We start from the raw sequence: 56,870 nt of genomic DNA, 5'->3' as shown, positions 1-56,870 counted from the left end.
TGTCGGATTGATCACCTTTCGTGCCATCCACTTGTATGAGGCTGACGAGGCAGAAGAAACGACCATTGATCATGCGTTAAACAAGGATGGCTGTCTAGGATTGAATTATCATCGTGTGCGGCGGCCGACTGTCTTTAATAAGGCAGTTTCTCTCGTCACACGCTCTGATGAATTAACACGTTACAGTGTTTATACAGATGATTTTGAAAAACAGATACAAAAGCTGAAAGCGCTGGATGCCACATTTATTACACCAGACCAACTCAATCAATATCAAGAGGACGGCCAATTTCCGAATCGTTGTGTGTGGATTAGCTTTGATGATATTGATCGCACTGTTTATGAAAATGCTTTTCCGATTCTGAAGCAAGAAAACGTTCCCTTTACCCTTTATGTCATTGCCGGACATGTTGGTGATAACAACTTCCAGAACTTGCAAATGGCAACTTGGCCGCAGCTGCAGGAAATGGTAGACAGCGGACTGGCTGCAATTGGCTCACATACTTACGATATGCACCGATTAGAAGCCGATAAACCGTTGTTTTTACATGACAAAAATTTTAAGGCGTTTCGAGAAGATTTGGATAAAAGCATTAACACTATCTACGATCAGTTGAACATAACACCAACAACATTTGCTTATCCATATGGCAACACCAATGATGCAGTTGCGCAAGTGGTGAAGGAAGCTGGATTCAAACAAGCTGCTATCCTGGCACCGCAATCCATCACACCGAACGATTATCCATATTATTTAAACCGGATTGTTACGAACCCGGAAACATTTCACGCTGTTATTTTGCCATATTTAGAGGCACAGGAAAAAGGATGAAGCCGCTGCGCTTCATCCTTTTTTGTATGCTGCCAGCCGCTCTTGCAGCGTGCCTGTGTGCAGCTCAAATAGATTATTGTCGTAATCATAAAAATAAATGGATTCTCCTTCTCCGTCCACACGGCTTCGAGAAGGTTTGATTTCCAATCCTGCCTGCTCGATTCTTTTTCTGTACGCTGTCAAACTGGATTTTTCAACCCGAAATGCCACATGATGATATGTTCGGTTTAAGATCTCTTCTGTCTCCATCACAGCAATCCATTGACCGCCTGCTGTGTAAAACTTTTCCCGATACAAAGAATAACGCTGTTCCCCGCTATCATACACCTCTTCAGCTCCCAGTACTTCACGGAAGAACTTGTCTGTCCTATCTAAATCTCTCACAACAAACGTAATGTGACTGATACCGCCGAGCATCTTATCGGACATGCAATTTTGCCTCTGCATCTGCCACAATCGCTTTCCGCAATTCCTCCAGCACCGGATGAAACGCTGTGTGCGGTGACAACAGATAGACCATTTCCTTTTCCACTTCCAGCCATGTATCCATATCGGCTTCGTTATGCTGCAGCTGCGCCTCCAGCTTGTCCAATGCATTCGCTACCTTCGCTTCGAATGTTTCTTTTGCTTCAAATTCCAGCCAAAGCTGTCGTAAATCGCTTCCTGGCGCTTCGTCCAGCATCGTTTCAATATTCTTTATTGCTGCATATTCCGCCAGTCGTTTTTGTTCTTTCCTGTCTGCATCATACAGTGTATCAAAAGCTGGCACATCTCTTGCTTCTGCTTCTACTAAATCATGGATCATAATCATTTTGAGCAGCTTTGCCATATCCATTTGTTCTTCTATATATGGCTCCAGCAAAACAGCCATCAGTCCTACCCGCCACGTGTGCTCTGCCACACTTTCCTGACGTCCGTTTGAAAGCCAGCTGTGACGCATTTCAAATTTCAGTTTCTCGGCAAGGTTTAACACGTTTAAAATTCCTGTGATTGTATTCATTTACATCCCCCCTGTTTCTATATTACCATAATTTTCTTTTTGGTTATGTCGTTATTTGCCTAAAGTAAACTTATTTTCGGAAAGCTTTGTTTTTTGTGAACATGCACTTGACTTTCCTGCGTGCATACTATAGTTTTGCACTAAGGAAACACATGTGTGACTGTCTAATAATCCAATTAAAAAGAGGAGTGTTTTACATGAAAAAGCTGCTTTCTTTTGCTGTCCCTTTGTTGATTATCTTCTTGCTTGCTGGTTGTGGTGCTTCAGAAAATGAATCTGACTCAAGTACTGACGGAGAAAAATTGCAGGTAACGACGACGATTGCGCAAATTGCCGATGCTGCTGAGCAAATCGGCGGTGACCATGTAGAGGTTCAAAGTTTAATGGGACCAGGTATTGATCCGCATTTATACAAAGCAACGCAAAGTGACATGGCAAAACTTCAAGATGCCGATGTTATTCTGTATAACGGTCTGCATTTGGAAGGACAAATGCTGGAAGTGTTTGAAAGTATGCAGGATAAAACGCCTACAGTTGCGATTGGTGACAGCATAGACAGCTCTCTTCTATTGTCAGATGAAGCAGATGCCAATTTAGCAGATCCGCATATCTGGTTTGATATTGCTATTTGGAAAGATGCCATTCGCAATATTACCGAATCTTTTGCGGAAGAAGATGCTGCTAACAAAGCAGATTATGAAGCAAACGAAGCGGCCTATTTTTAGGAGCTGGATGAACTGCAGCGTTATGCGGAAGAACAAATGGCATCTGTTCCGGATGAACAGCGCGTACTCGTCACTGCACACGATGCCTTCAACTACTTTGGCGAAGCATACGATATGGAAGTAATGGGACTGCAAGGGCTCTCTACTGACTCTGAATATGGTTTGGCTGATATTCAGAAATTAGTAGATACATTGACCGAACGAAATATTGGCGCTGTGTTTGTGGAATCTAGTATTTCCGAGAAATCAATCAACGCCGTTATTGATGGTGCAAAGGAAGCTGGTCATGAAGTGGAAAATGGCGGGGAGTTATACTCCGATGCCATGGGGGAAGCTGATACAGAAGAAGGTACGTATATCGGAATGTATCGCCACAATGTCGACACGATTGCAGAAGCATTAAAATAGGAGGATGACAAATGCATGCGTTGGAAGTGAAGGATTTGCAGGTGGCATACGATAAGAAAGCTGTGTTGGAACATGTTAATGTGATCGTTCCGAAAGGCAGTCTGACTGCCATTGTTGGACCGAACGGCGCCGGCAAATCAACCTTAATAAAAGCAATTCTTGGTATGCTGAAACGCTCTTCAGGCCATATTTCTGTACTCGGCAAACCTTACAGTCCAAAAAACCGCAACGTAGGCTATGTACCGCAGCGCGGATCGGTGGACTGGGATTTTCCGACAAACAGTTTGGATGTCGTTTTGATGGGCCGCTATGCACATATCGGCTGGTTCAAGCGACCTTCCAAACAAGATGTCTTACTAGCAAAAGAAGCTTTGCAAAAGCTCGGTATGGAGTCCTATGCAACGAGACAAATCCGCCAGCTTTCCGGCGGACAGCAGCAGCGGGTATTCCTAGCTCGAGCACTCGTACAAGATGCAGATGTATACTTTATGGATGAACCATTTGTCGGCGTAGATGCCAAAACAGAAAATGCGATCATTGATTTGCTGCGAGAACTGCAGCAAAAAGGCAAAACAGTTATCGTCGTCCATCATGATTTACAAACCGTACCGGAGTATTTTGACCGTACGCTCCTCCTTAATAGAACAGTCATTGCCAATGGTCCGACTGAACATGTGTTCACAAAGGATTTATTGCAAAAAACATACGGCGGCGCACTGGCTTTCTTCACAGCACCAGGCGACCGGATAAGCGGGTGACAAAATGATTCAGGATGTAGTTGATAGCCTGCTGCATGAGCCGAATACCCAGTGGGTCGTGTTGAGTACGATGCTGCTTGGAATTTCCAGCGGCGTTCTTGGCTGCTTTGCTTTATTAAAGAAACAAAGTTTAATTGGAGATGCGGTGGCACATGCCGCACTCCCAGGTATCTGCATGGCTTATATGCTGGCAGGTGAGAAACTGCTGCTTGTGCTTCTGATAGGTGCCACAGCTACGGGTCTATTGGCGACTTATCTGATTCAGCTGATTACAGCAACAACAAGAATCAAGAAAGATGCCGCCATCTGTATGGTATTAAGTGTTTTTTTCGGCGTTGGTATAGTTCTTCTATCGCGAATTACACAGCAAGCAGAAGGCAATAAAAGCGGCTTAGATCACTTTATTTTTGGGCAGGCAGCAGCAATGACACGCTTTGATGTCTATACGATGGCAGGTGTTGCTGCAGGGTTGATATTCATCTCCTGCCTTCTATTTAAAGAATGGAAATTACTTATTTTTGATGCTGATTTTGCTAAAAATAGCGGGATGCCTATCGGTTTGCTGGAGACCCTCTTCTCCACACTGCTTGTGATGACTGTCGTTATCGGTATTCAAGGTGTGGGAGTTATTTTGATGGCCGCCCTGCTCATTATCCCTGCTATTAGTGCACGCTTCTGGACAGATCAGCTTGGCTGGATGGTCGTCGTTTCCGGCGCTATTGGAGCAGCTTCAGGTGCAGCCGGCGCATTAATTAGCACGATTCGAACTGGTTTGGCAACTGGTCCCCTCATTGTTGTGACAGCTGCCGCTTTCTTTGGTGTCTCGTTTATCTTTGGACGCAAACGAAGCCTTGTCCAAAAACTGACCGCCCATCGCATTGGTACAAAACATGTGAAGGAGGAAAGTGCATGACGTACGAAGGCTGGATTCTGCTTACAGCTTGTTTGGTCGGGATAAGCTGCGGTACGGTTGGCTGCTTCTTAATCATCAGACGGATGACGATGCTGGCTGATGCCATCAGCCATAGTGTCCTGCTTGGTATTGTTCTCACCTTTCTTATAGCAAACAGTTTGGATGGCATGTATATGCTGATTGGCGCAGCCGTTATTGGTTTCGTTACAACGTTTGCTATACAATCGCTTCATCAGGCAGGTGTTCAAGAAGACGCGAGTATTGGTATTGTTTTCACTACTTTCTTTGCTATCGGTGTTATTCTACTCTCGTTATTCGCAAAAGATGTTCACCTGGATGTGGAGCATGCGCTCATGGGAGAAATCGCCTTTCTTCCGTTCAATACACACATGCTTCTCGGTTTTGAGATTCCGAAAGCAACTAGCATGCTGCTCGCCATTACTGTCTTTACCTTGGTGGTTATCACGCTATTTTATAAAGAATTAAAAATCACGTCGTTTGATGCGGCACTTGCTTTGACACTCGGTCTTCCTGTTACGTTGATTCATTACCTGCTCATGGGGCTTGTCAGCATCACAGCTGTCGGTTCATTTGATGCAGTTGGCGCTATTCTCGTCGTGAGTATGCTTGTCGTGCCTGGTGTAAGTGCCTATCTGCTCACTGACCGATTGTCGTTCATGCTGCTCTACAGCTGCGTTTTCGGAATTGCCAGTGCTGTGTTCGGCTATTATGGCGCTGTGTGGCTCGATGTTTCCATTTCTGGAGCCATGAGTACAGCAGGAGGCATCTTATTTTTATTGACATGGATCTTCTCCCCTCGCTATGGCTTGCTGCGACGGTTTACCGCATTGGCTTCCTCTTAAGCAAATGGCACTTGCCATTTGCTTTTTTCATTCGTCTGGCTGTCATTCATGTTAAAATGACAGCATAACCCTTCACAAAGCGAGGTTTAACAGATGAAACGTAACGGAAAAATGGAAAGCGTCACTATAGACAGTATATTTTTAGACGAAAGCTTGGAAGTACGCTGGTATAAACCAGAAACATTTTCTCCTTTGTATAAGCATCAGTTATGTATCATGCAAGATGGCAATGATTACTTTCAAATGGGGCGAATAGCAACATTAAGCGATCAGCTTCATAGCGAAGAGAAAATCCAAAATACCGTATTCGCAGGTATTCATTATCGCGATCGCTACGACCGGATTGATAAGTACTATCCGTCAGGCAAGAAACACGAGGCATATCTGCAATTTCTTCTGCACGAGGTACTGCCGCTGCTTGAGGATGACCTGCCGACATTACATATGGGTGCAACTAGAACACTAATGGGTGATTCGTTAGCCGGCACATTCTCCCTTCTTGCTGCTATGCGCTTTCCGCATACGTTTGGCAGTGTAGTCATGCAGTCCCCTCTCGTTGATGACACCGTTATGCAGGAAGTAAAGACTGCCAGACAGTTAGATAGTCTTTCTATTTATCATACAATTGGAACAAAAGAGACTGCTGTTCCGACTTCCTTTGAAAAAGAGATGGACTTTGTAGGACCTAATCGTGATTTACAAGCATATTTTCAGTCCCAGGCTGTCGATTATACGTATCGAGAGCTAGACGATGCGGAACATACATGGAAGTATTGGCAGCATGATATGAAACAAGTGCTGATTGATGTCTTTGGGTGACTGGAACATCGCATACAGCACAGGGGGAACTTTGGTATAATAAAAACAGAAGCAAATGATATGCAAGTTAATCATTCTTATTAGGAGGTATGTCAGATGAACTATACGATAGCATTTTTCCCATCCGAGCACGTGCAGCAAGAAGCCAATTCGTACCGGAAAAGATTTGACGCAGCTTATGCACTTATTAAGCCTCATGTAAAGGTGAGGCAGCCCTTTACGCTGAATGAGAATGAGTTGATTGATGCTGTCAGTGAATTAAAACGAATTGCACGTGATACCGCTCCCTTCTCTTATACCATTGAGAAAGTGAGCACATTTGCTCCAGCACACAATACACTTTATTTTAAGTTGTCTCAAACGGAAGAGCTGGTTAACTTGCATAAGCGTTTGTATCAAGGCTTCTTCGACGGAGAAAAAAAATATAACTTTGTTCCGCATATTACCATCGCTCAAGAACTGTCTAATGGAGAATACGCCGACTTACACGGGACACTTAAGCTGAAGACCTTCCAATTCCATGAAGAAGTGACGCAGTTCCATTTATTAGAACAGCAGTCGGATGGCAAGTGGACAGTTAAAGAATCATTTACGTTAGGTGAGGAATAATTAATGAAGATATCGGTAGCAGAAAATAGTTTGCAACAGCAAGATGCCTTTCAAGTAAGAACACTCGTCTTTGTAGAAGAGCAGCAAGTTCCCGCCGATCTTGAGATTGATGAATTAGAAAATGAGAGCATTCATTTCGTCGGTTATGAAGAAGATGTGCCAGGGGCAGCTGCGCGCATGCGCTTCGTCGACGGTTATGCTAAATTGGAACGCATCTGTATTCTCAAAAAATTTCGTGGTAATCATTATGGTAATGAACTTGTCTGGGCAATGGAAGATGAAGCGAAAAAACGCGGCTTGAATAAAGCAAAGCTCAATGCTCAAACAAGAGCCATCCCTTTTTACGAACGACTTGGTTACACTGTCGTTTCCGACGAATTTATGGACGCGGGTATTCCGCATAAAACGATGACCAAACAACTGTGAGACTTCCAAATCGGGAGTCTCTTTTTTGTATACACCTGTGTCCTTTGGGAAAGCTTTCTACGAAGGGATGTGACGAAACGTGGATGTGTATGCAGAAATAATAGCAGAAGTTATTTTCGGATTCCTTGGTCTGTTTCTGTTAACAAAAGTACTTGGAAAAACACAGATGAACCAGATTACAGTTTTCGATTTTATCGCCGCTATTGCTGCCGGAGAATTGTTCGGAAATGCTATATTCGATCCCGAAGCAGGCATAACGCATATTGCAGTTGCTATTATCACGTGGGGCCTGCTGATGATTGTCATTGAAAAAATCACGCAGCGCTTTAAACGGACTAGAGGATTTTTTGAAGGAAAGCCGTCTGTTATTATCTCCCAAGGTGAAATCCGCTACGAGGATATGAAAGCCAATAAAATGGATTTTAACCAGCTGATGCACCAGCTTCGAACAAACAATGTATTTTCAATAGCGGAAGTGGATTATGCCATTATTGAAGCAAACGGTACGTTGAGTATCTTAAAGAAAAGCGCCTATCAAACACCAACCAGGAATGACTTAAACTTGCCGGAACAAGCCAACCCGCTTCCTGTCTCCTACATCCTGGATGGAGAAATCATTAAAGATAATGTGATCAATAGCGGGCAAACATTGGATTGGCTTTACCAAGAAATTAAAAAACAAGGCTTTCATAAGGTGGCAGATGTAGCCTATGCGGAATGGACCCCTGCTAATGGTTTATTGACAAAAGCTTACCGTTAATAGTTAACAATACGTATCAAAATGACGCCCTTTGCCAGTCAGCAAGCTGAATGACTTGCGATCGAAGGGTGTTTTTTCTGCGGGTTGTTTTTTGTTGGTATGAGGCAAAGTTGCTTGATAATCAAGTCGGTCCTGAACCCGCTGCTCAAAAGTGTCTCGCGTTTGATCTTGTGTTACCGGATTGACGTTTTCAATTGTATAACGGCTCCTCCGTATTCCTATAAGCCTATTTTGGTAATCCATATACTGATATCCTGGTACTGGTACTCCCCATGTCATAGCCATCTCCTCCTCGTGTATTTGTATTCTTCTTTTCCCCCTTTTCTTCCTTTATTAACGTAAAAAAAAGCAGCCGCGGCTGCTTTTTAACTTAGAACCAGAAATTCCGGCGTCTTTTATCTGTATCTTTATGTTCGTTGTCTTCCTTTTTATCTTCATGATCATGCTTCTCATCATGATGATGTTCTTTTTCTTCGTCTCTTTTACGGTGAGGACCAAAGAAGGGATCATGCTGACGTCTTCTGTGATGATCTTGCTTTTCTTCTTTCACGTCTTCTGTATCAAGAATCACTTTATCTGCTTTGATGACTAAGTTTTTTACGTGAATCACTTTTTTCTCTTCCGACATATGTTTCACTCCTTTTCCTAAACTCAATTCTGAAATAGTCTATGTTAGCAAGGAACAGGTGGTGTGCATAGTATGCCTATTATAGAGAAGGACTTCCCAATTCCATCATGACCTAATAACTTATTTAGCAATCAGGGCAAACGCCCACACATAACACCGGGCATCCCATATCTTATTAAGGACGATACGTCATTACTTTATCTTTTCGAGAGGGGTTAACATCATGAGCTGTGGATGTGAAAAAGGCACAGGCTGCGTAATCGATATCCTAAAAGAAATCGCTAATGCACAAAAGGATATCTACACAGAATGCTGTGCAACAAGTGCGGAACAATCCATTAACGATCTTCTTGGCAACTGGGGAGGATCAACTGGTTTTGATACAGTACCATTTATTCTTTACAACCAGGACGGCACTCCGTTTAGAGGTCTTGGAGTCGTACCAGGAGCTGTACCAGGAGCACTTGGACCGCTTGTTGCGAGCTTCTACTTCCGTGTGAAGACAGTATACGAAGATGGCTGTGCAGTATTGGAATTGCTGCGCGATCCAGCAGACTTAAACCTTACACCAGATACAATTGATGTGCAGGCGGTTGCAAACTTGACTGCAACTGGCGTTTGCTTCACTGTCGACTTGCACTGCTTCTGCCACATTACGACGCTTCCAGCAATCTCTGCTTTCAGCGGAAATACTGGAACAACACCAGCTATCTAAAGAGAAAAAGTTCAATCTTGAAATCCAAGATTGAACTTTTTTCTTAAAATCCAAGCAGCTTGATATCCTTGATGGATGCTAACTTAATTTCCCGTTTAAATGGACGGCGTACCGATTTCACCTGAATAACATCGTCTTCTATCCCCATAATAATTCCAATAATACTGGTTTCCTCGGTTACAATTTCACACTTCATCCGCGGAATTTGGGAAGGAAGATTCAAGCAGTAATCAATCTTCTCAATTAGTGACAGGTCTTTAAAATTCCCCTTCTTTTTCTGTTTCGGGTCTTCCGGCTCTGCTGATTTCTCCTCTTTTTGCATCTGTACAGCTGTTTCTGTTATTTCTTCTGCTGTTTCTTCTGGTAACGCTTCTGCTGCCTCTTCTTTTCTTTTTTCTTTCGTTGTTCGGTAAGCTTGCTGCATGGCTGCTTTCGGCAAATCCAGTTTTGGCTGGGAGATAAATAGCAGCGGCTGCTCGCGTCGCACTTTCCCTTTAGACATGCTTTGTCCTCCTCTGCATTAGGATTCCTACCTAGTGTATGCAACTGCCTGCAAGTCGGTGCCCAGATAATTGCATAAAAAAAAGACTGTCCGCAGACAGCCTTTTTTCTTATTCTAATACTTCTCGCAAATCTCCTACATATTCACCAGAACCTGTAACGATAAGCATATCATCCAACCGCAGCACGGTGTCACCATGCGGAACGATAGAATCCTTCCCACGGAAGATACGGACAATAATCAAGTCCCCATGAAACGGAAACTGCCGCAGAGACACACCATCATAAGCAGGATTTTGCACAGAAACTTGATAAAGCGCATTATCCTGGTTCGTCATAATATTGACAACACTAGGTGCTTCAATCAACGCTTTAAACAACGCATTTGTTGATAGCAGCACAGAAAATACTTCAACATCTTTTTCTTTCAATTCATCGCTTAATTTGGGCTGTTCAATACGAGCAATAACACGTTCGACCCCAAGCTCTTTAGCATGAAGCGCGAGTTCTTTATTTCTCTCTTCATCCCCAGTTGAAACAACTAGGATATCAACATCGAACACCCCGAGAGCTTCCAGTTTTACAGGATCGTAATCTTCCAGCTCCCGGATGTCAAAGCGGGATTGTGCCAAACTTTCATCAAGCTTGTCCTGCTTCGTATGATACAAATGCGTCCGATAATATCGCTCATCTAAATTGCGGACAGAAGGCATTGTCAGCTGGTTTGCACCAATAAATCCAACATCATATTTCTTCTCTGTTTCCACATAACGCACATAAAATCGCTTGAAGAACCACGGTGTAACAATACAGCTGATAACAGCTACGAGAATAAGCGCACCTTCCATCTTACTGTCAATAACGCCGATCCGCTCGCCAATTGCAGCGGCAGCAATAACCAGCGATAACGTAGAGGTCAGAATTGTACCTGCACTAATCACCGAGCGCCAGTCATACCACCGCCGTAGATACAGCACTGGCACGATTTTTGATACGAGCAGTGCAACTAAAAGCAGCGGAATGAGCATTAATATTTGTGGATCTGTAAGCAAGGAGCGTAAGTCCATTTCTACTCCGATCATTACGAAGAAGATCGGGATCAAGAAGCCATACCCAAAACTGTCCAGCTGATGGACAAGTTCCTGATTGGGCGATAGCAAGGAAACGAGTGTACCTGCTAAGAAAGCACCTAAAATGTTCTCAGCACCTACAGATTCAGATACGGCTACAAGTACGATAATTAATGTAAAGACTGCTCTTGTACCAATCTGGACGGTTCCCTTTGATAGTGTTTCAACAAAGGATCGCTTTTGGAAGACCTTCCCGATAAAATAAAGCAGGATCCCAACGCCAAACAGAATGAGCAATAGCCACATGCTCCCGCCTTCTTGTCCATAAATGGAGGCAAACACCGCGAGCAAGATCATTGTGGACAAATCCGCAATAACTGCGATCATTAAGATCGTTTGACCAAAAGTCGATTTCATCATTTGTGCTTCTTTTAATGTTGGAACAACAACACCTAATGAAATCGTTGAAATGATAAGTGTCATTAGGAAGACATTATCGATAAAGCCCGCTAGAACGAAGGCATAAGATAATGCGACAGATAAAACAAGGATGCCTGTGAACACAATAACCGAGATGATAAACGGAGATTGGGTAGGCTGACCTTCCTTTTTCTTTTTCTTCTTATTCGCGAAGATGGAAAAGTCAATTTCCAACCCGCTCAAAAACATGAGAAAGATAAAACCAAGTGTAGATAATGTTTCCAGCCACGTGCTCTCATTCACTAAATCAAAACCGCTTTGGCCGATAATAATACCAACGATAATTTCTGCAACAACGACCGGGAGCGCACGGAGCTTCAGGCGATTCATTAAGATCGGTGTGAGGAATGCTGCTAGAATAACTACTACTAGGGAAAGAATGGATTCGTGCTCCATGCTGGACCCTCCTTTTTTCTATTGTGTAATAAATCCCATAAAGGCTGTTGCCAGCCCAAAATAAATCAAGATGGATATAATGTCATTTATCGTCGTAATGAAGGGACCCGAAGCAATCGCTGGATCTATCTTCATTTTGTGCATAAGGAGCGGAATAATGGCTCCTGCTAATGTGGCAATAATCAAAGTAGCAAAAATGGAAAGCCCTACAAGTAAACCAAGATAGATATTATTCTGCCATATCGCAACGACAATCGTAATCACGATACCACAGCTTAATCCGGTCATCATACCTGTCAAACCTTCACGCAGCACCATGCGCATCTTACCGCGCTTGGCGATATCCCCTGTTGCCATACCGCGGACTGCGACTGCGAGTGCTTGGGTTCCTGTATTACCACCCATACCGCCTATGAGCGGTATGAAGCTTGCAAGGATAGCAACTTGGCTAAGCGTTGACTCAAAGCGGCTGATCAAGCTGGCCGTAATCATACCAAGGAAAAGAAGTGCAACAAGCCATGGAAGTCGTTTTCGCGCAGACACAAAGGCACTATCTTCACCTTTTTCGGTATCACTTACACCAGCTAGCCGGCTGTAATCTTCATCTGCTTCCTCTTCCATAACATCAAGAATATCATCGACTGTAATAATCCCAAGAATATGATCTTGAAAATCAACTACCGGAAGTGCTAGGAAGTCATAATCACGCATCATCTGCGCAGCGTGTTCTTGGTCATCTCCAACTGCTACACTGACAATACGATCACTCATCACTTCCGAAATAAGCCAATCTTTTTCTGCAATAATTAAGTTACGCAAAGAAATGACACCGACCAGTTTTTTGTCGATGTCGACAACATACGTGTAATAGATCGTCTCTGCGTCAGGTGCTTCTGCACGCAGATGCAGCATCGCTTCTCTTACTGTATCGGCGGCACTGACACTAACGAATTCTGTCGTCATAATACTTCCTGCCGTTTTGTCTTCATAATGCAAAAGATGCTTAATTTCGTCCGCAGCTTCTTTTTCCATTATTGTAATGAAACTAGCAACCTTATTCTTGTCCATTTCCTTTAATATATCAACCGCATCATCGGCCGACATCTCTGCCAGTACCTGGGCCGCGTAGCGTGAGTACATCTCCGTGAAATATTCGTCCGCATTTTCCTGATTTACATTTTCCATTATCTCAGCTGTTTCTTCAGGGGAAAGATAGGAATAGATTTGTTTACGAACTTCTTCTGGCTGCTCTTCAAAAACAGCAGCCTGATCATATGGGTGCAGTTCTAGGTATTCTGCACGAAATTGATCGATTTGCTGGTTGGCTAGTGCTTCCCTTATTTTATTCTGATATAGTAAGAATTCTTGGTTTTCTAGATGATCCATAAGCCAGCCTCCTCGCTTGCAAGAAAAATCAATAGTATGCAACGTGCCGTTATTTGTCAACGGATAAACGCTCGTTTCCTGAAAGGTTTAAAAAACTTTAATAGTGTTCACTTAATTTATCCGTATTTTTGTTGTAAACTGTAACAAGATTATATTCCACTCATTTGCAAAATCTAATCGCTTTTATAGCAGCTAGAGATGCGGAAGGAACGAAAGAAAGGTTTTGTGTATGAATTCTAACAAATTTCGGTTAGATCTAACAATTATATTAGTTTTGATATTGCTTGGTATCGTCTCTTCGTTTACGTTACATGAACTGCAGCCCACTTTATCAGGCCTTGCAGCTCAGACACAATATATGCCAAGACAAATTTTATGGTACGTGCTTGGCGCCATTGTCATTACCGTTATGATGTTGCTTGATTATGACCGTCTGCGCCAGCTTGTGTGGATATTTTATGGAATTGGTATTGTCATGCTGCTTATGCTCTTCTTCAAGTTTCCAGCGGCCATTATCAATGAAGCAAACGGCGCAACAAGCTGGTTTATCCTGCCTGGTATCGGCTCGATGCAGCCAGCGGAATTTGTTAAAGTATTTGTCGTTATCGCCCTGGCTCATGTAATTATGTCCCATAATGAAAAACATGCAATGCGAACGAACAAAACCGATTTGATTCTGCTGGGCAAATTGTTAGCTGTCGCATTGCCGCCGATGGGATTAATTGCTTCACAGCCTGACCTTGGTGGTTTCCTAGTATTATGCGCTATTCTCGGCGCTACCATTTTGGTATCAGGTATTAGCTGGCGGCTTTTGCTGATGATTCTTGGTGTTGTGCTTGGAATTGCAACAATTGTAGGTTTGCTGGCGTTTATTTTCCCTAATCAGGTCGGCGCTTTCTTACAAGAAACAATCTTTAAGCATGTGGAAAGCCGTTTTCTCGGCTGGCTTTATCCAGAGAAATACCCTGATTCCAGTTATCAGTATAGGTTAGGTTTGATGGCAATCGGCTCCGGCATTTTGCTTGGAAAGGGAGCGTCTAATTTTCAGGTATCTATTCCAGAACGCCATACCGATTACATCTTTTCTGCCATCGCTGAGCAATATGGATTTATCGGTTCAGCAGTTGTCCTTTTCTTGTTCTTCATTCTTATTTATCGAATGATTCAAGTAGGCTTAGAGAGCAATGAGCCATTCGGCAGTTATTTAACTGCTGGTTTTATTGGGATGTTCACGTACCAAATTTTCCAAAACATCGGAATGTCTGTCGGTCTTGTTCCAATTACCGGCCTTCCGCTTCCGTTTCTGAGCTACGGCGGAAGCTCCACGCTCGCTTACATGATTGCGATAGGTATCGTACTCAATATACACTCACGAACGAGAACGTACATGTTCGAAACACAGAAATAACTAGACGTAAAAAAGGGAAAGCTTTCATCAAAGCTTTCCCTTTTTATATAGGAGTGATTTGAATGAAAATCGATTTTATTGGAGATATACACGGCTGCTTGCCGGAACTGCTTAATCTATTCCATGAGCTAGGTTATGAACTGAAAGATAATCTTCCAGTTCATCCCGACAGCCGGCAGCCTTTTTTCATCGGTGATTTAACGGACCGCGGGCCAGATTCTATTGGCGTCATTGAACTTGCTTATCATCTGACAGAAGCAGGACTGGGCTTTTATGTGCCCGGTAACCATTGTGATAAGTTATACCGCTATTTACTCGGCAATAATGTACAAGTCAAACACGGGTTAGAAACAACGGTATCTGAATTACAAGCATGTGAGCCGAATAAGCGCCGAAAATTAACGAATATGTTCATGCAACTATACAAAAAAGCACCTCTGTATAAACAGCTACCAGAAATAAATGCGATTGCAGCACACGCTGGCATAAAGGAGTCCCTTATTGGCAAAGAGGGGAAAAAGGTGAAAAGCTTCGTCCTGTACGGTGATACGACCGGGGAGATGGATGAGCTTGGCCGTCCTGTCAGACGTGACTGGGCCAAGCATTACCACGGCGATGATTGGATTATATACGGACATACGCCTGTTATGGACGCACGCATCATGCACCATACAATAAATATCGATACCGGCTGTGTTTTCGGCAACAAACTGACTGCCTGCCGCTTCCCTGAACGTACGCTCTATAGTGTTCCATCACAGCAGCCATTCGTTAATGAAAAGTTCCGCTCATTCGATTAAGAAGTCAGCTGGTAATGCCGCGTGGAAAGTGAGCACGCGCTTCGTAAAAGGATGGGTAAAGCACAGCTGCTGGGAGTGCAGCGCTTGCCGCTTCAGCACATCTGTTCGGCCGCCATAAAGTGTGTCCCCTGCTAGCGGATGACCCAGAAAAGCCATATGCACGCGAATCTGATGGGTTCTTCCTGTTGCGAGTTTTATTTCCAGCAATGTATGACGAGCAAATCTTTCTTGTATACGATAATAAGTCAAAGCATCTTGGCCATCTTGTCTGACTTCCCGCTCAATGATCGAATCTTCTTTTCTGCCAATCGGCTGATGAATGAACCCCGCTTCCTGTTTGACCTGCCCTTCTGCAAGTGCGGCATAAGACCGATAAATTCTTCCCTGTTTTTGGTCTACCGCCAAGAGGGTGTGCGCATATCGATGTTTCGCAATAAGCATCAGACCAGAAGTATCACGGTCAAGTCTTGTCAGAATGTGAACCGTATAAGCTAGTCCTTGCTGCTTGTAATGCCAAAGCAAACCATTGGCAATTGTTCCATTCGGCTGATTCATGGAAGGAATAACTGCTGCTCCTGGCTGCTTATCAAGCACCAGCACATGCTCATCTTCAAAGACTATAGCCAGGTCCATCGGCTCTGGCTCCATAAACCCACCTGCTGTCTCATCCGGCAGCTTTACTTCCAAGCAATCGCCAGGTTTTCCGGTATACCAAAGAAGGGCCGGCAGCTGATTGAGTGTTACCAGCTCCGGCTCCTCTTTCAATGTTTTGAATAATCTTCTGGATACGCCTTGCGACTTTAAGAAGTCCTTCAGGCTGACTTCTTCCTGTAAAGTCCAACTCAATTTCATAATTGCTACCTCTTATCTGCAATAAAGGAGTCATGTACTCGTTTCCAGAACGGGAAAGGACGAAAACGAGCAAAGCGAACGCGCTGCTTGGCTACAGAACACGTAATAGACTCAATATCGGTATGATTTTCGGTCATGTGATCAATGGCAATGAAGAAACTTTTATCCAAGACAGGGCGAAGCGTACATGGATGATGGCTCGGCAGTATAAGCGGCGAACCAATTGTCCGGAATACGCGATTATTAATAGAAGCTAGCTCTGTCACCTGAATGGAAGCAAGTGACGGATGGATAATCGCTCCGTTTAGCGCCTTATTATATGCTGTACTGCCAGAAGGTGTTGAGATGACAAGGCCGTCTCCGCGAAATGTCTCAAAGTGCTCCCCTTTTATCGAGAGATCAAGTACAACGGAACCGTCCGGTGTTTTAACAGAGCATTCGTTTAAGGCTAAATGCTCGTCCACTCTGCCGTCCTTATGGGCAATCGAGATTGCCAAGAGTGGGTACTCTACGATATGGTACGGTTTATTCGCTACTTGAAGCAGCAGCTTCTCCAGTTCCTCTGGGACCCAGTCAGCATAAAATCCTAAATGCCCGGTATGGATACCAATAAAAGCTGTACTGTCCAACCGGTGGACAAACGTATGGAAATTCTCCAGGAACGTGCCGTCGCCTCCAACAGAGATGGCAAGATCAGGCTCCTTTTCGTCGTATTCAAAATTGAAATGAGCGAGATGGTCGACGATCGTCTCTTTGATACGATCGGACTTCTCATCTCCCCTTGAAAGTACCGTATATTTCATCTCAGCTTACACCCCTATTTATGCTTTTTTATTTGCTGCTGATCACGATAGATACGTTGTGCTTCTCGAACATCATCCCGGATTTTAGACATTTCCTCATCCAGGCGGAATGCAGCTTCTGCTGCCCGTTTTAACCGTGCCTTCAAATCTGCCGGAATTTGACCATCATATTTATAGTTAAGAGAATGCTCATTCGTCGCCCAAAAGTTCATCGCCAGCGTCCGAATCTGAATCTCTGCCAGCACTTTCTTTTCCCCATGAATGGTTTCAACTGGATACTCAATGATCATATGATAAGAACGGTAGCCGCTGTCTTTTTTCTGCACAATATAATCAATCTCATCTACAATGACGAAATCTTTACGCGCTTTCAGCATACCAACCACTGTATAAATATCATTTACAAACTGTGTAACAATCCGCAGACCAGCAATATCTTGGATTTCCCGATGAAGCAGATCAACAGTAACTTGTTTAGTAGCTGCCTTCTGTAAGATACTGCTTACCGGTTTTACACGGCCTGTAATGAATTCAATTGGTGAATGGCGTGATTCATATTCGAATTGAGAGCGCATCCCCTTCAACTTTACTTTCAGTTCTTCAACCACTTGTGCATATGGTGCCAAAAACACTTCCCAGTTCATGTTTCACATTGCCCCTTTTCTTACCAGCCCCGTCTAGTTGTTCCAGATGCATTATCTCTTCATTCAGTGTATCATAAAAGCAGCTTGGCATAACAATGGAAAACAACAGATGTACGTACAGGGGGTAAGCACATGCCGCAAGAAGTAGAAATTGAATTTAAAAATCTGCTCACCAAAGCAGAATTTGACACATTATATACAATATTAAAAATGGAAAAAGAACCTGAAATTCAACAAGTGAATCATTACTTTGAAACAAAGGATTTTCAGCTCAAACAGCATGGCGCTGCATTAAGGATCCGTGAGAAAAATGGAGAATACCAGTCCACTTTAAAACAGCCCTATGAAGACGGCCTGCTGGAAACTCATGATACTTTGACAGCAGAACAAGCGAATGCTTGGATACAGGGAGAAATTACATTAGGACCTGAGATTAGAAAGCAGATTCAAGAGCTTGGCGTTTGCACCGAGGAACTAGCGTACGGAGGCCGTTTAAAAACAATTCGACGCGAAACTGCTTATTATGATACGACGGTTGTACTTGATCGAAGCGAATATGGAGATACAGTTGACTACGAGCTGGAATTAGAAGCTAACACTTTTGCACATGGACAGTCTGTATTCCAATCGATTCTTGTCGATTATGATATAACAAAACGGAAGACACCGAACAAGATTCAGCGATTCTATGACTCTCTTGAAAACAGATAAGTTGCTCAACCAGCGCATTGCCTGCTAAAATAAGTAACAGTTGACCTCACAAGCAGGGGCAACTGTTAGGTAATCGCTTTGTATTAGAAAGGAAGAACGATGAATCATTCGGAATCATTGTACGAAAACATTGGCGGACAGGCTGCACTTGAACGGCTTGTGGATGCTTTTTACCGACGCGTAGCAAAGCACCCGCAATTAAAGCCAATCTTCCCAGAAGATTTAAGTGAGACCCGACGCAAACAAACACAGTTCCTTACTCAATTTTTCGGCGGACCGCCACTTTATACAGAGGAGCATGGTCATCCCAAATTAAGATACCGGCACCTCCCTTTTGAAATTACAACGACGCGTAAGGATGCTTGGCTTTCTTGTATGGCAGCTGCCTTAGAGGAAACCGGTATGGAAGAACCTTATAACAGCATTATTTTTGAACGACTTGCGCTAACTGCACATCATATGATTAACACACCAGACGAAGAGAAAGGAGAATCGATATGATCTGGGAATCTTCCAATTCAAACCAGCAAATCTCTGAGGATGACTGCGGTGGATTTTGCGGATTGTCTTCCTCTTCTAAGAAACCTGTAGAGATTTACGTTTTTATCGATCCGCTTTGCAAAGATTGCTGGTCCCTCGAGCCTTTACTCAAAAAACTGACAATGGAATACGGACAGTACTTCACGTTACGTCCAATCTTAACTGGAGATTATCAGCCGCTTGTCCGCGAAAAAAGGGAATGCACGTATCCTAAAACAGTTCTGCAGCCGGATAACTTGCTGCTGAATAATGCTGTTTCCTTCCCATGGCGAACATCATTGGCAGTAAAAGCTGCTGAGCTGCAAGGAAGGAAAGCAGGCACACGTTTTCTTCGCACCATTCAAGAAGCACTATTCTTAAATAAACAAGATATTACAGCAGATGAAATTTTAATGGATTGTGCAAGAATTTCTAACTTAGATTTGGATGAGTTCCATGACGATATGTATTCTGCATCGGCGAAAAAAGCATTCCAGTGTGACGTTAAACTCGCCAAAGAGCTGGAAATTGATGAATCGCCTTCCATCGTCTTTTTCAATGAATCAGAAGAAGACTCCGGAATTAAGATTTCAGGCATTTACAGCTATGATGTTTACGTAAATGTTCTTCACCAAATGATGCAAAAGGATCCGCAGCCGGCGGATAAACCGCCTGTGGAAGAATTCCTTTCCAGTTACAAATTTGTCGGCAGCCGTGAAATCTCCTTGATTTATGATTGGACAGCAGCTCAGACAGAAAAGGAAATGAAAAAGCTGCAACTGAAACAGATGGTAGAACGCATTCCTGTGAAACATGATACATTTTGGAGATATAATATTACTTCTAAAGCTGAGTAAAGCTTGCTGCACTTTTTTTGACAGCCGCACAACATGTGCGGCTGTTTTTTGTTGCATGGAAACGGGTATCGGAACAAAGATTCAGCTGAAGGAGGAAATATTATGAAACAACGTTATATAGAATCAGACGGTCTCCGACTTGCTTACTTAGACAATGGTGTAGAATCGGATCATGTTTTAGTTCTGATGCACGGCCTCTTCGCTCGTGCCAGCTTATATATCCCATTTATGGAGCGTACAAAAAATTGGCGGATTATTGCGCCAGACCTGCGCGGCCATGGAAAAAGTGATCATGCAGGAGCACTTGCAGACTATGACCGTGCTGCCTATCTCCATGATTTGGAGATATTGCTTAATGCAATTGGACCAGCCAAGCAGCTCGTACTTCTCGGCCACTCTTTATCAGCTGTCACAGCTTATCAATTTGCCGCAGCTCATCCTGCTCGCATTAATGGTCTTATCATAGAGGATATGGGACATAAAGTATCTGGCGAATTGTCTTATGCAATGACATTCCAAGAGCCCGCACCAACGCTTACCGCTCTTTGTCAAAGCATTGAACAAGCCCAAGATGAAAACCATTACTTGTATTATGCAGAAAGCGCTTATGAAGCAGAAGATGGCTGGCGTCTTTGTTTTGATAACAAAGGCATCCAAGCATCACAAGATTACTTGAACGGTGACTATACAACAACCTTCCAGCAAGTCTCCTGCCCTCTTTTATTAATGCGCGGTGCCCACTCCCCTATTTTGTCTGAAGAAGTCTGGAAGGAAATGCAACAACTGCATCCACATGCAGAAGCTGAACAATTTGAAAAGTGCGGCCATAGCATTCATTTTGAAGATCTGGATAGCTTCACTGCATCTGTTCATCAATTTCTAAACAAATGGAATGCATAAAAAAAGGCCTGCCTAATGGCAGACCTTTTTCATGTATAACTTCTACTGAGGGGATGGGAGAACAATAATCCAAACAAAGGGGACTTGTTTGTGATGTTTCTCACAAATATAATGTACCAAATATACATTTGAATAGCAACCTTTATGTGCATTATTTCACAAAAAAGACACAAGCTCAGCTAGTCTAGCTATTCCACTCTCTGCATACAGTTAAAATAGCGGAGGTGAAGCGATGAAAGGTATTGGCATTCTATTGATAGCTTTAGTACTATTCGCCATTTGTTTTAACATTCTCGGATTACTGCAGCTCGTTTCATTAGCGGTCACACTGCCTATATTGTTTTTATCTATATTTGCTCTCTGTTATTTCCTGACAAGGAAACGACAATTTAAAGGCATGAAAAAACCGACGCGTTAGTTAGCGTCGGTTTTGTACTTTATTTTTTTAACAGCTCTTCCATTTCGTTCAGTTTTGCTTCAAATACATCAAGCGCTGATAAAATCGTCTGCTTATCGTTCATATCCACTCCAGCAGATTTTAGCACCTCAATTGGATAATCACTGCTGCCTGCTTTTAGGAAGCCTACATATTTATCAACAGCAGGCTGTCCTTCTTCCAAGATCTTAGCAGACAACGCTGTCGCAGCTGCATATCCTGTCGCATACTGATATACATAGTAATTGTAGTAGAAATGCGGAATGCGCGCCCATTCTAACCCAATCTCTTCATCAATTGTTAATTCTTCACCGAAATACTTCTTGTTCAAATCATAATATAGAGATGTGAGTTTTTCCGCTGTCAGAACTTCGCCATCTTGCTGATGCTTATGAATCAGATGCTCAAATTCAGCAAACATCGTCTGGCGGAAGACAGTGCCGCGGAATCCTTCAAGGAAGTGATTGAGCAAGTATAGCTTCTCCTTCTCATCATCCACACTATTGATCATATATTCGTTTAACAATGCCTCGTTACAAGTAGATGCAACTTCTGCAACGAAAATGGAGTAATTTCCATAGCGGTATGGCTGGTTCTTACGCGTATAATAACTATGAACAGAGTGGCCGAATTCATGTGCCAGTGTAAACAGGTTGTTCACATTATCCTGCCAGTTCATGAGAATATATGGATTCGTACCATATGCACCAGAAGAATAAGCACCGCTGCGTTTGCCTTTATTTTCTTCTACATCCACCCAGCGATTTTCGAAGCCTTCTTTAAGAATGGATTGATAATCTTCTCCTAACGGCTCCAACCCTTTAAGAACAAGCTCTTTTGCTTCTTTATACGATACCTTCATATCGACACCTTTTACAAGCGGCGTATACAAATCGTACATATGCAAGTCATCAAGCCCAAGTACTTGCTTGCGAAGCTCTACATATCGATGAAGCAGCGGCAAACGCTCATTTACTGCTTCGACTAAATTATCGTACACTTTTTCTGGAATCTTATTATTATCAAGCGCCGCTTGACGGGCAGACTCATAATTTCGCACCTTTGCGTAGAAATTATTTTTCTTTACCGTTCCAGATAACGTCGTTGCGAATGTATTGCGAAACTGACCGAATGTATCGTACATAGACTTAAACGCATCTCGACGTACGCGCTGGTCACTGGACTCTAAGAACGTAACATAGCGGCCGTGTGTAACATCCACTTCCTCCCCCTCTTCGTTCTTAATGCTAGGGAAAGTAAGATCTGCGTTATTTAACATTCCGAATGTAGCAGCACCATTATCTGTCACTTCAGAAGCTTGCGCAAGCAATGTTTCTTCCTTCTCAGACAATACGTGCGCCCGCTGACGGCTGATCTCGTTTAATGTATGCTCGTACACTTTGAGATCATTGTTTTCTTTTAGGAATTCCTCTATACGTGCTTCATCAATTGCAAGCAATTCCGGTACAATATAGCTCATCTTACTTGAGATTTGGGTAATCAATAACTCTGCTTTGGATTGAAGAGCCTGATAGTGACCATTCGTTGTGTCTTGGTCATAACGCATATGCGCGTATGTATACAGCTTGCCTATCCGCTCAGATAGCTCGTCCTGCAGTTTGAACATCTGGTATAGCGTATCTGCAGATTCGTTTAACTTGCCTTGGAATGCGGAAATTTCATCTCCGTCCTCAGCTAACGATTTGCGTTCTTCCTCCCATTGTTCATCAGTTGCGAATATATTCTCCAGGTTCCACGTGTTCTCCACTGGCACCTCGCTACGTTTTGGTAATGACTTTGATTTTGCCACGAACATCCTCCTCCAATACTGTTGCCTTTTTCTGTTCCTAAACTATTTCGTATAATTGATGGGAAAATCCTTCATTTACAAGCATTTTCTCTCTTCTTATTATATATATAAACTGCCGTTTCATGCGAAGAATACGATTGTACAGCGAACAGTTAAAAAGGAGAAGCTTTTAGCTTAAGAAAGGAACCATCCTTATTCTGCTCAAACATGCCCATTTGACAAAGCTTCTCCATATATGTTGCCACCGGATGCTTCGTTGTATGTACAGCAAATGGCTTAATTGCTGTTTCCCATCTTCGGCACGTATAGAACAATTGCGCAAGCGTTATATTTTCTCCGACGGCAGCTGTGTCCAATTGATGAAGCCATAAATCCGTCTGCCAAATAAAAGGAGGAACCGAGAACCTGAACTGTGATTCCACAGGCTGCAAAATAGAAATTGGAATATCCTGCAGAAGGTACCCCTTCTCATATATTTGCATTACCCATTGTTTTACCGATCTTGGAGCATAGGTCAGCGGCTTTGCAATCGTTCGGCTTTGCAATTGTTCCCAAGCAAGGTCAATTGCTTGCTGATGTTTGGGAAGAGGCTGGAATAACTGAGGAAATTTTATCTGTTGGAGTGAACGGAAATAAAACTGTCCGACTGTCTGTTTTTTTCCGGTTAAAAGGATATGCTGCACATTATAAAACGCTTGTGCATCTGCACAATAATAAAGCATCTGCAATGGTAAATCCGGCTTTAGTTTCATAAGAAATCGCTGTTCTTTTCTTGGTAAATGAAACAGATATGTAGAGGTTCGCTTTAAACGATTACCGCCAAGAATCCAGACAGCTTGAATCCCTCGCTGTTGGTACACTTCATTCCGGCTTATCAATTCATCATCCGATATAGATGCACATTGATACTCAATGGCTATCTTCTTGCCACCTTTTGCATGCACCAGAAGATCCGGCCTTCTTTGCGTATTCACAATGCGCTCTTCTACGTTCACTGTATAACCTTGCTTCTTCAGCCAGTGATATAGCTGCAGCTTCCCCCGCAGATGATATAAACCTTCTCCTTTCCCCTCCATTTCACAATCCTGTATATGAACATGCGCAAAATGGGGTATGGTTTTCTTACCTGCTCGTATCTTGACTGGTTTGCGGCAGACAGGACAAAAGAAATGTGCTTGACGAAAGAATTGGATCTGTTCCTTTCGATAAGCAGCAAGCAGAATCATTCTGCCGTCGTCCAGCTGTGCCTGCAACATGCTCACCACCTCCTTAAGACCAGTTTACACCAACTGCAGAGCGAGGAAGAAAAACGCTGTAAAATTGAATTTCACGCACAAAAAAATAGACATTCTTGTAGGAATGTCTATTTAAGAGGGAAATACTGCTTTATTTGTGCGAGTGCATCTTCCGCGAAAATCACCTTGCCGTATTCTTCTAGTCGGTAAATTGTTGTCTGACAATCATAGCCGAACTCCAGCACTTGACTCAAGATATCTTCTTGCTCATCATCACCGAGCACACTATCATCAAACTCTACATAAAGCATATACTTATCTTTGTAATGGAAAAGTCTATTTTCAATGCCAGATGTCTCTTCAAAATAATGGCTTAGCTGAATAACATCTTCAAAGTCACGGAATTGGATAACAAAGGATAGTTCTCCCTCATCCTCTTCTTCAGCTGTTTCATTATGAGAGCCGAACTTCTCTTCAAGAACAGAGTCAACTTTATCTTCAACAGACGCTTGAATTGTTTTATCATCTACATTTAACTCCAAGCTCTCGCCATCTTTTGTAAGCTGAGCTTTTGTCACAACGATTTCTAATCCTTTGTCCATCGCTTGTACTTGAATCCAAAGCGGACCATCCACACTGAAATCTTCTTTGTAATTCACTTCGTCCATCATTTGCCAAAATAGCTGCTCGCTGCGTTCACGGTTGTACCAGATATCTTCTTTATCAAAACCGCGGTCTTCAATGTCTATATAAGAAATATAAAATTTAATCGTATTTTCATTAATTCTTTCGATTTCCATGGTTTTCTCTCCCTCCAGTAAAGTGGCAGGTGAAAAACGCCCTCTCGCATTTACACTTCCCGCATTCCCTTACCCTCAACCAAACTTTTTCTGTGTCTATTTCTATTTTATGATAAATTGTCCCTAATGGAAAATAGAAAGGCCTAGGATTGCCGAAAAAAGGCGAATGACCTCATTGGGATTCTGTACATTGTAGCGCATTTCAGATAATTTGTCATCCGCTTTACTCAAAGCAAAAGGGCGCAAATCCCGTGGGATCTGCGCCCTTCAACAGCTAGAACTAGTTGACCATTCGCTGTGCTTCTCGAAGCTGGAATGTACGTACTGTTCTTGGCAGGAAGCGACGAATTTCGTCTTCATTATATCCGACCTGCAGCCGTTTCTCATCAAGGATGATCGGACGTCTTAGCAGACCTGGGTTTTCTTGAATCAAGCTATATAACTTTTTCAATGGTAATTGATCTAAGTTCATATCTAGACTTTGGAAAACCTTCGAGCGTGTAGAGATGATCTCATCCGTACCATCCTCTGTCATACGCAGGATTTCCTTGATTTCTTCAAGTGATAAATTCTCGGAGAAGATGTTCCTCTCTGTAAACGGAATATCATGCTCTTCTAACCAAGCTTTAGCTTTGCGGCAAGATGTACAACTTGGTGAGGTATAAAGTGTTACCATTTAAACTTCACTCCTCAATACAGAATATGTTTCTATTTCTTTGCCCATGGAAAGATTTTATTTAAAATAATTTTAATGTAATCTCTCTATGTACAAGTATACTACAGCGGTCAAGTATTTGAAAGACTTCCTGAAAGATACCACAGTTTTTACACAAATATACGTTTGTTTCGTTCCTATGGTTACTATTTACCCCGCCTGCATAATCTAAAACCAATTTTATTAAATTATTTCTTATTATCTTTTAAGGTATGGAAAATGCTATCCTTTGCAGCATCTTTCTCAAAGGTCAGCACTTCATCCGCTTCCTGATATGCTTTTCCATATAAATCTTTGTCTTTGTATGTATGAATCTGCTCATACATTTCTCGCATCGCCTGATAGATTTCCTCTTCGGTTTCATCATTTGGAGCCCAGAAAAGGATTTCCATCGGATTCTCTTCATTTGTTGCTAAAGAGCGGCGGTTATAACCTATCGCCTGGGCGTGCTGAAAACCTTGCTTCTCGTAAAAACGCAGTCGTTTTTCCGAATCGGAATCTTCATATTGAATAGGTTCTACTTCTAAAAGAATAGGTTTTTCTTTCGCTTTCAGCTTATCAATTAGCTTTCCGCCAACCCCTTTTCCGCGGGTCTTAGCAGAAACATAGACGTAATCAATAAACAGAAAGTAATCAAATTCTGCATACATCAATACATGATCTTCGCTTTCATCTTTAAAGTATACATCTGCTTTTTCTTTTAGCAGTAACTCCATATGTTCCTTTGATTTCATCTCTTCAATCGGAAAATATTTACTCAGTTTTTCATACCAATTCATAAGGCAGCTCCTTCAGTGACGTTATAACGTAATTATTCCCCAGAGCGCTTGTGCTAAACAAAACAGCCCCTTCTGAAAGGAGCTGTTTTTGTCTTAAGGTGTATAATCTACACCCTCTGTGTAACTATTACCGGCATTCCAAATGAGAAATTCATCGATTCCATTCTCATTTAGCGCACGAATTTGATCTTCTACCTCTTGTTTGCCATATTGTTTCGAGGATACCCACGGTGCTTCAAAATCTTGAATCCAAGGTCGGGATTCTGGAGCGTTTTCGAGTTTTCCTAATACTTCATTCTCCACTTTGGCATATTCAGCCGTCAGTTCATACGGATGGTCGTTCGGGACATCAATGCCAAAGTAAGAAGTCCAGTGACTCGGATAAATCATAGAAGATATAACATCTACATTAGATGAAATCTTAGAGAAATTCTGCCCAATTCCCGGTGCCTCTTTTAGCGTTGCAGCATAGCCAAAAATGTCAACCGATGTTTGAACATCATAATTGGCTAGTTCTTCTTTTGCATAAGCTACAAAGTCTGTCACAGCGCGCACACGTTTTTGAACACCTGTTGTTTCTGAATCTGTATAGTCACCGTGATCATATTGTAATGTTTCCGATCTTTTCTCGAATCCTTCCGGGAAACGGACATAGTCAAATTGAATCTCCTGGAATCCCATCATCGCAGCTTCTTTTGCTAATTCAACATTATATTCCCATACTTCATGCTGGAATGGACTCACAAATGCTTCTCCTCGCCCATTCTTCCAAACGCTTCCATCTGGATTACGGAAAGATAGCTCCGGTTTCTTCTCCGCTAATAGAGTATCTTTGAAGACAACAATGCGGGCAATCGGGTATATCTTATGTTTTTCTAATTCCTTCAGCATTTTCTGCGGGTCGTCAATATAATCTTGTGCTATATCGTAGTATGGAGATTTTTTGTCTGGCTTATATGTAATGTTACCGTGGTCATCTTTAATGTCAATTACCATCGCATTAAGATCTGTGTCATCTACAAGCTTTACGAGGCTGTCGAACCTTGCTCCTCCTGCACTAGGACCAGTTACGTAAATACCTCTTACAGCGTCTGGGTAGTCAAATGACAGATCCGATGAGTATGTAAATCGTTTCATAACTTGCGGTACTTCATACGACTGCACAGTCGCTGTCCGAGTCTTCAGCTGTTTTGTTTCCAGCGTTTCTCCTTCTTCTGCAGCAAATGCAGCGGTTGGAACAAGAGCGGTGACTGTGAAAGCGGCTGTCAGCATTACATTCTTCCATTTTCCCATTCTATCAATCTCCTATATGTTGGTTACTTTCATTATAAGGGAGATATATGGCAGATGAAACCGCTTTTTGCAAAACATTGCTGAACTGTGTCATTTGTTGCTCTCCCTATTCCTATTTATCCTAATTTACTAAACAGGAAACCTGAACACAGAAAAAAATCGCAGCTCTGAGCTGCGACTTTTATTTATTAGTTTGTTACTGTGTTTGACTGCTCTTTTTTGTAAGCTTCGAATTCCTTCGTTGTGCATAACACCCAATGTCTTGGGCTGATTTCACGAAATTCTGGTTCTTCACTTGTATCATGCTGACTTGGATCATACACGATACGTTTGCGATTACGCTCATAAATTGGATCCGGAAGCGGAATGGCAGAAAGCAACGAGCGTGTGTATGGATGAATTGGATTTTTGTACAGTTCTTCCGCATCAGCAAGTTCAACAAGTTTACCGAAGTACATAACACCAATGCGGTCACTGATGTACTTTACCATTGAAAGATCATGGGCAATGAACAAATACGTTAGACCCTTATCTTTTTGCAGCTTCTTCATCAAGTTAACAACCTGCGCTTGAATTGAAACATCCAGTGCAGAGATTGGCTCATCCGCGATAATGAATTCTGGGTCTACAGCAAGTGCACGTGCAATCCCTAAACGCTGACGCTGCCCGCCGCTGAACTCATGCGGGTAACGGCTCGCATGCTCTTTATTTAAACCAACTGTTTCTAACAGTTCATAAACTTTTGCTTTTCGTTCCTCCGCATTTTTTGCCAGACCGTGGATATCAATACCTTCTGCAATAATATCCATTACCGTCATACGTGGGTTTAAAGAAGAATAGGGATCTTGGAAAATCATCTGCATCTGACGATTGAATTTCTTCAGTTCAGATTTGTTCTTCTTCCCTTGTACGTTATCGCCTTTGAAAAGCACTTCTCCATCTGTGGAGTTATACAAACGGATGATAGAGCGTCCAGTTGTGGATTTCCCACAGCCTGACTCTCCAACAAGACCGAAAGTTTCTCCTTTATAAATATCAAACGTCAATCCATCTACTGCCTTGACGACGTTATTTCTTCCAAGTTTGAAATGCTGCTTTAAATTCTTAATTTCAACTAATTTTTCCTGACTCATGATCGCGTCGCCTCCTCAGAATGATCCATTGAATCAATACGTTTCTTCACTGACGCGGGTGGCTCAATCTTAGGTGCATCTTCATGCAGCAGCCAAGTAGCCGCATAATGCGTATCCGACACCTTAAACATCGGCGGCTCCTCTTCAAAATCAATTTCCAAAGCAAAACGGTTACGCGCAGCAAAGGCGTCACCCTTCGGAGGTGCAATCAAATCAGGAGGTGTACCTGGAATTGCAAACAGTTCCTCTTCGTCACTCTCCAGTGTTGGCATGGAACCTAAAAGACCCCAAGTGTACGGGTGCTTCGGATTGTAAAACACCTCATCGACAGTTCCAGTTTCCACAATCTTTCCTGCATACATAACTGCCACCCGGTCTGCAATGTTTGCTACAACGCCCAGGTCATGGGTGATAAAGATGATTGAAGTGTTCACTTTCTTTTGAATGTCCTTCATCAGGTCCAGAATTTGAGCCTGAATAGTTACATCCAATGCTGTTGTTGGCTCATCTGCTATGAGTACGCGCGGGTTACAAGCAAGTGCCATCGCAATGACGACACGCTGGCGCATACCGCCAGAGAATTGGTGCGGATATTGCTTCATACGAGCTTCAGGATTTGGGATTTGAACTAAGTTCATTAGTTCAATCGCTTTATTACGTGCTTCTTCTTTGCCTAGCTTTTGGTGCTTTAATAAGCCTTCCATAATTTGAGTACCGACTTTCATTGTCGGATTCAGTGAGGTCATCGGATCCTGGAAAATCATTGCTAATTCCTTCCCACGGATTGACTGCATATCTTTATCTTTTAATTTTGTAATGTCTTTATCATCAAACATAATAGAACCATCTTTAACATAACCGTGCGGCTTCGGAAGCAATCCCATCAATGCTTTTGTTGTTACCGATTTACCTGAGCCAGACTCTCCAACAATTGCAAGTGTCTCTCCTTTTTTCAGATCAAAGGAAACGCCCCTTACCGCCTGTACTTCACCGCTATGGGTATTAAATGATACTTTGAGGTCATTCACCTCAAGGATATTACCGTTTTTCAAGGTAGTCGCCTCCTTTTTTATTTCTTCATCTTAGGATCGAATGCGTCACGCAGTCCATCACCTAGGAGATTAAATACAATCATAAGAACTGAGATTAGAACAGCTGGGAACACAAGCAGTGATGGTGTTGTCAGCAATGTTTTAAATCCGTCATTAATAAGTGTACCAAGCGATGCTGCTGGTGAAGGTAGTCCTAGTCCAATAAAGCTTAGGAATGCTTCAAAGAAAATTGCTGAAGGGATAGAGAACATTGTGTTAACAATGATTAATCCCATAACGTTGGGTATCAAATGTTTTAAGATGATTTTTCTATTCGGCGCCCCTAGCGTACGAGCTGCAAGAACGAATTCTTGTCCTTTTAATTTCAGTACCTCACCACGTACAATCCTGGCCATACTAGTCCAGCCTGTTATTGTGAGCGCAATAATAATTGCTAAGATACCTGGATCAAGGACCAGTATCATTAAAATAACAACTACCAAGTTTGGTATACCAATAACGACTTCTAAGAAACGCATCATATAGTTATCAACACGGCCGCCATAATAAGCAGCAATACCTCCATAAGCAACACCAATTACCAAATCAATTAACGCTGCTGCAAAGGCAATCAGAAGTGATACTCGCGTACCGTCCCATACACGTGTCCATACATCACGGCCTAGTCGGTCTGTACCAAAGTAAAAATATTCATTTCCCAGCCCTTTAGCAGCATACTTATCATAAGTAGCTTTCACTGCTGCTGAGTTAGGAGTGCCATTCCCCTCACTAACAACCTCAAATTTTATAAAATCACTTGCATTATCATATTGGGTGTTCGCCTTCATTTTTGCAGTTTCGACATTATTACCATTGAAGGTTTTTGTTTCCATTCCATCCAAGCCTAGAAAAGAAACATTCTCCAAAACGGGTATCCTTGGACCCATTAAAGATCTATTTAGATCTTGATCTTTATATGAGTAGTCACTCACTATAGGAGCAAAGATGCTCATTAATAGAATGAAAAGCAGGATGAAAAATGAAATCATAAAGAATATATTTTTCCGTAAGCTTCTTACTGCATCTTGCAGCAAGGTGGAATTTTTTCTTGCTATTACTTCACTTTGGTCTTGCGTGCGATCGGCAGGACGAAAGAGGTTTTTATTCGGCTGTTTTTTTTGATTTTCCATATTCTCAGTCCTTTCCAGAAATCCGTATTCTAGGATCAATCAATCCATACAAGATATCAATGATTAAAATCATTACTATAAATACAACAGCAAAGAACATCGTTGTACCCATAATAATCGGGAAGTCATTGGTATTAACAGATGATACGAATTGCTCACCAATTCCTGGAACGGCAAAGATCTGTTCAATTACAAGCGTACCTGTAAGCAATCCAACAGCTAAAGGTCCCAAAATGGTAACCAAAGGGATTAAAGCATTTCGAATACCATGTTTGAAAATGATTGCAGGACCTGCTAAACCTTTTGCGCGCGCTGTTGTTATATAATCCTCATTCAGCACTTCAATCATTTCAGTTCTAATAAAACGTGCACAAGTAGCCATTGGGAAAATGGCTAATGCTATTGTTGGCAAAATGGAATATTCAAACCCACTCCATGTTGCGACCGGAAGCCATTGCCACTGCACCCCTACAAAATATTGTAGAAGTCCAGCAAAAACAAAAGATGGAATTGATGTTCCTAGAACAGCTATGATTGTTGCAGCGTAGTCTGTAATTCCGTTATGGTAGATTGCCGAAACTAAGCCAAGCAAAATACCTAAAATTGTTCCAATAATCAACGCTTGAATTCCTAGCTGTGCGGAAGGTCCAATTCGATCAGCAAGAATATCAGATACTTCTCGATTATCAAACTTAAATGATATACCAAGATCTCCTTGTACAAGACCCCCAAGATAGTTTACGTACTGGACTGGAATAGGATCATTTAAACCGTATTTCTCATAGATAACTTCCTGCTGTGCTTCTGTCAATTTGTTTGCGTTTGCCAATGGCGAACCAGGCAATAATTTCATTAACATAAAAGAAATTGTCGCTATTAGAAATAGTGTGATGATCATATAAATGATCCGCTGCCCTATATAACGTGCCATATGAGCACCTCCTAAATAATTTGTCGAAAAATTCCCTATAATTAGATAACTATTACCAATGGAAAAGAGAGTATATTCCGTGTTGGATATACTCTCTTCACCAGATTCATTTCGTGTAAGTTATTTTAGACTTATTCTACAGCAGCGTTATCTGCATAAGCCCACTTGTATTCGAAATCGTTACCAGCCGGGTTAGTGAATACACCTTTCACTTTTGGACTCCATAGGTACGCATTACCATCCTGCCATAGAGGTGCAATTGCTTTGTCATCTTCTAGCAAAATTTTCTCTGCATCCAAGAAGTTCTGCCAACGAGCATCTGGGTTTGTTGCATTTTCAGTTGCTGCTGCTTCAATTAGAGAATCATATTCTTCATTGCTGTATGCCATGTTGTTGTTTTCTCCATCCGTTACAAACAAGTCCAGGAAGGTATTCGGGTCGATATAATCTGGTCCCCAACCTGAGATTAGGATATCAAAATCACCAGCTGAATCTAAATCAAGTCTTTGTTGGAAAGGAACTTGTTTTGTTTCGACAGTAAGTCCTTCCAAGTTTTCTTCCAACTGTCCCTTAACATAGTCAACGATTTGACCAGAAGTCTCAGTATCACCAGTTAATATTTCTAATGTGATTTCTTCTTGTCCAAGTTCTTCTTTAGCTTTTGCCCAAGCTTCTTTTGCAGCATCTAAATCATAAGTGAGCAAATCACCGCTCGCTTCACGGAAGTCTTCCCCATCAGGACCGGTTGCAAGACCTTTAGGCACTAAACCATTTGACACTGTAGATCCATCATTAAGAACAACGTTTACTAATCCTTCTTTATCAACTGCTTGAGAAATTGCTTCTCGTGCATTAATATTTGCTAATGGCGTTTCTTCACCAAGACGATTTTGGTTAAGCTTTAGATACCAAGAAGACATAGTTGCAACAGGAATGTAAGCTGGATCATTAATACGCTGATCAACGAATTCCGCGGTCAATGGTGCACGGTCAACTTCTCCTGTATCGTACAAGTTCACACCTGTAGCAATATCTTTTACTACTTGCAGGTTGATTTCTTCTAGCTGAACATTTTCAGCATCCCAATAAGTATCATTCTTTTCGAATTTCATTGAGCTTCCATGGTTCCATTCAGTCATTTTGAAAGGTCCGTTAGAAAGCAAGTTTTCAGGTTCAAGCGCGTAATTTTCACCTTGTTCTTCAACAAATTTCTGATTTAATGGCATAAAAGTAGGGAAAGTGGTTAGAGATTCGAAGTATGGAGTTGGATTCTCCAATTGTACTTCAAGAGTGTAATCGTCTACTGCTTTAACTCCTAATTGGTCAACTTCCATTTCGCCTGAGTTAATAGCGTTAGCATTTTTAATAACGCCGCCCATCATATATGGACCGTATTCAGAACCAGTATCTGGATTGATTGCACGCTGCCAAGCGAAAACAAAGTCGTTTGCAGTAACCGGGTCTCCATTTTCCCACTCTGCATTTTCACGAAGTTTGAATGTCCAAGTCATACCATCTTCACTCACTTCAGGGTCGCCAGTAGCGATACCTTCTGCAAGAGAACCATCTTCAGCAAGACGATAAAGGCCTTCCTGCGTTTCCGAAGTCCACTGAATACCATATTGGTCATCAGCGAGTGATGAATCCATGGATGGTATCTCATCACCAATAATCAAATTAAATACCTGTTCTCCATTCGCAGAGCCTGAAGCGCTATCTCCGCTTCCGCCATCTCCGCCTGAGCTGTCAGAGCCGCCGGAACATGCTGCTAGGAATGAACTAAGTACTAAAACAAGTGCAACTAATAACCAGTTCTTCTTTCTCATGTAAAACATGACCTCCCCAAAAATTCTAAATTTTTTCAACATTCAACGAACAACTTGTTCGCAATTAGAATTATACAAGTTTTCTCACAATTTGTGCACCCCTAAATTTATAGGAATTTTACAAAAGTGCGAAAACATTGCATTTTCATAACGAAAAAGAGGACTATATACCTAGTTTGTAATGATGATTTTCTTCTTTATTTTATGTTATTCACACAATTTTACTGTGCATTAAACTTGATATCGCTCCTTTTACCTAAAAGATTCGATTACTAAAATACTAGAAAGCAATTATGATATAATGGTACATCATATTACGAAGGCGGTTTTTATTTTGCTTGGTAAAGGACATTTCATATTATTATTGGTCAACCTAATAATTATAAGCATCCTATTTTTCACTTCTGATGTACTGAACTTACTTACGTTCATTAATTCACTCTTTTACGTTGCTTTCTTTTATTTTGTCGTTGCTTTACTTTTATTTGTTATTAAAGGCAGAATATTGGATGGTCTCACAAGAAGCTTTCGCAGATTCGGAAAGATAATGAGTAGGGGATTATTTGATTTTGATGATAACGGTAGCCCCTCTCAATGGGTGAACCGCTCATTTCTACGGTATATGCAGTTCCAAGCAGCCGTCCTAATCGGTCTAATGCTTATCCTGCTGGCTATATATTACCTCATCTGACAGACCGGCTTGCAAACCGGTCGCAAGATGCATATAATAGTTAACTAACAAGTTTAAAAAAGCGAAGATGAAAATGTAGTACGGTACTCCTCTAGTTGAAGAGAGCTCGTGGCTGGTGTAAACGGGCACTATGAGTAGCGGAAAGTGGGTTTTCGGAGCTGCGGGGTTGTCTCCCGACGTTTTGGCAGGCGTTAACTGCGTTAAGTGATCCTTCAATAGAAGGGTAATGAGGGTGGCACCGCGGTCTATTCGTCCCTGCATACAAGCAGGTTAGCGAATGGATTTTTTTATGGACTTTTTTAGGAGGAAGATGACAATGAAGACAATCTTTTCAGGTATTCAGCCTAGCGGCAGTTTAACGCTTGGTAACTATATTGGTGCTCTTAGCCAGTTTCCAGCATTACAGGAAGAAAATCAATGCTACTTCTGTATCGTTGATGAACATGCGATTACAGTACCACAAGACAGATTAAAGCTAAAGAAGCAGATCCGCTCACTTGCAGCGCTATATCTGGCTGCTGGTATTGATCCAGAAAAATCGGTTCTTTTCATCCAATCGGAAGTGCCTGCGCATACACAGTTGGGCTGGATGATTCAATCAATTAGTTATATCGGTGAATTGGAACGGATGACCCAATTCAAAGATAAATCAGATGGTAAGGATGGCGTCTCTGCTGCTTTGCTTACGTATCCCCCGCTGATGGCTGCCGATATTCTTCTATACAATACCGATATTGTACCTGTCGGAGATGATCAAAAGCAGCATTTGGAATTGACAAGAAATGTGGCGGAACGGTTCAATAACCGATTCAACAACATATTCACTGTTCCAGATATCCAAATCACTAAAGTTGGCGCACGTATTATGTCTTTACAGGAGCCGACAAAGAAAATGAGCAAGTCAGATTCAAATCTGAAAGCTTCTATCTTTATCTTAGATGAACCGAAACAGATTGAGAAGAAAATTAAGAGTGCCGTTACGGATTCTGAAGGCATCGTGCGCTACGATAAAGAAAATAAACCAGGTGTCAGCAATTTGTTGACCATGTACTCTGTTGCGACGAATAAAACGATTGAAGAAAGTGAACAAGAATTTGCTGAGAGCGGTTATGGTGATTTTAAACAAGCGGTTGCGGATGCTGTTGTGAATATGCTTGCTCCGCTTCAGAAGCGTTATTATGAATGGCTGGAAAGCGATGAATTGGACGAGGTGCTTGATAAGGGCGCAGAACGCGCACAGGCAGCTGCCAACAAGACGTTAAGAAAAGCAAAAAAAGCGATGGGATTAGGTCGCGGCAAATAAAAAATGACCGGCAGTTTTATCTGCCGGTCATTTTTTATGACGTTTTTGCCTGGTCGCTTTGTTCTAATTCCCATAGTTTTTCGTAAAACGGCTGCCCTTTTACCATCTTTTCACAAAGTTCTTCTTGTTTTCTGCTCCAGCCAACCGAGACACCTTCGTATAGTTTTTTCCATGCTTCTTGGAAGTTCAAGGACCGATTCACATGATATTCCTCCGGCTTCCATTCCGTCAGCCAGTAGCGGACCTGTTCGAGATTCTCGCTCGTTTCCAGCTGATCCATCGCCATCATAAGCAGCTGCTTTAACTGCCTTTCCTTCCGAGTCAATCCGACCATCAAGTCAGGTTGAAGCGATAAGATATGATACTGTTTCTCATCCTCTCCTGTCCGCCATTCAAAGCTCTCCGGCTGTGCATCTTCAATCATCTGATAAACAAGCCGCTCTTGCCTGGGAATCAGTCGGCTTTTCCGAACAGGAGTGATATATCCCATCGTATCAACCGCCAGAATGGCTTTTCCGTTCGTTACAATGCATGCATAATCGATCGCAATCCGCTCTTGATTTTTTCGCAAGAAAGCTTTTCGGTGAATCAAGTCCAGCATTGCTTTCGGCAACTCTTGTAAATCATTTTCAATGTAGGCGAACAGCGAATCTTCTATGTAAAGCAGTGGTACTTGATCCAGCAGTTCGATTCCATCTTCTTTACGCCATTCATGAAATGAGCATACGTTATAACCATTTTCCTCACCTTCGAACCAGTTCACCCAAATATCATGCATAAATAACATAGATAACCCTCACTTTGCTTTTCGATTCTGCTAATCCGACACTGGTACGCACTTGCATGCTGCTAGATCTATTGGGTGTGGGGAGCGCGTGCCGTGTGGCTTGTAGTAGGATACATTATGACCAACCAGCAAAGTTTTATTCTTCTGAACCAGTAATCGAGTAACAAAAAAACCTCCTAAAATTAGCTAGGAGGCTTTTGCTTTTATTGATATTGTTTGAATACGAGAGCTGCATTATGGCCGCCGAATCCAAGTGAATTGCTTAATGCAGCACGGACAGTTTGCTCCCGTTTCACATTTGGTACATAATCTAAATCACAAAGCGGATCTTTCTCTGACTGATTGATTGTTGGCGGAACAACCGAATCTTGAATCGATTTAACACAGATAATTGCTTCAACTGCTCCCGCAGCGCCTAGCATATGGCCTGTCATGGATTTCGTTGAGGAAATAGCTGTCTGATACGCATGATCGCCTAACAGCTGTTTTAAGGCCGCCGTTTCAAATTTATCATTCAATTCCGTGCTTGTCCCATGGGCGTTAACATAATCAATATCTTCTGCTTGCAGCTCGGCGTCATCCATCGCTTGACGCATCGCACGGACAGCTCCTTCGCCTTCTGGAGCAGGTGCTGTAATATGATAAGCATCGCCTGATGAACCGTATCCTGCGATTTCTGCATAAATCGTTGCACCGCGTTCTAGGGCTGATTCAAGGGATTCCAAAATTAAGATACCGGCTCCTTCTCCCATAACAAAACCATCACGGTTTGCATCAAATGGGCGGCTTGCAGTAGCTGGATCATCATTAAAGGAAAGAGCTTTCGCAGCAGCAAAGCCAGCGAATGCCATTTTCGTAAGCGGCGCTTCTGTACCGCCGGTAATCATGATATCTGCATCTCCGCGCTCGATAACTTTATAAGCATCTCCAATGGAGTTTGCACCTGATGCACAAGCAGTAACCGTACAAGAGTTAATACCTTTTGCACCCAGCTGAATGGATACTTGTCCGGAAGCCATGTCCGGAATCATCATTGGGACGAAGAAAGGGCTCACACGGCGAGGACCCTTTGTCATTAGTTTCTCAAACTGTTCTTCATACGTTCCCATACCACCGATACCAGATCCAATCCACACCCCAATACGATTTGCATTTTCTTCGGTAATGGAAAGCTTCGCATCTTCTACTGCCATTTTACTTGCAGCAACGGCGTATTGGGTGAATAAATCCATCCGTTTAGTATCTTTCTTTTCCATATAATCTTCTGGATTGAAGTCTTTTACTTCCGCTGCCACTTTTGCAGGGTAGTCGTCTTTATTTACTCGAGTAAGATAGTCAATACCCGATTTTCCTTCTAAAAGGTTCTGCCACATTGTTGCGGCGTCATTTCCTACTGGTGTCACTGCACCAATGCCTGTGACAACAACTCTTTTCTTTTCCATACGTTTGTTCCTCCTCCTTCAGCCAAAATACTAGCTGAAGCTGTTCTAACTGGCCAAAAATAAAATAGACCATATTTATATAGATAAAGTGCATAATCTGAGATATATTGTAACGTATTTTTGGCGTTCTGTAAGCTTAAAACATATAACAAAATTTCTTTTGCTAGGTAGCGGCATACTCAAGATGCACTTTCCGGACATATTGTAACGCATGGAGGTGTGAAAATGAAACGAAATAATTCCCGTATGGACACTTTTTTATTTGGGACTAGGAAGCAAGAGGCTGCGAAGGAGGAACCAAAAAAGGAGTTTAATTTAATGGAGACCGCTGGCACGCTTATGGAAACGTATGACCAGCTTTCTCCATATGTAAAACACGTAAAGAAACACGCCATGAAATTTCTTTCAAAATAAACTGGACGGAGCAGGGCTTATTTATAGAATTGACTGAATTTCGCATAGTGTTGATGTAATGTGATTAAATCATCCTGCAAATTACGTGTAAAAGCAATAACTGCCTGATCTTCCTGCTCCGGACAGACATCTTTTGCATAAAAACGATAATTCTTAGATCTCGTATCTCCCGCCAGCAGTTTGCTGACAGTTTGCATAACTGACTGAATTGGCAGCGCATGTGCACGGAAAAAGGCATCATCAAAAGGAATAGTCTTTCCCTCCCATTGCAGAGTGTCTGTGTCTCTTGGCATCCATTTTCCATATAAGATGGGCAGCAGAATTCGTACTTCTGCATCTGTATCAGTATCATCTGATTTATCATACTGTAAATTCACACGACGATGGGCACTAACTTGCTTCTCTCCTTCCCCGAAAAAAGTCACATAAGCAGCATAATCTTTCTCTTGAATACCTTCTTCAAATAATGCATGCCGGCCAAGATACATACTCAAATGCGCTTCCTTATTTGATAAAACGGAAGAATGGATACCTGACACTTCATGCCCTTCTTCCAATAACGTTTCAACCAGATGATAGCCTTCAAAAGAGTAACAGTTGTCGATGAGAAAATGCATACTGAACCACCTCTTCTATTCATGTGAGCAAATGCACAAGAATCGTTTTCTTTTTAGCCGGAACCTGCTATTATAGAAGTATATGTGTGAGTAATAGAGGTGATACTAATGCGATTTATCGTAACCATTATTTGGGGATTCGTTCTTAGTGCTGTTGCAGCGTTCGTACTGACAAGTATGTCTGGTGATCCTTATGACATGTCACTTGTGATTGTCATGACAATCATCTTCAGTCTAGGCGTCTGGACTTTATCTGCAGTCCTTCCAAATGCGGAAGAAAACGAATAAAACCTTGCCAACCGGCAAGGTTTTTTCTATTACCATGGAATCAAGCTAAGGGCAGCTAAACCAGCAAGCGGCAAAACTAATCGGCGCAGTCGATTGCGCGGACCATAACCGTAACCATATCCGTAGCCATATCCCGGGTAACCAGGATAGCCATACCGATAGTCATCTTGTTCCACATAGTCATACTGTTCCGAAGCCGGTATTGCAAGATGAACGTACTCGTCATCTACATCTAAGATAATACCATCCATTTGATAGCCATCCAATAACTGCACCATTACATACTGATGTTTGTGCTGCTTACATTTATCCATCATCTGCTTTAATTGCGGATATTGTTCATAAGAATGTGTCACGATGAACCTTCCCCCTTTTCACCCACAGCCTATGCTGGGAAAGGTTCAGTTGTGCAAAAAAATCCTCCTGCTTATGCAGGAGGATTTGCATCAATCCGGAATTCCGAGCGCTATTTTAGCATAGCGGGACATACGGTCTTTAGACCATGGCGGACTCCATACGATATTTACTTTCGTTTCTTTTACTTCAGGAATATCCATAAGAACTCGCTTCACATCTTGTTCAATGTGACCAGCAAGCGGACAGCCCATTGCTGTTAATGTCATCGTTACGATGCCTGTACCATCTTCATCTATATCTACGCCGTACACTAGTCCAAGGTTTACGATATCGATACCAAGTTCGGGGTCGATAACATTCTCCAGTGCACCCATCATATTCTCTTCTAATGCCTGATCCATGTCTGCTCCTCCTTTAAATCAGTTCCAATAACTGTTTGTCTGCATCTATTTAAACATATTTTCGTCAAAATAGAAATAAACTCCTTACAATACCGTTTCCAGCCATGCTGTTCCGGCAAGCATTGCCTTTCTGGAAACTTTATGACCTGTGCCTGCTTCTGACACGTACGTGAACTGCTCTGGGCTTTTCGCCCGTTGTTCCAGAACATCGTAGAAGCTGCGAGAATGTTTATACGGAACAACTGGATCTTGATCACCGTGCCAGAAAAACAGCGGGCGGCTGCCGATTGTTTCCGGATGCAGGGACAAATCAATTGTTTCTAGCTGGGCATAGAGCTGATCTAAATCATCATCTGAAATATTCATTTGCACACCCGATTGTTTTACTGCTTCTACCATACCTCGTGCAAAAGCAGCAATTTTAGGTGATCCCATCATGACCATTCCGGCATTTACCCAGTCATATTGCGTCAATGCTGCACATGTTGTAATCCCGCCCATACTCGTGCCGCCGATGGCAAAACGATTATCCTGGATGAAGCCATTCACAGTTGCGTACTGATAAATCCGCTCTAAATCATAAAGATTTTCCTTTACGATCGCGAAAAATTCCATTTGGCGCTTGCTGCTGCTATCGGCATCTTCTCGTATACCGTGGTGCATCGCTTCTGGCAGTAAGACACGATAACCCTTTTCTGCAAGCATATAAGCCATTGGTAAATTATGTTCTCTTGCACTCGTGAAACCGTGGAAATATGTAAACACTGGAAGTTTCTGATCTTCTGTACCTGCTTGTTCAACTCGAAGCAATGGCACCTCGTTCCAGACTTCTTCTTTAATGACGATCATTTACTTCATCCTCTTCTTCATTTTCCATTACCTACTGTTTCATCTTAGTATGTCGAGATGGTCTTTGTAAATTGATACTGCTCGTCTTGACGATTTCTTTACAGATAAGAAAGAGAGAGATAAACTATAATGTACAATATAGAGGTGATAAATAATGGAAAAGCACTTGATAGCATTAGATTTAGACGGAACACTTTTAACAGATGATAAACACATATCCGAAAGAAACAAACAAGCCATTGAGGCAGCGAAACGAGCGGGACATGTTGTCGTTATTGCCACAGGAAGACCGCATCGGGCTTCTCTCGCTTATTACCGGGAGCTGGGTCTAACGACACCGATGGTCAATTTTAACGGCGCACTTATCCATCATCCTGATGAAAAGAAATGGGATGCTGTTCACTCGCCAATGCCAATTCGGACAGCCAGAAAAATCGTCGAAACTTGCCATCGTCTTGACGTCAAAAACATCATAGCTGAAGTGATGGATGATGTTTATATCGACCGGTACGATCAGTACTTATTGGATTTATTTCATTTGGAAGAGGAAGACGATCCGATTAAAGTCGGCAGTTTAACATCCCTGCTGCAAGATGATCCTACATCTTTACTTATTTATCCACATGAAAACCAAGTTGCTTCCTTACGTGAAACATTAGAGACAGAACATGCCGAGGTAATTGAACACCGACGCTGGGGAGCACCTTACCACATAATCGAGATCATCTGTAAAGGTCTGAGCAAAGCTGTTGGACTTCAGAAGATTTCCCATTATTACGGCATTCCGCAAGATCGCATTATTGCATTTGGCGATGAAGACAATGATCTGGAAATGATTGAATATGCAGGTGCAGGTGTAGCGATGGGGAATGCCATTGCGCCTTTGAAGGAATTGGCCAACTACACAACCGGCACGAATATGGAAGATGGAATTGCCTCCTTCCTTCATTCGTATTTAAAGCTTGAAGTGCCTGCAAAGCCTGCAAATTAATTAGCAAATTTTTCATCTTATAATCCATCCGTTATGGGTGCAAAATAAAAGCGTAATCGGGTAAAGCCGGTTATGCTTTTACTTCTTAAGACGTTCGGAGGGGTAACGAATGAGCAAGAGAAGTAAATCAAAACGTATCACAAGTCAAGGCGCACAATCGGTGAGGCAGCATGACGAGATCTTCGTTTACCGCGAACGCTTCAGCGATACGGTGAAGAAGCAAAAATCAGAAAGCCATAATGGAGGGTTTTAGGATGGAAAACTTCTTCGAAAAAGCAAAGCAAAAAATGCAGGGCTTGACGAATAAGCCAAGTCAGGATGACTCTGCCACAGCGCAAGAGGCAATCCAATCTGCATACAACGATGCAACTGCAGAAGAAAAGCAGCAATTGCAGGACTTCCAGCAGAAGCTCGATCAGTAACAAAAAGAGGCAGATCCGATAATCGGATCTGCCTCTTTACTGTTATTCCTCTTCTTTATAAGCAATGAATCCCTTGTTGCCATGCTGCAGAATAGACTGCAAAATAATCGTCGATAGCTTGTTCGGGGGATAAGGCTTAATAAGATAATGATTAATTTGATATTCTTTTGCCTTCTCCATCTCCTGAATCGCGCTGGATATAAAGATTGGTACGTCTTGAAGAAACGGGTGCTGTTTAATGTGGTGGATAACATCCCAGCCGTCCACTCCTTCGCCAAGCATTAAGTCCACAACAAAGGCTGCGGGCTTGATATTGTGCAGTTGGTTTATCAGAGTTTCGCCTGAGACAAAGCGGTTAACCGTAAAACCTGCATCTTTCAGTTCATCTTCCAGGAGCATTGCTAAACTCCTGTCGTCCTCTAACAGCACAATTTGCCGGCCACTTTCTTCCTTTTGCGTCATTGTGTGAACATCTGTTTCAACAAGCGGAAGGACAAGACTGAACACACTTCCTTCCCCTTCTGCCGAGCGAACCATTATTTTCCCGTTATGTGCTTCTACGATTTCCTTGCATATCGCCAATCCCAGTCCAGTTCCGCCAATTTTACGCGCGCTGGAATTATCAAGCCGGTTGAATTTCTGGAACAGTCTGCTTAATTCTTGATCTGGTATGCCAATACCCTCATCGGAAACATGTACGAAAAGCTGATGTTCCTGCTGCTGAATAGAAACAACCACGTCCCCTCCATCAGGTGAGAACTTTATCGCATTACTAATCAAATTAGTCATTACTTGAATCATCTTATCCCGGTCAGCAGCAACATAATCGTTGCTGCTGTTTTTCTGGATAACCAAGTTGTGATCAGGGCTAGTTGACTGGAAGTTTTCTACTACTTGCTCTGCGATTGGCGTAAATGCTTGCTTTTCTTTCACGTACTCTTGCTTGCCTGCTTCCATACGCTGCAAATCAAGAAAATCATTGATCAAGTTCGTCAATCTCGTAGCTTCTTGATGAATCGTTGTTAAATATCTTGCTTGTCGTTCTGGCTTTAACTCCCGATTGATCATTAATTCGGTGTAGCCGAGTACACTCGCGAGTGGTGTTCGCAGTTCATGACTAACAGTACTAACAAGATTTGATTTCATTTGATCTACTTCGTATTCTGCTGTTATATCACGATAGACGAATAACGTGCCGATTTTCTCACCATGGCGTTTGATGGATACGTGATAAAGCAGCAATACTTTGTTTTCCATCCCGTTGACAAGCAGCCGCAAACCGCCTTCAGGCTGCTTGTCTTCAAAGATAGCTTGGCTCACATATTGTTCATACGCTTCTTGATTTTCAATATACGTTTTTGTATAGTCCATCCAGACTTCGTAACTATTACAAGCGTTCCGGTGCGCAGCAACCTTAGCAAGCTGCAAATAGAGCTGCCAGTTGGCATTATACTGCAATAATTCTCCAGTAGTACTGACAAACTGAATGCCTTCATTCACATTATCGATGATGTCTTGGTTCAGCTGTCTGTTGTATTCCGTTAGTTCATATGATTCAATCTTATCTAAAAATAAACTAAGCCGTTTCAGAATCCAGTTTAGCTCTCTTTTTTCACTATCACGGAATGCCATTTGAAATCTAGTGCAAATAAAGACGGCAACGAGCTCACCAGCAGAATTATGCACCGGTATATGTAAATCCTCGCTAATACCCCTGCCACGATATCCTTGTTCTGTACGGGCCGCTTTTCTTTCCAAAACAAACGATTCTGGATTGTCTTTGAGTCGATTCACTACATGCTGAAAATGCTCAGCTACTGGTTCCTCCAAATGCTTATCAATACCTATTGCCGCCCATTCTGGTGTCTCGGTCATAAACACTAAGCCATGATCATAGCGATAAATAGCTGCCAGCTCGGTAATAATTGTGTCCAGCAATGCTTGTTTTTCCATCGTTACTGACAGCGTATTATTCATCCGATTCATGCGTTCAATCCCTTGTTTCGTCTCTTCTGTTTCACGCAAGGATGCACGAAGTTTCTTTTCCGATTCCATTATACGCGTAATGTCTTGCTCGATGACAATCAGCTGTTCTATCATTTGGTCTTCATTCATATAAGGCACAATTGTTGCATGAACCCAAAAACTTGTTCCATCCTTCTTCTGGTGTTCAAGCGTACCACTCCAAGCTTGTCCTTTAAACAAATCAGGAAATACTTGCTGAATATCTGTTGTAACATCTTCGTGGGAAGTAATGCTCAACAAATTTCTGCCGATTAATTCTTTCTCCGGACATTGAGCTAAGGAACTAAAATTGGCATTTACTTGGCTGATTACACCTTTGTTATCCAGTACAATTACCATAGCTGATTCATTTAATGCCCAATTCAAATTACGCAAATCATACACATAGCCTTCCAGCTGTTGCTGCTGCTCTTTCAGCTGTGCATTTTGTTCAGAAAGATTAAGCTCCCGATTTTGAATTCGTTTTGTCATCTCACGAAAGGCATCAGACAATACTCCTATCTCATCTTTGCGCTTCAGCGGAGCAATCGTCACATTTTTCCCTTGCGCAACATCATAGGCGGCATTCGATAAGTCATACAATGGCTTTCCGATATTTCGTGTAAATTGCCGGTTGAAAAATAAGAGCACAGCGAATATAAACAATACAAACAGAAACAGCATATAAGATTCCTGACTGTTGTCATCCATAAAGCGCTCATGCAAATCTGTTACCTCTGCTTCATTTAACAGCCTTAAGCGCTCTGTCACTTGAAGAATCGCATTGATGTCGGAAATTCGCTCATCTGCCACTTCCTGGGCAAGACTTTGTACATTGCCTGAAGCAATGGCTTCTTGAAGCTGCGGATAATAGGTATCCCAATACAGGTTTTCAAAGCTCTGAAGCTGCTCTGCATACGCTTGTTCCTGACTGGAAAGATCCGCTTCTTTCAGCTGCGCCAAACTTTCCTCTAAGGAGGCATGAGCATCTTCAGCAGTCTGTCTTTCTTCTTCGCTTGTATAAAGCGCATAGCCGCGCATATGGAAAACCATTTCACTAACGTCATCTTTAATGGATTGAATGATTCCCCGCTTCTCTACCAGCATATCGCGTTTCTGTTCGTATTCCTTGTTGGTGGAATTGTGTATGTAGAAAAACGCTGCAATACCGAGAAGCGTTGCTAACAGCACAAAGAATAAAATATACAGAAATTGTCGCTTAATTGATTGGCGAAAAAAGTTAGGCATCGAGAATATCCTCTACAAGTAACACCAACTGCGCTGGACTGAAAGGCTTTGCCATATAATAGGGGATGCCAGCTTTCTTTGTCTCTTCAATATCTGATTGCTGCGTCTTTGCCGTAAGCATAATGATGGGATATTGCTGTTTCCATTCTTCTGAAAGTGAATGCGCCACTTCTACCCCTGTCATTCCAGGCATCATATTATCTAAAATCACCAAGTCATATACTTCCGTTTGCAGCTTTTGCAGCGCATCGCGGCCATCTACTGCATTGTCAATGTGATGCCCTTCATCTTCCAACGTGTCCGTAATAAGCATTCGAAGAACTTCTTCATCATCTGCCACTAAAATTCTTGCCATCTATACTGTCTCCTCTTATGTACGGAGTATCATCCGTTTTATTCTGGCTGCAACTTCATCGACATAGAATGGTTTGGTCATATAATCATCTGCTCCAAGTTCCAGCGCTTTTACGACATCTTGATTATCCTGCCTGCCGGTAAGCATCATTACAAACAAGTTTTTCTCATTCGGGAATGTCTGAAGCGTGCGCAATACCTCTAAGCCATCCATATCAGGCATTACACCATCCAGCAGCACGATATGCTTGCCTGCTTGTTTTATCCAATCTGAAGCTAACAGTGAACTGCCATCAGCAAATGCTTGCAGCTGAAGTCGATACCCATCCAGCTGTAAATCTCGCAAATTATCATCCAACAGCGAACGAATAACTGCATCGTCATCAACAACCGAAAGATAAAGGGACTTAGATGGTTCCTCCATCATGTGGAACCGTTTCTCATATATATTTACCTGCTGCTTGCCATTTCGCTTTCCGTAATATAGTGCTTGGTCTGCGCGCTCAATAAGCTCATGCAAAGAAAAGCGCTGTTCATTCGAATTCGATGAGATACCCGCTGTAAAGGACGTATATATTGTTTCCTGAGCGAGTTCTTGAGGAATTTGCATGTAACCATCCAAAATATCACGTAAACGGCTGGCTGCCGCGCTCTCCGATATACCTGGCATTAGAAGCAGGAACTCTTCCCCGCCATAGCGAATCACATAATCCTCTTCTCGGACGGCTTTCTTTATATACACCGCAAAATTGCGCAATATAGTGTCTCCGCTTGCATGCCCATATGTATCATTCACATGTTTAAAGTTATCTATATCGAGCACTGCGCACACAAGTTCTGTTGTCCGGCCAATTGGAAAACTAGCGAGAAAAGAGCGGTTATATACTTGTGTTAAAGGATCTACTACCACTCGCTGCTCCATTGTGTCCAGCAGACTCAAGCGATTGAATAATAGCTCAATTACCAGTTCATCCACTTCAGCTGTATCAATAATGTCTGTAATGCCGCTACGCAAATAACGCCGCTTTTCTTCCATCGTTAAGCGGCCGCCAATAAACATGACTAAAGAAAACATTTTTTGCTGGATGTATGCGGTGTCTTCTTTCGCTATATGACCTCTCCAGTTGCCGTCGATTAATGTAAGAATCGGATGCGAATCGTAAAGGTGAGAAATGGCACGCTCTTTATCTGCGGCAACAATGACTTGAAGTCCTTCGTTTTCAATACGTTCTCTTGCTCGCATGAGCCAGTCATTATTACTCGAAATAAGAAGAATGGGCTCCTGCCTGATAAGTTCCCTCGGGCTTGGAGGCATTTCCGGTTTCTGCTGCAATTCTGCCTCGATTTCATCTATAATTGGGAGCCATACATTCTTTGTGAGACGTGAATCCTCAATTTCTATTATGTGCCCCAATTGCCTCTCTGCAGCTTCAGATAGCGTATCCAAGCCAATTGATGCGCCAGTCCCTTTTATTTGATGAACAAGCTGATACAAGTCTTCTTTATAGATCTCATCTTGCTGTTTAAACATCGCAAAGCTTTCGTTAATCTTTGACAAAAAAATCTCTTGGTATTTCTTCAATCTGTACACCTCTACCTTTTCTACACTTGACCTGGTGTATAAGCTAAGATTGCAGATTGATTATATCATAACGACCTTCTGCCCTCTGAACACCATTAAAAAAATTTACATTTTTATTATATCTGTCAGTTTTACGAGAAATATACCATAAAGCAAATGCCCCGTATACCAGATGAGCAATGCATACCCATCCCACAGCGACGGAACGGATTTCACAGCAAGTATGACTAAAGGGAAATAAATACATGCCACAGCAGCACTCATGACAAGACCGATCAGCCAGTTGTTAACTGTTAATTTTCTCTTCATCAAGATGTAAACGGGAACAATTGCCCAGGAAATAATTAAATGAAACAAATTAAGCATCAATTGACTCCATTCCACCTGTTTCAAGATTGGAATAAAATCCACATTCATTAATAGCGTATATACGCGGATACCTGTAAGCTGCTGCCAAAGAAACATCCAGCCTGATAATACAAGGCCAGCAGCACTGCCAATTAGTAATATTCTCACAAACATTCCCAACTCCCCCTTTTCATTGGAAGATACCCACTCTTCCCTGCGATCAAGCAAGGTATTTCTTGCTTTTTAAAATGTTGTCTATCTGCTATGATAGTAATAAGTATGGACGCTAGGAGGTCAAGCGCATGAGTATTAGAGTAGAAAATACCCCGAATCCGAATGCAAAGAAATTCACAACTGATAAAATGATTTTCGAAGGGAATGGCAGTGTTTCTGTTATGCCTGGGCAAACGAGTGAATACGGCATCATGAATCAGCTGATGGCAGTTGAAGGTGTCGATAATGTATTCGGCTTCCAAAACTTCATTACAATTAACAAACTGCCGAACGCAGATTGGGATGCACTTTCTTCAAAAGTCGTCGCAGTAATGGAAGAAGAAGGTTATTAAAAAGCTGAGGAGCTACTAGATGCTCCTCAGCTTTTATTTGTCTTTCCGGAAGAAACCGTAGATACCTGCTGTCTCGACAACGTTCATGAAAGCAGCTGGATCCACTTCCTTGATGATATGCTCCAAATCATACAATTCATAACGTGTAATAACAAGCATCAGCATATTCTTATCTTGTTTTGTGTAACCGCCTCGAACTGGAATAACAGTAATGCCGCGAACCATTTTGTTGTAGATAGCTTGTTGGAGCTCGTCCGATTGAGAAGTGACAATCATAGCAGTTACTTTTTCATAACGCGTATGAATGGCATCAATGACTCGGGTAGAAACATATAAGGTGACGAGCGTATACAAGGCGTTGGCAGGCTCATTAAGTATACCAGCAAGAAGAATGATAATTCCATTTAACATAAGGAAGTAGGTACCTACAGGTCTATCTTTCAAGCGAGACAGAATCATGACAACAATGTCCATACCCCCTGTAGAAGCACCCCACTTCAATGTAAGACCAACACCCACACCAGCAATTACTCCGCCAAACACTGCGTTTAGAATAATATCATCCGAAAGTGCGTGAATCGGCAGCAGCTCCAGCATGACAGTCATACAAGCAACAGAAAAGAGGCTGTAGATTGTAAAGCCTTTTCCTACCTTCATCCAGCCTAAAATGGCTACTGGAACATTTAATAAGAAGAGCCAGATTCCCGTACCAATTGCGGTCGTTCCAACTACTTGCGCAAAGAAATCATATAAAAGCTGGGCAGCACCGGTAAACCCACTGCCGTATACACTTGCAGGTATTAAGAAGAAATTCAATGCGACCGCATTAAGCAGGGCACCGAATATAACAACAATGATTCGTTTCAGTTCAAAATAAAACAACTATGTACCTCCTTCTAAAACACTCCTAAAAAAAGCTTGCGCAGAACAGCAGAAAGCTATTCCTGCGCCAAGCCTGCGAATCATTATAGCGAAAATGAAAGCAAAAGAAAATAGTTTTATTATGTAAGGAGCAAAAAAGCTCCCTGATCAGATCATGCACGTATTTTCACATTATTGTGGCGCAGCCAGTAATCAATTTGTGCCAAATGCGCCAGCAGCTGCGGCCCTGTCATCAATTGACCGAACCATGGCGCTGTCACATCCTGCCCCTTGCTTTTCACAAGCGCCTCAATTTCTTTGCGGTCGAATAGATCGAATAATCGCGCATCGTTATCTCGCAAAATTTCTTCCATCCATGTGACAACAGCTGCCGTATACACTGGATTATGTGTTTTCGGATAAGGGCTCTTCTTCCGGTACAGCACCTCATCTGGCAGAATACCTTCAAGGGCCTTTCGCAAAATGCCCTTTTCCTTATTGCCATGTGTTTTTATTTCCCACGGTATGTTCCACACATATTCCACTAAGCGATGATCACTAAACGGAACACGAGCCTCAAAGCTTGCTCCCATGCTCATCCGGTCCTTCCTGTCGAGCAATGTCGGCATGAACCAGTGCATATTCAAATAAAACATCTGTCTTCGTTTTGCTGCTTCCGCTTCCTCGCCCGGCAGCTGTGGTGTTTCATCGATGGTAGCTTGATATCTGCTAAGCATATAGCCGTGCAAATCTAAATCTTGCTGCCATTCTTTTTTGAGCAGGTTGTTCCGAACTTGCGCGGATCGAATCCATGGGAAACCATCTCTGTTGAGATCTTCTTCCCGATAAAACCATGGATAGCCTCCAAATATCTCATCGGCACATTCCCCAGATAAAGCCACAGTCACATCTTCTTTAATCCGCCCGCAGAACCAAAACAGAGAGGCGTCCACGTCTGCCATGCCCGGGAGATCGCGGAGAATCGTTGCTTCTTTCAATGAATCAGCAAGCAAGTGATTATCCATCACATGCGTCGTGTGATGCGTATCGAAAGCTTTTTGCATCTTTTTCACGAAGGTCTGATCGCTCTCTGGCTGGAATTCGCTTTTCTTAAAGTATGTGTCGTTGCCGTCAAAGTCAATGGAGAATGTAGACAACTGCCCTTTGCCTGTTTCTTTATAGTGATTGGCTGCAATCGCAGTAATGGCGCTGGAATCAACGCCGCCAGAAAGGAACGTGCCAAGCGGTACATCCGAAACAAGCTGCCGCACTACTGCATCTGTCAGCAGCTCCCGCACAGTTGCTGCCGTTTCCTCTATAGAGTCAATGTGCTCTTTGCTTTCGACATTCCAATAACGTGTCAGTTTCAAACCGTTTCGGTCGAACTTTCCAACATGGCCTGCTCGCAGTTCGTTAATGCCTTTAAACACGCCATGACCAGGTGTCCGGGATGGACCAAGTGAGAGAACCTCTGAAAGACCATCTTGATCCAGAACTGCCTCTGCTTCGGGATGAGCAAGAATCGCTTTTATTTCTGATCCAAATAAAAGTCCGCCATCTTGTTCCATATAAAAGAAAGGCTTTACTCCTAATCTGTCTCTAGCAAAGAAAAGCGTTTCTGATTTGTCATGCCAAATAGCGAAAGCAAAAATTCCGTTAAACTTTTCAACACATGCTTCCTGCCATTCTATATAACTCTTTAGCAGCACTTCCGTGTCAGAATGACCTTGGAAGGTCCATCCGCGCTGCAGCAGCTCTTTGCGGATATCTTCTGTGTTGTAGAGCTCTCCATTATAAACTAATGTATAAGTACCGCGTCCATCGGTGTACTGCATCGGCTGTTTGCCGCCTGCAGCATCTACCACGATTAGTCGTCTATGTCCGAACAACACATGCGACGCACCCCAATCGTTATACTCGTCTGGCCCTCTTTTTGATAAAGTCTGTGCCATCTTTTGAATCACAGGCTGTTCTTGTGTCAGGTTTCGTTTAAAGTTAATCCACCCAGTAATACCGCACATTTTGCCGCTCTACTCCTTTACTCGCCGATTTCATGTCAATAGCCGTTACTTCTACAACATATGAAAAGCGGCGATAAACGTGAGTATTGAAAAAAGCCTGCCATAAATGGCAGACTTATGCAGGCAAAAAGCCCATCGGCAAAATACCGAAGCCAAGCAGCAGTGTAATTACTAGTGCGATAAAAAAGATAATCCACCATGCTTTTGCTGATTTTTCCTTTTTCATTTTGACTAAGATCATTTCCATGCAGATAACAACAATCAAGCCAGCAATCCCTTTGATAATTGCTTGGACAGTAAAGGAAGATCCAGATGCGTCAAAGTATCTCCATAATAATACAAAGCCAGTATACAAGATGACCAAATAATCCAAGCGCAGAATCATGTGCGGAATCGTTGCTTGTTTGCTTTTCTTCTCGTTGTACAGAACAAGTGCCGCAAAGAAGAGCACGATTCCAAGGCCCCAGCCAATAATATGCGTCAATATCATGCCGTCCATTATGTACCTCCTATTGAACAATTCGCTTCTATCATACCATGATTCCCTTTAATTCGGCATCAAGACACCCGCTGCATCTTTTTCTTCCGCAATGGCTGTATTTTTCCGTATGTCAGTATACGCCACAGCCACTCCACAGGTCCGAATGTATAATAACGGAACCACATACGGCTCACAATTACTTGAAGAATGAATACACCTAAGACGAAAGCAACAAAGCCAATCAAGGAGAACGATGCATATAATCCAAAACCGACATGATAAAACAGGAAGAACATGAAGACCGATTGGAAAAGGTAGTTAGATAACGACATACGTCCGACATAGCTGAGCTGATGAGCAATCCAGCTGAAAACAGGCAGCCGAGAAACAAGCGTGATGAAAGAAAGGTAGAACAACGCACATGCAGGGCCACCAATAGAATCTTGCGCAATACTCAGCCAAAGCGGCGAACCAATTAAGTATGGGCCAGCCTTGAAGATAAGAAAAATAGCTCCTGTAATGACTGTGAACCAGAATAGCTTGCGGCGATTTGCGACAGGATCATGCAGCAGTTTTGTGCGTGCCAGGTAAGCGCCGAGCATCAGCAGCGGTAAAATCATGAAGATACCCATGATGATACCCCCGACACCATTCGAGCTTGACCAGTCTATCCAGTTTTGCTGAAGAATATCTCCATAGGACCCGTGTCCGTAAGCAGCAAGTTTATTTGGAGTATCCATAGCCTCCACCATGTACGCATCCATCTCGCCTTCTGGCAGAAGTGAACCTAGAAGCGAACTCATTGTTAACAAAATGACAACCGGTATTAGCAGGATCGGAATCATCATCAGCAACACCCATCTTGGTGTATAAAGAAATGGAATGAGTAATAAACCTAAAATTGCATATGTAAACAAAATATCACCATGCCATATGAGAAAGGCATGAATCGAACCTAAAACGAGCAATACAAGCATTCGTTTGCTTAAAAACCAGCCTGGTCTGATACCATCTCGTTTTCGGCTGTCAAAAATAAGCTGCATTCCAAAGCCAAACAGGATGGAAAACAACGTATAAAAACTGGCCTGGAAAAAGATATCAATGCCGCCGAGCAAAACATTATCAAGTGCTGAATTCCATTCTGGCGAATCCATTCCTGGCATATAGTAAGGCGATCCGAATGATGGTGCGTTCACCATAAAGATACCAAGAATAGCTGCTCCTCTTGCTGCATCAATCCAGTTTAAGCGCCTTGTCTGCGGCATAGCTCGTAATTTTTCGTTCATGTGTTTCCACCTTCCTTATTCATATTAGTCCAGATGTACCAATTCAGAAATATAGATGGATACAAGCTGTCAGAATTGCTAAAATTAGTATATCACATGCTTTCGCAGCAGAGAGGAATGTTTTATGTTTAAAAAGCTAGCTTCAGACGCTTTAGGTCTATCCGATATTGGTAAGATTATTCCGCCTAGTGATTATGATAAAACAGATGCCGATGACTATGTAATGAATGAAGATAATGAAAAAATCTATTTCCTGATTAAAACAAGACAAGATGAATACTGCTTTACCAATCTAGCAATCATTCATGTAGATGGGGAAAGTGCTGTTTCCTCTAAGCGCACACTGCGACGTTACCCATACATGCAGCACCGTATCAGCAATGTTTATTTAGAAACAGCTGGAAAAGTTGACTTAGATATCGAAATTAAATTCACAATCGACGGTCAAGCCATCAGCATTGATGTAAAAAAAGACCAGATCGATCAATTGAAAGATTTGTACAAAGCTTTACTGCGTATTGCTGAAATAAACTATGAAAACAGCTTGTATACAGATATGGCACATACGAGCCTCGATAAAGCTGCTGCTATCCTCCAGCAATCCCGCTATACGGATGGAACGTTGGATGATACATACAAAAAACTTACCGAATTCGGTTTCGAATGGTTGTCTTCTACCAAAGATAGATACCACACACATGACTTTGGTTCCGTTTATGAGAAATATATCAACAACTAAGAAAGAAGGAAGCTGGGACAAAACAAGATTAATTCATCCTAAAAGCAAACGATGACTAGATTCATACTTTTTCATGCAGCCCTCAGACGGCTGCTGCTTTCCAAATCTAGCTGTTATTGTCGGACAAGAATGGCTTTTGAAGTAGATGCCGACAAGAAAATCGCTTTTTATTTTCGAGGAGTCTACGTATTCTTTCTATACTAGTAAGGGTCCTCATAACAAGAATCAGCGCAGGAAATACACGGAGACTCCCGCGGGAGTCTCCGTGTATTTCCCAAGCGATGCTCTCATCTTCGCTTACAATGCAAAAAATCCAAACAATACTGCTTTTAATTGCAGTATTGTTTGGATTTTTAAATAGCTTGGACAGTTATGCCCCAGCCTCCTCCTTTTTTTGATTAAAGCGGTCCTTCCCAAACACCATCGTATTTTTTATTAGAACTCAGTACTTGGTGTGCGAATGTGCACACAGGGACGATTTGTTTATCCTGTTCCTGCGCATACGCAACTACACGATCTATTAATTCAGTGCCAAGGCCATCACCTTGCATGTCCTCTTTTACTAATGTATGGTCTATTACAATATCATCTGTCTCTCGAAAGGACACTTCTGCATCTGGCTCTTCCTTGTTCCCGACAAAGAAACGTCCCTCGTCTTGTTTTATCTCAGCCATTCTTTAGCCTCCTTTTTCTTCTTTTGCTTTTACTCTACCCTCCTATTCTGACAGGTATGCATCTTGCCCATTCTGGTTTGGTTTCTATTTATTATGGGAAAGGTTAGAAGAATAACTTCAATGAGAGAGGCGTCTTCTATGCTTACCAAACTTTTACCAAAATCAGTACGAAAATTTATACATATGTCGCACAGACAGCGGAAGCATGAATTGCAGCAAAATTTATGGGTAATGCCAACGATATATATATTAGGAACGCTGCTTCTCGTCTCCATCCCATTATTATTAGATCTTCTTTTAGACTTACCTTACTACACAACGGGATTTTTTAATGCTACCGCTGCAAACACAGGGACACTCGTTAGTGTGTTAGTAAGCGGTACTTTGCTGCTTGCTGCTTATACACTGAACTCCATTCTCGTTGTTCTGACAAGCTTCAGCTCAGAATATTCACCAAGAATGCTGTTTAACTTTATATCCGATCGTACAACACAGCATATATTAGGCCTTTTCTATGGAAGTTTCGTATTTATGCTTATTTCATTCCTCTTTGTCACAAACAGTTCCAGAGATTATTTCACAGCTGTGCCAATTTCCTGCACACTCGTTACACTAGCTGCCGTCATTGGCTTTACTATCTTTGTGAACCACACGACAAATTGGATGCAGCTTCATAATATTGTAGATGCCATGAAAGATGAGTCAGAAAAGATTATAAAGTCTACAATAATCGACGAACTAGAGCCTTACCGCGCCGATGAACCAGGCTATACCTTTGAAGATTACCCTGCGTATACCTATAAAGCTTCCAATGCAGGATATGTTCAGCTGATTAATTTTAATGACATGATTAAACAGGCAAAAGAAGATAACATTGTTGTTAAAATGGAGGCCAAATCAGGTGATTTCGTATTAAATGGTAACTGCTTATTCAGTTATCGAGGTCCCGGTGCTCAAGATCTGAAGGTGGAAAGATACAGCAAGCTCATTCAAGTTGGACATAAAAGATCCGAAATCCAAGACGTTGAAATGAGTATGAATAAATTGAGTGAAGTTGCCATTAAATCAATTGGAAATGATGATCCAACTTCTGCCATTAATACCTTCCATCAAATGGCAGTATTGATGATTAATATGGATGCATCCACTACCCTGCATCCTTATCTTCAGGATGATGAAGAGCAGACACGTGTTGTCTATGATTCCGTCACTTTCTCCACCTATTTGTACGAAGGATTTGGGAGAATCCGTCATTATGCAGGAGAAGATTATTTATTAATAATTGAGATGATGCAGATATTCATTCGATTGACTGATTCCATTTCAGAAAAAAATTATACAGTAATTTGGGAATTTGCCAAAGACACCGTATTCAACGTTCCTAGATCTGCTTTCTTTCATGCCGATCGCGACCGCCTGCTCCAAAACATGAAAGAATTGGCTGATGCCACGGGACATACGATGGAATATTATGCAATAGAACGCTACCTAAAGACCACTTAAAAAGGAGACAGCCATCACATGAGCTGTCTCCTTTTATTATAATTGCCGTAAAATCCCTTTGTCGAAAAAGTAAAGATACTTTTCTTTGACGGGCCTTTTCCATATCCGCTCAATGGCAGTGGCATATAGTTCAATCTGTACACGGTATTTCTCCATCAGAACATCTGCTCGTCTTTCTGGATCGTCTCCAAATAACGTGTCTGTTTTGTAGTCGATCAGTACTAAACCATCATTTTCTACAATAATTTGGTCTACGACTCCTTGGACGACTACCTTATCAGAAGCAGCTCCCGACCAATCGTTATACAGTTCATTCGCAGGCAGCGCTAATGTAAATGGCGTTTCCCGATAAGATTGTTCGGCCTGACGGATACGCTCCGCAAGAGGGGAAGCTAGGAAATCAAGTATCTTCTCTCCATCAATTGCCGCTAATGCTTCTTGCTGCAGAAACTCTTTTTCTACTAATTCTAGAAGGAATTCATCTAGTTTTTGTTTACTCCACTCTTTATGGAGATCCAGCTGCTGCAATACCGCATGAACAGCGCTGCCTCGTTCTGCTGGCGTAAGTTCCTTCGATTCCTGCAGAAAACGCGGTCTGCTGGCAATTGGAGCTCTTTGCTGAATCCGATTTACGACTCGACTATCGCTATAGCTATCCCGAATTTCCCGCTGCCGTTTA

Annotated in this window: 63 protein-coding genes, 1 pseudogene and 1 other annotated feature (2 of these 65 running past the window's edge); of the genes and pseudogenes, 27 read left to right on the top strand and 37 right to left on the bottom strand. The window is 42.2% G+C overall.

What is annotated here, in order from left to right; all coding sequences use genetic code 11:
* Positions 1-832, top strand: partial view of a polysaccharide deacetylase family protein gene (locus tag KS242_RS06095; RefSeq protein ID WP_217323462.1) — the 3' portion only. It extends 38 nt beyond the left edge of the window; 832 of the gene's 870 nt are visible here — the last part of the coding sequence; its start codon lies off the left edge, out of view; the stop codon is at positions 830-832.
* 12 nt (positions 833-844) lie between these two features.
* Here KS242_RS06095 and fosX read toward each other — a convergent pair whose 3' ends face one another.
* Positions 845-1,249 carry a FosX/FosE/FosI family fosfomycin resistance hydrolase gene (fosX, locus tag KS242_RS06090; protein ID WP_217324082.1) on the bottom strand — a complete coding sequence of 135 codons (405 nt, stop codon included), beginning with the start codon at positions 1,247-1,249 and terminating at the stop codon, positions 845-847.
* Between the two features lies 1 nt (position 1,250).
* On the bottom strand, positions 1,251-1,832 hold the full coding sequence (locus KS242_RS06085; protein WP_217323461.1) for an HD domain-containing protein: 582 nt from the start codon (positions 1,830-1,832) through the stop codon (positions 1,251-1,253).
* A gap of 197 nt (positions 1,833-2,029) precedes the next feature.
* On the opposite strand from KS242_RS06085, the pseudogene KS242_RS06080 reads away from it, so the two are divergent.
* The 8 genes and pseudogenes from KS242_RS06080 to KS242_RS06045 all read left to right on the top strand — a co-directional run bounded on the left by KS242_RS06080 (position 2,030) and on the right by KS242_RS06045 (position 8,113).
* Positions 2,030-2,965 (top strand): annotated as a pseudogene (locus KS242_RS06080) (metal ABC transporter solute-binding protein, Zn/Mn family).
* Positions 2,966-2,976: 11 nt separating this feature from the next.
* The gene (locus KS242_RS06075; RefSeq protein ID WP_217323460.1) at positions 2,977-3,723 is read left to right on the top strand and encodes a metal ABC transporter ATP-binding protein; all 747 of its coding nucleotides are present in this window, start codon (positions 2,977-2,979) and stop codon (positions 3,721-3,723) included.
* 4 nt (positions 3,724-3,727) lie between these two features.
* On the top strand, positions 3,728-4,636 hold the full coding sequence (locus KS242_RS06070) for a metal ABC transporter permease (protein WP_217323459.1): 909 nt from the start codon (positions 3,728-3,730) through the stop codon (positions 4,634-4,636).
* Positions 4,633-5,499, top strand: coding sequence for a metal ABC transporter permease (locus KS242_RS06065; RefSeq protein WP_217323458.1), 867 nt, complete (start codon positions 4,633-4,635; stop codon positions 5,497-5,499). The genes KS242_RS06070 and KS242_RS06065 overlap by 4 nt, the downstream gene beginning before the upstream one ends.
* 93 nt (positions 5,500-5,592) lie before the next feature.
* Positions 5,593-6,318: an alpha/beta hydrolase gene (locus KS242_RS06060; RefSeq protein WP_217323457.1), complete on the top strand. Its 726-nt coding sequence runs from the start codon at positions 5,593-5,595 to the stop codon at positions 6,316-6,318.
* 96 nt (positions 6,319-6,414) lie between these two features.
* Positions 6,415-6,927, top strand: coding sequence for a 2'-5' RNA ligase family protein (locus KS242_RS06055; RefSeq protein ID WP_217323456.1), 513 nt, complete (start codon positions 6,415-6,417; stop codon positions 6,925-6,927).
* A gap of 3 nt (positions 6,928-6,930) precedes the next feature.
* Positions 6,931-7,353: a GNAT family N-acetyltransferase gene (locus tag KS242_RS06050; protein ID WP_217323455.1), complete on the top strand. Its 423-nt coding sequence runs from the start codon at positions 6,931-6,933 to the stop codon at positions 7,351-7,353.
* 79 nt (positions 7,354-7,432) lie between these two features.
* Positions 7,433-8,113: a DUF421 domain-containing protein gene (locus KS242_RS06045; protein ID WP_254391822.1), complete on the top strand. Its 681-nt coding sequence runs from the start codon at positions 7,433-7,435 to the stop codon at positions 8,111-8,113.
* A gap of 3 nt (positions 8,114-8,116) precedes the next feature.
* Here KS242_RS06045 and KS242_RS06040 read toward each other — a convergent pair whose 3' ends face one another.
* Positions 8,117-8,392 carry a hypothetical protein gene (locus KS242_RS06040; RefSeq protein ID WP_217323454.1) on the bottom strand — a complete coding sequence of 92 codons (276 nt, stop codon included), beginning with the start codon at positions 8,390-8,392 and terminating at the stop codon, positions 8,117-8,119.
* Between the two features lie 91 nt (positions 8,393-8,483).
* Positions 8,484-8,741 carry a hypothetical protein gene (locus KS242_RS06035; RefSeq protein WP_217323453.1) on the bottom strand — a complete coding sequence of 86 codons (258 nt, stop codon included), beginning with the start codon at positions 8,739-8,741 and terminating at the stop codon, positions 8,484-8,486.
* Between the two features lie 223 nt (positions 8,742-8,964).
* On the opposite strand from KS242_RS06035, the gene KS242_RS06030 reads away from it, so the two are divergent.
* On the top strand, positions 8,965-9,456 hold the full coding sequence (locus KS242_RS06030; protein WP_217323452.1) for a CotY/CotZ family spore coat protein: 492 nt from the start codon (positions 8,965-8,967) through the stop codon (positions 9,454-9,456).
* 43 nt (positions 9,457-9,499) lie between these two features.
* Here KS242_RS06030 and KS242_RS06025 read toward each other — a convergent pair whose 3' ends face one another.
* From KS242_RS06025 to mgtE, 3 genes are all read right to left on the bottom strand, one after another.
* On the bottom strand, positions 9,500-9,958 hold the full coding sequence (locus KS242_RS06025) for a CotO family spore coat protein (RefSeq protein WP_217323451.1): 459 nt from the start codon (positions 9,956-9,958) through the stop codon (positions 9,500-9,502).
* A gap of 109 nt (positions 9,959-10,067) precedes the next feature.
* Positions 10,068-11,903 carry a monovalent cation:proton antiporter family protein gene (locus KS242_RS06020; protein WP_217323450.1) on the bottom strand — a complete coding sequence of 612 codons (1,836 nt, stop codon included), beginning with the start codon at positions 11,901-11,903 and terminating at the stop codon, positions 10,068-10,070.
* 18 nt (positions 11,904-11,921) lie between these two features.
* Positions 11,922-13,289: a magnesium transporter gene (gene mgtE / locus KS242_RS06015; protein WP_217323449.1), complete on the bottom strand. Its 1,368-nt coding sequence runs from the start codon at positions 13,287-13,289 to the stop codon at positions 11,922-11,924.
* A 229-nt stretch (positions 13,290-13,518) separates the two neighbouring features.
* Between mgtE and KS242_RS06010 the strand changes: the two genes are divergently transcribed.
* Together KS242_RS06010 and prpE are read left to right on the top strand one after the other, a co-directional pair.
* Positions 13,519-14,697 carry an FtsW/RodA/SpoVE family cell cycle protein gene (locus KS242_RS06010; RefSeq protein WP_217323448.1) on the top strand — a complete coding sequence of 393 codons (1,179 nt, stop codon included), beginning with the start codon at positions 13,519-13,521 and terminating at the stop codon, positions 14,695-14,697.
* Between the two features lie 62 nt (positions 14,698-14,759).
* Positions 14,760-15,497 (top strand): bis(5'-nucleosyl)-tetraphosphatase PrpE, encoded by a 738-nt coding sequence (gene prpE / locus KS242_RS06005; RefSeq protein WP_217323447.1) that lies wholly within the window; start codon positions 14,760-14,762, stop codon positions 15,495-15,497.
* Here prpE and KS242_RS06000 read toward each other — a convergent pair.
* From KS242_RS06000 to KS242_RS05990, 3 genes are read right to left on the bottom strand one after another with little or no spacing between them, the layout of a single operon-like run.
* Positions 15,486-16,349 carry an RluA family pseudouridine synthase gene (locus KS242_RS06000; RefSeq protein ID WP_217323446.1) on the bottom strand — a complete coding sequence of 288 codons (864 nt, stop codon included), beginning with the start codon at positions 16,347-16,349 and terminating at the stop codon, positions 15,486-15,488. The genes prpE and KS242_RS06000 overlap by 12 nt on opposite strands.
* Positions 16,350-16,354: 5 nt before the next feature.
* Positions 16,355-17,152 carry an NAD kinase gene (locus KS242_RS05995; protein ID WP_217323445.1) on the bottom strand — a complete coding sequence of 266 codons (798 nt, stop codon included), beginning with the start codon at positions 17,150-17,152 and terminating at the stop codon, positions 16,355-16,357.
* 14 nt (positions 17,153-17,166) lie between these two features.
* Positions 17,167-17,796, bottom strand: coding sequence for a GTP diphosphokinase (locus tag KS242_RS05990; RefSeq protein WP_217323444.1), 630 nt, complete (start codon positions 17,794-17,796; stop codon positions 17,167-17,169).
* Positions 17,797-17,928: 132 nt separating this feature from the next.
* On the opposite strand from KS242_RS05990, the gene KS242_RS05985 reads away from it, so the two are divergent.
* The 5 genes from KS242_RS05985 (at position 17,929) to KS242_RS05965 (ending at position 21,201) form a co-directional block, all read left to right on the top strand.
* On the top strand, positions 17,929-18,507 hold the full coding sequence (locus KS242_RS05985; RefSeq protein ID WP_217323443.1) for a CYTH domain-containing protein: 579 nt from the start codon (positions 17,929-17,931) through the stop codon (positions 18,505-18,507).
* Between the two features lie 99 nt (positions 18,508-18,606).
* The gene (locus tag KS242_RS05980; RefSeq protein ID WP_217323442.1) at positions 18,607-19,008 is read left to right on the top strand and encodes a globin domain-containing protein; all 402 of its coding nucleotides are present in this window, start codon (positions 18,607-18,609) and stop codon (positions 19,006-19,008) included.
* Positions 19,005-19,883 (top strand): ClpXP adapter SpxH family protein, encoded by an 879-nt coding sequence (locus tag KS242_RS05975; RefSeq protein ID WP_217323441.1) that lies wholly within the window; start codon positions 19,005-19,007, stop codon positions 19,881-19,883. The genes KS242_RS05980 and KS242_RS05975 overlap by 4 nt, the downstream gene beginning before the upstream one ends.
* 102 nt (positions 19,884-19,985) lie before the next feature.
* Positions 19,986-20,783 carry an alpha/beta fold hydrolase gene (locus tag KS242_RS05970; RefSeq protein WP_217323440.1) on the top strand — a complete coding sequence of 266 codons (798 nt, stop codon included), beginning with the start codon at positions 19,986-19,988 and terminating at the stop codon, positions 20,781-20,783.
* A 232-nt stretch (positions 20,784-21,015) separates the two neighbouring features.
* Complete coding sequence (locus KS242_RS05965; protein ID WP_217323439.1) at positions 21,016-21,201, top strand: hypothetical protein; 186 nt, start codon at positions 21,016-21,018, stop codon at positions 21,199-21,201.
* 19 nt (positions 21,202-21,220) lie between these two features.
* Here KS242_RS05965 and pepF read toward each other — a convergent pair whose 3' ends face one another.
* From pepF to KS242_RS05910, 11 genes are all read right to left on the bottom strand, one after another.
* Complete coding sequence (gene pepF / locus KS242_RS05960) at positions 21,221-23,035, bottom strand: oligoendopeptidase F (RefSeq protein ID WP_217323438.1); 1,815 nt, start codon at positions 23,033-23,035, stop codon at positions 21,221-21,223.
* A gap of 146 nt (positions 23,036-23,181) precedes the next feature.
* On the bottom strand, positions 23,182-24,285 hold the full coding sequence (locus KS242_RS05955; protein ID WP_217323437.1) for a competence protein CoiA: 1,104 nt from the start codon (positions 24,283-24,285) through the stop codon (positions 23,182-23,184).
* 107 nt (positions 24,286-24,392) lie between these two features.
* The gene (gene mecA, locus KS242_RS05950; protein ID WP_217323436.1) at positions 24,393-25,064 is read right to left on the bottom strand and encodes an adaptor protein MecA; all 672 of its coding nucleotides are present in this window, start codon (positions 25,062-25,064) and stop codon (positions 24,393-24,395) included.
* 280 nt (positions 25,065-25,344) lie between these two features.
* On the bottom strand, positions 25,345-25,740 hold the full coding sequence (gene spxA / locus KS242_RS05945; RefSeq protein WP_217323435.1) for a transcriptional regulator SpxA: 396 nt from the start codon (positions 25,738-25,740) through the stop codon (positions 25,345-25,347).
* Between the two features lie 227 nt (positions 25,741-25,967).
* Complete coding sequence (locus KS242_RS05940; protein WP_217323434.1) at positions 25,968-26,558, bottom strand: GNAT family N-acetyltransferase; 591 nt, start codon at positions 26,556-26,558, stop codon at positions 25,968-25,970.
* Between the two features lie 93 nt (positions 26,559-26,651).
* Positions 26,652-27,851: a putative glycoside hydrolase gene (locus KS242_RS05935; RefSeq protein ID WP_217323433.1), complete on the bottom strand. Its 1,200-nt coding sequence runs from the start codon at positions 27,849-27,851 to the stop codon at positions 26,652-26,654.
* Positions 27,852-28,039: 188 nt separating this feature from the next.
* Complete coding sequence (locus KS242_RS05930) at positions 28,040-28,984, bottom strand: ABC transporter ATP-binding protein (protein WP_217323432.1); 945 nt, start codon at positions 28,982-28,984, stop codon at positions 28,040-28,042.
* Positions 28,981-30,036, bottom strand: coding sequence for an ABC transporter ATP-binding protein (locus KS242_RS05925; RefSeq protein ID WP_217323431.1), 1,056 nt, complete (start codon positions 30,034-30,036; stop codon positions 28,981-28,983). The genes KS242_RS05930 and KS242_RS05925 overlap by 4 nt, the downstream gene beginning before the upstream one ends.
* Before the next feature lie 17 nt (positions 30,037-30,053).
* Entirely contained in the window at positions 30,054-31,205 is a 1,152-nt protein-coding gene (opp3C, locus tag KS242_RS05920; protein ID WP_217323430.1) for an oligopeptide ABC transporter permease, read from the bottom strand.
* Between the two features lie 4 nt (positions 31,206-31,209).
* Entirely contained in the window at positions 31,210-32,136 is a 927-nt protein-coding gene (opp3b, locus tag KS242_RS05915; protein WP_217323429.1) for an oligopeptide ABC transporter permease, read from the bottom strand.
* A gap of 131 nt (positions 32,137-32,267) precedes the next feature.
* Positions 32,268-33,962, bottom strand: a complete 1,695-nt coding sequence (locus KS242_RS05910; protein WP_217323428.1) for a peptide ABC transporter substrate-binding protein — start codon at positions 33,960-33,962, stop codon at positions 32,268-32,270.
* Between the two features lie 301 nt (positions 33,963-34,263).
* Between KS242_RS05910 and KS242_RS18300 the strand changes: the two genes are divergently transcribed.
* On the top strand, positions 34,264-34,653 hold the full coding sequence (locus tag KS242_RS18300) for a DUF3899 domain-containing protein (protein WP_217323427.1): 390 nt from the start codon (positions 34,264-34,266) through the stop codon (positions 34,651-34,653).
* 55 nt (positions 34,654-34,708) lie between these two features.
* Positions 34,709-34,913 (top strand) — a binding site (T-box leader).
* Between the two features lie 56 nt (positions 34,914-34,969).
* A complete protein-coding gene (trpS, locus tag KS242_RS05900; protein WP_217323426.1) occupies positions 34,970-35,956 on the top strand; it encodes a tryptophan--tRNA ligase in 987 nt (328 codons plus the stop codon).
* Between the two features lie 34 nt (positions 35,957-35,990).
* Here the strand turns inward: trpS and KS242_RS05895 are convergent, their stop codons facing one another.
* Both KS242_RS05895 and fabF read right to left on the bottom strand, forming a co-directional pair.
* On the bottom strand, positions 35,991-36,743 hold the full coding sequence (locus KS242_RS05895) for a YjbA family protein (protein ID WP_217323425.1): 753 nt from the start codon (positions 36,741-36,743) through the stop codon (positions 35,991-35,993).
* Positions 36,744-36,946: 203 nt separating this feature from the next.
* Entirely contained in the window at positions 36,947-38,185 is a 1,239-nt protein-coding gene (fabF, locus tag KS242_RS05890) for a beta-ketoacyl-ACP synthase II (protein ID WP_217323424.1), read from the bottom strand.
* Between the two features lie 225 nt (positions 38,186-38,410).
* Here fabF and KS242_RS05885 point away from each other — a divergent pair, with 225 nt between their 5' ends.
* On the top strand, positions 38,411-38,599 hold the full coding sequence (locus KS242_RS05885) for a hypothetical protein (RefSeq protein WP_217323423.1): 189 nt from the start codon (positions 38,411-38,413) through the stop codon (positions 38,597-38,599).
* A 17-nt stretch (positions 38,600-38,616) separates the two neighbouring features.
* Here the strand turns inward: KS242_RS05885 and KS242_RS05880 are convergent, their stop codons facing one another.
* Positions 38,617-39,216, bottom strand: a complete 600-nt coding sequence (locus KS242_RS05880) for a hypothetical protein (RefSeq protein WP_217323422.1) — start codon at positions 39,214-39,216, stop codon at positions 38,617-38,619.
* A gap of 108 nt (positions 39,217-39,324) precedes the next feature.
* On the opposite strand from KS242_RS05880, the gene KS242_RS05875 reads away from it, so the two are divergent.
* Positions 39,325-39,504 carry a DUF2929 family protein gene (locus tag KS242_RS05875; RefSeq protein ID WP_217323421.1) on the top strand — a complete coding sequence of 60 codons (180 nt, stop codon included), beginning with the start codon at positions 39,325-39,327 and terminating at the stop codon, positions 39,502-39,504.
* A gap of 29 nt (positions 39,505-39,533) precedes the next feature.
* On the opposite strand, the gene KS242_RS05870 is transcribed toward KS242_RS05875, so the two are convergent.
* From KS242_RS05870 to KS242_RS05860, 3 genes are all read right to left on the bottom strand, one after another.
* Positions 39,534-39,860: a hypothetical protein gene (locus KS242_RS05870; protein ID WP_254391821.1), complete on the bottom strand. Its 327-nt coding sequence runs from the start codon at positions 39,858-39,860 to the stop codon at positions 39,534-39,536.
* A gap of 90 nt (positions 39,861-39,950) precedes the next feature.
* A complete protein-coding gene (locus tag KS242_RS05865; protein WP_097042288.1) occupies positions 39,951-40,262 on the bottom strand; it encodes a metal-sulfur cluster assembly factor in 312 nt (103 codons plus the stop codon).
* A gap of 84 nt (positions 40,263-40,346) precedes the next feature.
* The gene (locus KS242_RS05860; RefSeq protein ID WP_217323420.1) at positions 40,347-41,111 is read right to left on the bottom strand and encodes a prolyl oligopeptidase family serine peptidase; all 765 of its coding nucleotides are present in this window, start codon (positions 41,109-41,111) and stop codon (positions 40,347-40,349) included.
* A gap of 154 nt (positions 41,112-41,265) precedes the next feature.
* Here KS242_RS05860 and KS242_RS05855 point away from each other — a divergent pair, with 154 nt between their 5' ends.
* From KS242_RS05855 to KS242_RS05845, 3 genes are all read left to right on the top strand, one after another.
* Positions 41,266-42,102, top strand: coding sequence for a Cof-type HAD-IIB family hydrolase (locus tag KS242_RS05855; RefSeq protein ID WP_217323419.1), 837 nt, complete (start codon positions 41,266-41,268; stop codon positions 42,100-42,102).
* A gap of 109 nt (positions 42,103-42,211) precedes the next feature.
* On the top strand, positions 42,212-42,355 hold the full coding sequence (locus tag KS242_RS05850; protein WP_179106589.1) for a hypothetical protein: 144 nt from the start codon (positions 42,212-42,214) through the stop codon (positions 42,353-42,355).
* Position 42,356: 1 nt separating this feature from the next.
* Positions 42,357-42,524, top strand: a complete 168-nt coding sequence (locus tag KS242_RS05845; protein ID WP_217323418.1) for a DUF3813 family protein — start codon at positions 42,357-42,359, stop codon at positions 42,522-42,524.
* 42 nt (positions 42,525-42,566) lie between these two features.
* Here the strand turns inward: KS242_RS05845 and KS242_RS05840 are convergent, their stop codons facing one another.
* The 4 genes from KS242_RS05840 to KS242_RS05825 form a co-directional block, all read right to left on the bottom strand.
* Complete coding sequence (locus KS242_RS05840; protein ID WP_217323417.1) at positions 42,567-45,776, bottom strand: ATP-binding protein; 3,210 nt, start codon at positions 45,774-45,776, stop codon at positions 42,567-42,569.
* The gene (locus tag KS242_RS05835) at positions 45,769-46,131 is read right to left on the bottom strand and encodes a response regulator transcription factor (protein WP_217323416.1); all 363 of its coding nucleotides are present in this window, start codon (positions 46,129-46,131) and stop codon (positions 45,769-45,771) included. The genes KS242_RS05840 and KS242_RS05835 overlap by 8 nt, the downstream gene beginning before the upstream one ends.
* Before the next feature lie 15 nt (positions 46,132-46,146).
* The gene (locus KS242_RS05830) at positions 46,147-47,688 is read right to left on the bottom strand and encodes a diguanylate cyclase (RefSeq protein WP_217323415.1); all 1,542 of its coding nucleotides are present in this window, start codon (positions 47,686-47,688) and stop codon (positions 46,147-46,149) included.
* A gap of 129 nt (positions 47,689-47,817) precedes the next feature.
* Positions 47,818-48,234 (bottom strand): hypothetical protein, encoded by a 417-nt coding sequence (locus tag KS242_RS05825; protein ID WP_217323414.1) that lies wholly within the window; start codon positions 48,232-48,234, stop codon positions 47,818-47,820.
* Positions 48,235-48,362: 128 nt separating this feature from the next.
* On the opposite strand from KS242_RS05825, the gene KS242_RS05820 reads away from it, so the two are divergent.
* Complete coding sequence (locus KS242_RS05820; protein ID WP_217323413.1) at positions 48,363-48,626, top strand: NifU N-terminal domain-containing protein; 264 nt, start codon at positions 48,363-48,365, stop codon at positions 48,624-48,626.
* A gap of 33 nt (positions 48,627-48,659) precedes the next feature.
* On the opposite strand, the gene KS242_RS05815 is transcribed toward KS242_RS05820, so the two are convergent.
* The 4 genes from KS242_RS05815 to KS242_RS05800 all read right to left on the bottom strand — a co-directional run bounded on the left by KS242_RS05815 (position 48,660) and on the right by KS242_RS05800 (position 53,275).
* Positions 48,660-49,508 (bottom strand): YitT family protein, encoded by an 849-nt coding sequence (locus KS242_RS05815; protein ID WP_217323412.1) that lies wholly within the window; start codon positions 49,506-49,508, stop codon positions 48,660-48,662.
* Between the two features lie 152 nt (positions 49,509-49,660).
* A complete protein-coding gene (gene asnB / locus KS242_RS05810; RefSeq protein WP_217323411.1) occupies positions 49,661-51,508 on the bottom strand; it encodes an asparagine synthase (glutamine-hydrolyzing) in 1,848 nt (615 codons plus the stop codon).
* Positions 51,509-51,623: 115 nt separating this feature from the next.
* Positions 51,624-52,007, bottom strand: coding sequence for a YisL family protein (locus KS242_RS05805; RefSeq protein ID WP_254391820.1), 384 nt, complete (start codon positions 52,005-52,007; stop codon positions 51,624-51,626).
* A 59-nt stretch (positions 52,008-52,066) separates the two neighbouring features.
* Positions 52,067-53,275 (bottom strand): DUF418 domain-containing protein, encoded by a 1,209-nt coding sequence (locus KS242_RS05800; protein WP_217323410.1) that lies wholly within the window; start codon positions 53,273-53,275, stop codon positions 52,067-52,069.
* Between the two features lie 124 nt (positions 53,276-53,399).
* Here KS242_RS05800 and KS242_RS05795 point away from each other — a divergent pair, with 124 nt between their 5' ends.
* Complete coding sequence (locus KS242_RS05795) at positions 53,400-54,014, top strand: PH domain-containing protein (RefSeq protein WP_217323409.1); 615 nt, start codon at positions 53,400-53,402, stop codon at positions 54,012-54,014.
* A 398-nt stretch (positions 54,015-54,412) separates the two neighbouring features.
* Here the strand turns inward: KS242_RS05795 and KS242_RS05790 are convergent, their stop codons facing one another.
* Complete coding sequence (locus KS242_RS05790) at positions 54,413-54,688, bottom strand: GNAT family N-acetyltransferase (RefSeq protein ID WP_217323408.1); 276 nt, start codon at positions 54,686-54,688, stop codon at positions 54,413-54,415.
* Between the two features lie 138 nt (positions 54,689-54,826).
* Here KS242_RS05790 and KS242_RS05785 point away from each other — a divergent pair, with 138 nt between their 5' ends.
* The gene (locus KS242_RS05785) at positions 54,827-56,191 is read left to right on the top strand and encodes a DUF2254 domain-containing protein (RefSeq protein WP_217323407.1); all 1,365 of its coding nucleotides are present in this window, start codon (positions 54,827-54,829) and stop codon (positions 56,189-56,191) included.
* Positions 56,192-56,227: 36 nt separating this feature from the next.
* On the opposite strand, the gene addA is transcribed toward KS242_RS05785, so the two are convergent.
* Positions 56,228-56,870, bottom strand: the final stretch of a protein-coding gene (addA, locus tag KS242_RS05780; RefSeq protein ID WP_217323406.1) for a helicase-exonuclease AddAB subunit AddA. 3,083 nt of this gene lie beyond the right edge of the window; only the last 643 of its 3,726 coding nucleotides appear in the window; its start codon lies beyond the right edge, outside the window; the stop codon is at positions 56,228-56,230.

It is taken from the genome of Terribacillus sp. DMT04 (assembly GCF_019056395.1).
Classification (GTDB): Bacteria; Bacillota; Bacilli; order Bacillales; family Amphibacillaceae; genus Terribacillus; species Terribacillus aidingensis_A.
Note: the sequence above shows the minus strand (reverse complement) of the source record. Positions and strands in the feature narration are given on the sequence as shown.

Coding starts and splice junctions, on each gene's coding strand:
- fosX (WP_217324082.1), bottom strand. CDS start 1,249: ATGCTCGGCGGTATCAGTCACATTACGTTTGTTGTGAGAGATTTAGAT.
- KS242_RS06085 (WP_217323461.1), bottom strand. CDS start 1,832: ATGAATACAATCACAGGAATTTTAAACGTGTTAAACCTTGCCGAGAAA.
- KS242_RS06075 (WP_217323460.1), top strand. CDS start 2,977: ATGCATGCGTTGGAAGTGAAGGATTTGCAGGTGGCATACGATAAGAAA.
- KS242_RS06070 (WP_217323459.1), top strand. CDS start 3,728: ATGATTCAGGATGTAGTTGATAGCCTGCTGCATGAGCCGAATACCCAG.
- KS242_RS06065 (WP_217323458.1), top strand. CDS start 4,633: ATGACGTACGAAGGCTGGATTCTGCTTACAGCTTGTTTGGTCGGGATA.
- KS242_RS06060 (WP_217323457.1), top strand. CDS start 5,593: ATGAAACGTAACGGAAAAATGGAAAGCGTCACTATAGACAGTATATTT.
- KS242_RS06055 (WP_217323456.1), top strand. CDS start 6,415: ATGAACTATACGATAGCATTTTTCCCATCCGAGCACGTGCAGCAAGAA.
- KS242_RS06050 (WP_217323455.1), top strand. CDS start 6,931: ATGAAGATATCGGTAGCAGAAAATAGTTTGCAACAGCAAGATGCCTTT.
- KS242_RS06040 (WP_217323454.1), bottom strand. CDS start 8,392: ATGACATGGGGAGTACCAGTACCAGGATATCAGTATATGGATTACCAA.
- KS242_RS06035 (WP_217323453.1), bottom strand. CDS start 8,741: ATGTCGGAAGAGAAAAAAGTGATTCACGTAAAAAACTTAGTCATCAAA.
- KS242_RS06030 (WP_217323452.1), top strand. CDS start 8,965: ATGAGCTGTGGATGTGAAAAAGGCACAGGCTGCGTAATCGATATCCTA.
- KS242_RS06025 (WP_217323451.1), bottom strand. CDS start 9,958: ATGTCTAAAGGGAAAGTGCGACGCGAGCAGCCGCTGCTATTTATCTCC.
- KS242_RS06020 (WP_217323450.1), bottom strand. CDS start 11,903: ATGGAGCACGAATCCATTCTTTCCCTAGTAGTAGTTATTCTAGCAGCA.
- mgtE (WP_217323449.1), bottom strand. CDS start 13,289: ATGGATCATCTAGAAAACCAAGAATTCTTACTATATCAGAATAAAATA.
- KS242_RS06010 (WP_217323448.1), top strand. CDS start 13,519: ATGAATTCTAACAAATTTCGGTTAGATCTAACAATTATATTAGTTTTG.
- prpE (WP_217323447.1), top strand. CDS start 14,760: ATGAAAATCGATTTTATTGGAGATATACACGGCTGCTTGCCGGAACTG.
- KS242_RS06000 (WP_217323446.1), bottom strand. CDS start 16,349: ATGAAATTGAGTTGGACTTTACAGGAAGAAGTCAGCCTGAAGGACTTC.
- KS242_RS05995 (WP_217323445.1), bottom strand. CDS start 17,152: ATGAAATATACGGTACTTTCAAGGGGAGATGAGAAGTCCGATCGTATC.
- KS242_RS05990 (WP_217323444.1), bottom strand. CDS start 17,796: ATGAACTGGGAAGTGTTTTTGGCACCATATGCACAAGTGGTTGAAGAA.
- KS242_RS05985 (WP_217323443.1), top strand. CDS start 17,929: ATGCCGCAAGAAGTAGAAATTGAATTTAAAAATCTGCTCACCAAAGCA.
- KS242_RS05980 (WP_217323442.1), top strand. CDS start 18,607: ATGAATCATTCGGAATCATTGTACGAAAACATTGGCGGACAGGCTGCA.
- KS242_RS05975 (WP_217323441.1), top strand. CDS start 19,005: ATGATCTGGGAATCTTCCAATTCAAACCAGCAAATCTCTGAGGATGAC.
- KS242_RS05970 (WP_217323440.1), top strand. CDS start 19,986: ATGAAACAACGTTATATAGAATCAGACGGTCTCCGACTTGCTTACTTA.
- KS242_RS05965 (WP_217323439.1), top strand. CDS start 21,016: ATGAAAGGTATTGGCATTCTATTGATAGCTTTAGTACTATTCGCCATT.
- pepF (WP_217323438.1), bottom strand. CDS start 23,035: ATGTTCGTGGCAAAATCAAAGTCATTACCAAAACGTAGCGAGGTGCCA.
- KS242_RS05955 (WP_217323437.1), bottom strand. CDS start 24,285: ATGTTGCAGGCACAGCTGGACGACGGCAGAATGATTCTGCTTGCTGCT.
- mecA (WP_217323436.1), bottom strand. CDS start 25,064: ATGGAAATCGAAAGAATTAATGAAAATACGATTAAATTTTATATTTCT.
- spxA (WP_217323435.1), bottom strand. CDS start 25,740: ATGGTAACACTTTATACCTCACCAAGTTGTACATCTTGCCGCAAAGCT.
- KS242_RS05940 (WP_217323434.1), bottom strand. CDS start 26,558: ATGAATTGGTATGAAAAACTGAGTAAATATTTTCCGATTGAAGAGATG.
- KS242_RS05935 (WP_217323433.1), bottom strand. CDS start 27,851: ATGGGAAAATGGAAGAATGTAATGCTGACAGCCGCTTTCACAGTCACC.
- KS242_RS05930 (WP_217323432.1), bottom strand. CDS start 28,984: ATGAGTCAGGAAAAATTAGTTGAAATTAAGAATTTAAAGCAGCATTTC.
- opp3C (WP_217323430.1), bottom strand. CDS start 31,205: ATGGAAAATCAAAAAAAACAGCCGAATAAAAACCTCTTTCGTCCTGCC.
- opp3b (WP_217323429.1), bottom strand. CDS start 32,136: ATGGCACGTTATATAGGGCAGCGGATCATTTATATGATCATCACACTA.
- KS242_RS05910 (WP_217323428.1), bottom strand. CDS start 33,962: ATGAGAAAGAAGAACTGGTTATTAGTTGCACTTGTTTTAGTACTTAGT.
- KS242_RS18300 (WP_217323427.1), top strand. CDS start 34,264: ATGGTACATCATATTACGAAGGCGGTTTTTATTTTGCTTGGTAAAGGA.
- trpS (WP_217323426.1), top strand. CDS start 34,970: ATGAAGACAATCTTTTCAGGTATTCAGCCTAGCGGCAGTTTAACGCTT.
- KS242_RS05895 (WP_217323425.1), bottom strand. CDS start 36,743: ATGTTATTTATGCATGATATTTGGGTGAACTGGTTCGAAGGTGAGGAA.
- fabF (WP_217323424.1), bottom strand. CDS start 38,185: ATGGAAAAGAAAAGAGTTGTTGTCACAGGCATTGGTGCAGTGACACCA.
- KS242_RS05885 (WP_217323423.1), top strand. CDS start 38,411: ATGAAACGAAATAATTCCCGTATGGACACTTTTTTATTTGGGACTAGG.
- KS242_RS05880 (WP_217323422.1), bottom strand. CDS start 39,216: ATGCATTTTCTCATCGACAACTGTTACTCTTTTGAAGGCTATCATCTG.
- KS242_RS05875 (WP_217323421.1), top strand. CDS start 39,325: ATGCGATTTATCGTAACCATTATTTGGGGATTCGTTCTTAGTGCTGTT.
- KS242_RS05865 (WP_097042288.1), bottom strand. CDS start 40,262: ATGGATCAGGCATTAGAAGAGAATATGATGGGTGCACTGGAGAATGTT.
- KS242_RS05860 (WP_217323420.1), bottom strand. CDS start 41,111: ATGATCGTCATTAAAGAAGAAGTCTGGAACGAGGTGCCATTGCTTCGA.
- KS242_RS05855 (WP_217323419.1), top strand. CDS start 41,266: ATGGAAAAGCACTTGATAGCATTAGATTTAGACGGAACACTTTTAACA.
- KS242_RS05850 (WP_179106589.1), top strand. CDS start 42,212: ATGAGCAAGAGAAGTAAATCAAAACGTATCACAAGTCAAGGCGCACAA.
- KS242_RS05845 (WP_217323418.1), top strand. CDS start 42,357: ATGGAAAACTTCTTCGAAAAAGCAAAGCAAAAAATGCAGGGCTTGACG.
- KS242_RS05840 (WP_217323417.1), bottom strand. CDS start 45,776: ATGCCTAACTTTTTTCGCCAATCAATTAAGCGACAATTTCTGTATATT.
- KS242_RS05835 (WP_217323416.1), bottom strand. CDS start 46,131: ATGGCAAGAATTTTAGTGGCAGATGATGAAGAAGTTCTTCGAATGCTT.
- KS242_RS05825 (WP_217323414.1), bottom strand. CDS start 48,234: ATGTTTGTGAGAATATTACTAATTGGCAGTGCTGCTGGCCTTGTATTA.
- KS242_RS05820 (WP_217323413.1), top strand. CDS start 48,363: ATGAGTATTAGAGTAGAAAATACCCCGAATCCGAATGCAAAGAAATTC.
- asnB (WP_217323411.1), bottom strand. CDS start 51,508: ATGTGCGGTATTACTGGGTGGATTAACTTTAAACGAAACCTGACACAA.
- KS242_RS05805 (WP_254391820.1), bottom strand. CDS start 52,007: ATGGACGGCATGATATTGACGCATATTATTGGCTGGGGCCTTGGAATC.
- KS242_RS05800 (WP_217323410.1), bottom strand. CDS start 53,275: ATGAACGAAAAATTACGAGCTATGCCGCAGACAAGGCGCTTAAACTGG.
- KS242_RS05795 (WP_217323409.1), top strand. CDS start 53,400: ATGTTTAAAAAGCTAGCTTCAGACGCTTTAGGTCTATCCGATATTGGT.
- KS242_RS05790 (WP_217323408.1), bottom strand. CDS start 54,688: ATGGCTGAGATAAAACAAGACGAGGGACGTTTCTTTGTCGGGAACAAG.
- KS242_RS05785 (WP_217323407.1), top strand. CDS start 54,827: ATGCTTACCAAACTTTTACCAAAATCAGTACGAAAATTTATACATATG.